A 57,671-nucleotide genomic window follows, 5' to 3' on the forward strand; every position below is an offset into this window, starting at 1 on the left:
GGCAGTGCCACCTTTCTTTAGGTTTTGTCTTTTTGGCACAAATTCACAAAAATTAATTAACAGAAAATTCTAACTATATTTATGCAATGCTAATGGTTTTCCATTATAATCTCCCCATTTATAATGGTTGTTTCTACATTATCCCTTGAAGCAGAATAAACGATCCGCGAAATCGGATCAGCCTCAAAGGAAGGGAAAGTATGAAAATGATGTAAATTTAGAATCACTAAATCTGCCTTTTTGCCGATTTCAATACTGCCAATCTCTTTTTCCAATCCGACCGCTTTTGCCCCGCCGATGGTCGCCATTTTAAATACCTCTTTTGCTTTCATTGCGGAAGGGCCGTGCTTCGGCTTTTGGATGAGGGCAGCAAGCTTCATTTCCTGAAACATATTTAAATTATTGTTGCAAGGCGCTCCGTCTGCGCCTAAGCTTAACGAAACTCCCATTTCCATCAGCCCGGGAATATCCGCAATTCCTGAAGCTAATTTTAAATTAGACCCGGGGCAATGGCTAACATTTACTCCTCTGTCTTTAATGATTTTCTTTTCTTTTTCATCCAGCCAGATGCAGTGCGCCAAAATCAATCGTTTATTGGCAAGTCCAAGATAGTCAAGATATTCGATATTTCGCATCCCTGTCTGCTGTTCAACCAGCATGATTTCTTCCTGATTTTCCGCTGCATGAGTATGAACTTTTACTTGATATATTTCAGAAAGCCGTTGAACTTCTTTCAACAGTTCTTCTGTACATGAAAGGACAAATCGGGGAGAAAAGGCATATTGAATTCTTCCGTTTGCAAACATATGCCATTTTTCAAGCAAATCAACGCTTTCTTGGAGAGAATCAGCTGTTTTTTCGCGAAGCTCCATTGGCACATCGTCGCCACGATCCATCATCACCTTGCCTGATAAAGCTCTGATTCCGCTTCCTGCAATCGCTTGAAACGCTGCTTCTGTATGGTGAACGGTTTCCATATCGACAATCGTTGTGGTCCCGCTTTCAATCAATTCTCCAATACCGAGCAATGCAGAGTAATAGATCGATTCCTCATCATGTGCTGCTTCCAATGGCCAAATTCGTTTTTTCAGCCAATCTAACAATTCTAAGTCATCCGCCCGTGAGCGGAAAAGTGTCTGACATAGGTGAACATGGGTTTGAATGAAGCCCGGAATGACGGTCCGATTTTCTGCATTGATGATTTGATCGGCGTCACATGCAAGATTTTTCCCTATGTTGCTTATGATGCCATTTTCGATGAAAATATCTCCCGTGAAAATTTCATCCGCATGATTCATCGTAATAATTTGTGCGTTTTTGATCAACAGGCTCTTCATATTCCTTTCTCCTTGCTATAAGTATTGAAATTCATTCTAAGAATGTATGCAGGTAAATTCAATAAAAGTGTAAGAATTTATGACAAAAATAAAAAAATGTGGAAAAAAACTTAACAAAGAAATAATCAAACATTTTGAAAAATTGTAAAATCATTTTTAAGAAAAGAGGTGGTTTTTTGAAAGACAAAAGCCTTTTGACAGAACAGAGGCAATCATTAAAAAAAGATATTGCGAGAATTTACAACGAAGTAAATAAAGAAATTTTTCAAACAGGTGTGATTCAACTGCGAGTTGAAGTAACGGATGAAAAAATTTTAATTTTCGGGTTGCATAAACGGGATCCTGCTTTGCAAATTCTTGAAAAAGTAGATGGAGCTTTGACAATGTGGGCAGATTCGTTATTAATTGATGAATTTAAAAAGCGATTTAAATATAAAATGGAAACAATTGTCGGACTAAACGTTTTTTCGGTTTTAAAAGATTATGATCCTTCCACTGGCTCAGCATGCATGACAATTATTCTTAAAAAAATGAGTTAGCTTGAAGGACGTTTTCCGTCCTTTAGGCTATCCATAGATTATTCGGTATTGTTTTGATCCTGTTTACGGGATGGAAACAAGCCGTAGGAAAGAAAAAACTTTTTCCTGCGGCTTTTCTTTTTTCACAAAAGTAATCATTTGTTCGGAGGGGAAACGGCATGGAATTTCGCTACCGGGGAGAAGCATTTGAACAGAAATTTTTTGCAAGACTAACGAGTAAGGAAATTGCTGAATTGCCAAAGCAAAATGCTTTAATCATTTTGCCGGTTGGCGCAGTTGAACAACATGGGCCTCATTTACCGGTATTTACTGATTCTTTAATAGCGGAGGGGATTTTGCATTCAGCTTGCAAACATTTAAAAGAAGAAGATAATATTTGGATTTTGCCTCCAATTGCGTACAGCAAAAGCATCGAACATCTCGGATATGCAGGAACCATCTCATTATCTGGGAGCACTTTAGAGGCAATGATCAAGGATATTGCCGCAAGTCTGAAAAAAAGCGGATTTAGAAAATTCGTCTTATTTAATTCACATGGAGGAAACCATGATTTACTCAATTCCGTTGCCCGCGATATCCGCATTGAAACAGGTTTGATGACTTTCCGGTTGAACAGCTATGACTTCAATGTCTCAGAGGATCTCATTGAGGAAAAAGAGGCTGCATACGGAATCCACGGGGGAGAAATCGAAACATCCTTCATTCTTTCCTTCAAAACCGATTGGGTGAAAAAAGAGCTTTGTCCCGATGAGTTCATCCAGTTTCCGGAAAGCGCAAAGCATCTTCAATTAAAAGGCAGCCATTATGTTGCTTGGAGGATGGAAGATATTTCGAAATCCGGGGTTTTAGGAAATGCAAAAAAAGCTTCAAAAGAAACGGGAGAAATCATCGCCAACCGTTTGGGTGAAAAGCTGGCGGTTGTTTTGCGGGAAATGGCGGAATTCGAAATGGATGATCTCATCAACATTTCTACCGAAAAGCAGTACAGTCCTTTGACATAGAAAGGATGATCAATTGTTTCAAACATAAAGAAAACTTTGGAGGTGTGGAAGCATGGCTTGGAAAAAAGAAATACAGCAGCTTTTAGGGAAGGAAAAAGTTCTGTTCGATGCAGCTTCAAGAGGAAAATTTTCTAAAGATTATTATTGGTATTCACCCATTCTCACACAAAAGCTAAAGGATAAACTGGCCGATTGCATCGCCTTTCCGGAGTCAGAAGAGGAATTAGTTTCGTTAATATCATTCGCCGTAAAAAGAAAAATTCCGATTACGGTCAGAGGTGCTGGAACAGGAAATTATGGTCAGGCCGTACCTCTTCAAGGCGGTATTGTGATCGACATGACGAGGTTTCATCAAGTACTTGAAATCGGCGAAAACGCTGTAACGGTACAAGCGGGAATAAGAATCGGCAAGCTTGAACGGATATTAGAGCGAAACGGAAAAGAGCTGCGAATTATGCCGAGCACATATATTCAAGCAACGATTGGCGGTTTTGTGGCGGGAGGATCGGGAGGAATCGGCTCCATTACATGGGGCAATTTGTGGGATGGCAATGTGCACAGCGCTTCGGTTTACACAATTGAGGAAAAGCCGAGAAAAATTGTTGTTTCAGGCGATAAACTCGAGCAATATATTCACAATTACGGAACTTTAGGTGTCATGACAGAGCTGCAATTGCCGATCGAGGAGAAAACAGATTGGATGCAAGCAATGGTTTTTCATGACCATTTAGATGAAGCGATAAATTTCGCCCATCAATTTTCGGGCATAGAAACTATGAAAAAAAGGCTCTTATCAGTATGTGAAGGAGCTTTGACAAAGCATTTCGCTCCTTTAAAACAATATATTTTGCCTGAAAAAACGTTAACGATGATTGAGGTCGATGAAAAAGCAAAAAGTGAATTTGTCGAACTCGTTGCCGAACATAAAGGAATATTGGCACATACCATTCCTGCCAAGCAGTATCGAAAAGGGGTCCGCCTTTCGGATTTTACTTGGAACCACTCCACGCTGTGGGCCTGCAAAAATGAAGACAATATTACTTACTTGCAAGTTGAGTTTGATATTCAACACCTTTATCATCAAGTCCATTTGTTAAAAAAGGAATTTGGTGAAGAAGTCCTTCTTCATTTTGAATTTATAAAAAGAAACGGAGCAATTATTCCAACGGCCTTGCCGGTCGTTCGCTTTACAAGCGAGAAACGGCTGTATGAAATCATACAATTTTTCCTGAATATAGGAGCTAAAGTGCATGATCCGCATACTTATTTGTTGGGATTCGGCGGTTGGAGTTTACGAATGGATGAAATCATAAAAACCAAGCAAAAAAATGATCCGTTTCATTTGCTGAATCCAGGAAAAATAGCGGACGTCACCTCTTATGCACAAGTGTAACGATGGGAAAATGAATTGAAACGGCTGAAATATACCGAAAAAAGTTCTTATTATCGGCACTAGGTTCTTGGCATGAAGCAGAAATGTAACTAGAAAAATATCAAAAATAGTAGGAGGATTCGTATGCAGGCAAAAGGGAAAGGATATACAAAAATCTTCATTTTATTTCTACTCGTTCTTTTAGCTGGATGCGGCAGCCAATCAGCTTCAACTAATAACGAAGAAGTCAAAGAGGACTCAGAAAAATTGGAAAAAGTGAAGCAAGTCACGAACTGGTTTGCGGAACCGGAACATGGAGGCAATTATGCAGCTTTGATGAAAGGCTTTTATAAAGAAGCAGGCATTGATATGACAATAGAGCCAGGCGGGCCGCAAGTTTCCCCCATTCAAATAGTGGCATCTGGGGAAGCCGATTTTGGAATCACTCAAGCTGACGATATTTTATTAGCTCGCGATAAAGGAATACCCATTGTGGCGATCGGAGCCATTTTTCAAGTGAATCCGCAGGCGTTGTTGTACCATGCTGATCAAAATATTATAGATTTTTCCGATTTGAATGGGCGAACGGTGTACACGGCACCTGGAACGGGGTACTGGGCATATATAAAAAAGGCTTATCAGCTCGACAATGCGAAAGAAATGGCATATAGCGGACAGCTGACTCCATTTATAGAGAATAAAGAGTCAGTTACCCAATGCTACATTACGGCGGAGCCTTTCGCTTTAAAGCAGCAAGGAATCGAAACGAAATATTTACTGATTCACGATTCCGGCTACCAGCCTTATGGCAATGTAATATTTACAACCGAAAAAATGGTCAAAGAAAAACCTGAACTCGTCAAACGGTTTATGGAAGCGACAACGAAAGGGTGGGAGTATTATAAAGATCATTCGGATGAAGTAAATCCATTTATTCATGAATATAATCCTGATTTATCAATGGAGGCGCTCGAATATGGGGCTGAACAGCAGCTGAACTTAATTTTCGGGCACGATGCGAAAGACCACGGCTTCGGCTATATGTCTCAAGAACGGTGGAACACCTTGCAAAATCAACTCTATGAACTAGGTTTAATTAAAAAGAAAGAAGATATCGCCAATGCCTACACAAACGAGTTTTTGGCGAAAAATTAAAAATGCGCCTCGGAGCAAGTTGGACAAAAAGGGGAGAAAGCTATGAGTCAACTGCATTTGCTGAATGTTTGTCTGCCGCTTGAAGATCCTGGTTCTCTCTTTGAAATCATCATTAACGATGATCGATATGAAAAAATCACAAAGCAGCCTTCTTATCTTCAGCGCGAAGACTTTAAAACTTTAGAGGCCCTTAACTCATCTTCCGATTCATTCATTGATTGTCAAGGATATGTGTTGCTGCCCGGCTTTGTTGATGCTCATATGCATTTAGATAAAGCCTATTCTCTCAGTAAAGTTCCGAACGCAAGCGGGACGCTTCAAGAAGCAGTAATAAATTACCGGAAGCAATCTCCCCATTTCACGGTGGAAGAAATTGAGTATCGGGCGATGAAAACTGCACTGAATGCACTAAGCCATGGTACAACAGCCATTCGCACACATGTCAATTTTGAATTGCCTTTAGGGGAAGACGTCGTGTTCCGGGCGTTGACAGCTGTTTTAAACGTAAAAGAAAAATTAAAACAATACATTACGATTCAAGTCATTCCAATGTTTTTACTGCCTGACGACGATTCGAAACGAGAGCTGGAATGGATTGAACAAGCGATCAAAATGGGGGCTGATGGAATTGGCGGAGCTCCTCATTTAGCTGAAAACCATGAGAAGCAAATTGACGGTTTGTTTTCGTTGGCGGAAAAGTACGACAAACCGATTGATTTGCATGTAGATGAAAGTGATGATCCGAACGTATGCACACTGGATTATATTATCCAAAAAACAATGGAGCGGCAATTTCACAATCGAGTTGTAGCCGGCCACCTTTGCTCTTTGGCGCCAATGGAACAAGAAAAAGCTCTTTCTTTAATTGAACGGATGGCGGCGGCACAAATTGGAGCGGTGACGCTGCCGGGTGCCAATATGTACTTGCAAGGTCGATTTGATCAAGGGATTGTCCGCCGCGGCGTCACAAGAATTCATGAAATTTTGCAAAGCGGGGCGACGCTTGCGGCTGCTTCCGATAATGTTCATGATCCATTTCATCCATTCGGGAAGGCGGATTTGCTGCAAATCGGTTTGCTAACTGCATATGTTGCCCATTTAGGAAGCGGTGAAGGCCTAAAACAAATTATTCGGATGATTACCGAATATCCGGCCAAATTATTAAATTTAAATAATTACGGTGTAAGATGCGGAGCGAAGGCAAGCTTCGTTCTATTAAAAGCTAGATCAGTAGAAGACATCTTTACGAATCTGCCTGTTGAAAGATATGTGTTCCGAAACGGAAAACTGCTCTATCAATCTAAAAAAGCTGAACATTGGAACGATCGCCAGTTGTTGATGTATCAGCACGAGACGGAAAGCCAATATGCAAAATTTGAAAGGAATTTACAATATGTATGACCTTGTATTAGAAAATATCAGACTGCCCAATCAAGAAAGGCATCATTTTATCGGGATTCAAAACGGGATCATTGCTGAAATTTCCCCTTATCCCCTGCAAGGAAAAGCAGTGATAGACGGCTGTGGAGATTTAGCCATGCCGCCATTTGTCGAACCACATATTCATCTTGATACGGCATTTACTGCCGGAGAGCCGAGCTGGAATCAAAGCGGCTCGATATTAGAAGGAATTTTATTATGGAACGAACGGAAGCAAACTTTGACGATGGAAGATGTCTACGAGCGAGCCAGGAAGGCGCTGAATCAGTTAATGAAATTCGGTGTTTTATATGTAAGAGCGATCGCAGATATTTCCGATGAACGTCTCGTTGCTTTAAAAACATTGCTGAAGCTGAAATCAGACTTGCAGGATATCATCTATTTGCAAATCATTGCTTTTCCTCAAAATGGTTTATTCTCATGTCCAGAAAATCAGAAACGGATGTTTGAAGCAATCAAGCTGGGCGCTGACGGGGTCAGTGCTGTTCCTCACTTGGAGCGAACGAGAGAGGAAGGGATCGAATCCATTCGATTCTGCTTTTCTTTGGCTGAAAAATACGGCCTATTTCTTCATTTCTTTTGTGACGAAATCGATGATCCGCAATCGAGGTTTATTGAAACAGTTGCATCATTGGCGATTTCATCAGGACTGGAGGACAAAGTGACTGCAAGTCATGCGTGTGCAATGGCCTATTATCCGGATAATTATGCTGCCAAATTATTAGATTTGATTGCGAGTTCCAAAATTCATATTGTAGCTTGTCCTCTGATCAACACGGCAATGCAAGGAAGATATGATTCCTATCCTAAAGGGCGAGGGATTACGAGAATAAAAGAGATGCTGCAAAAAAATATCAATGTTTGCATCGCCCATGACGATATCATGACCCCGTTTTATCCGTTAGGTAACGGGAATATATTGCAGGCTGCACATATGGCTGCTCATGCAGGTCATTTAACGGGAATGAAGGAATTGGAGGAATTGATTAGCATGATATCGATAAACGGAGCCAAAGCTCTGCAAATCAACGATTACGGAATAAAGGTAGGAAATGAAGCAAATATCATTACGTTCCCGGTTGATCATGCTATAGATTTGATTCGCCTTCAGCCCCATTGCCGCTATGTGATAAAGAAGGGCAGAGTTTTGCTTCACACCAATCCGATGGAAACCGTTTTTTATATGTAATTTAAAAGGCTTTGATTCTGTCCCAATACTGATATAGAAATATTCAAATCGGTTTTTATTTGTAATTTTAAAAGGTTAGGAGCAGAAAGCTTTATGGCAAATATTTTAGTTGTTTTTTATAGTGCTTTCGGACATATAAGACAAATGGCGCAATCAGTTTGCGAAGGAGCAAAGGCGATTGAGAAAACAGATGTACGATGTGTAAAAATTCCCGAATTTACTGATCGTTTAATTCCGGCTATTAGAGAAAATCCGTTGATGATTGATAAAAAAGGAATTTCCGCAACATTTCAAATTGGAAAAAGAAAAGAAAATTATGAGCGTGAAAGCGAAAAGCAGAAAATATTTAAAACAGCGGAAATAGAAGATTTCCACTGGGCAGATGGAGTGATATGGGGATTTCCGACGTATTTTGGATCGATGCCGTCCCAAGTTAAATATTTTTTAGAAACTATCGGCGACCTTTGTGTGGAAGGCGTACTGGAGGGAAAGCCCGCGGGCATCTTTACAAGCGCTGGTTCCATTCATTCCGGGCATGAAGCGGCCATCTTAACATCCATCGTACCGCTTCTCCATTTCGGAATGATCATTATCGGATTACCTTATACTCAAAATCCGGAATATTTAACGGACGCCCCCATTGGCGGAACTCCGTATGGACCAACAGTTTTAGCCGGCCCTGATGGTTCGCGAAAGCCGTCTGATGAAGAATTAAAAATGGCCGGTCGCCTGGGGAGAAACGTGGCGTATATTGCCAACGCATTGTGTATGCAAAGAGAAAGAAACAGTTGATGATTGCGTTTGAACAAAACAATCATTCTCATTACTTTTCTTTCATAAGAGGGGAATTGTTATGGACTATATCCATGAAATTTTAAAGATTGCAACAACTGAGCCAAAAAAAGCTGTGCTTGCCACTATTATTGATGTGGAAGGCTCCGCTTACCGAAAAGAAGGAGCAGCAATGCTGATTCAGGAGGATGGGGAAACAATCGGCGTAATAAGCGGCGGTTGCCTTGAAAATGACCTGCAAGAAAGGGCGAAGCTTTTGCTTGAGGGCGAGTCGCAATGTATCGTATATGACTTGAAAAGCGAAGATGACTTGTCGTGGGGAAAAGGCGCCGGCTGCAACGGCGTCATACGCATCCTGTTGGAGTGCATCGATGACCGTTTGCGAAAGCATTTATCCCGGCTGCATGATTTGCTTCAAAACGGCAAGGACGTTTTCATCCTAAAACAACTCGGCAAAAATTTTTCCGTAAGCAATTATTTATTTTTTACAGAAGACACGGAAACGTTCGGGGAATGGGCTGGTGCGGTACCGAAACAAATCGATGCCATAGCTGCGCAAGAGAAAAGCGGATTAGTTTGGGTCAATGAACTGTCCTCATATGTATATGTTCAGCGATTTGAGCCTAAACCGAGATTGATTATTTTCGGTGCCGGTTCGGATGCTGTACCACTGTCGCATTTCGCTTCGCGGACCGGTTTTTCGGTTATCGTTAGTGATTGGAGAGAAGCGTTGTGCAATAGATGGCGTTTTCCTGATGCCGATCAGCTTATCATCGCTTTCCCGCGGGAAGCGGCAACGAAAATATCTTTTTCCCCCCGCGATTTTGTTGTGCTGCTGACACACCAATTTCAACAGGATCAAGAGCTTTTAAAGCTGTTGTTGCAGCAAAACCTGCGATATATCGGGGTCATCGGTTCAAAAGAACGGACAAAACGCTTGCTGGGAGATCAGGAAATTCCCCGAAACGTTCATTCACCTGTCGGCTTGTCTATTGGGGCAGAAGGTCCTGAAGAAATCGCGATCAGCATTTTAGCAGAATTAATTCAATTGAAAAAGCTTCGATCTCCTCAGAAGGTGCGTGCATAATGAAGCCGCAATCATATTTCACAAAAAGCCAGGCGCTAATCGGAATGCCAAAGCTCACTTGACCAATAGACGAACCGATGGTTATGTACCGACGCTGTATCTAAACTTGTCAAGCCCCTTTTTAGAGTTCTTTTAAAGTCGGCTTGGAAAAGTCGATAGCAGAGCAAGCGGTGCAATTGCACCAAACAGCCGTTTATTCAACTGGAAATCATCAACGATCTCATTTTTCAATACGAAACTTGATACGCAGCAATAAGTTGTTTGATGAGGATGCTGCCAAGCTGGATCGCTTGCCGAGTCCGCCGATTTTGTTATCCCTATTTAAGGAAGCGGACAGGCGATAATGGTGCACAATCGGTCAAATGCGGACGTCCACAAGGCATTTCCGTTTCCTATCGCAATATGGTTGCAAAAGCACGTTATTTTACTATCAAAGGAAGGGGGATGAAGTTGAAAACATTGTCCTCAAAAATATGGATGCCAACAGATTTAAGAGAAGCATGGCGATTGCGGCAGCTATTGCAATTAGAATCACACTTTATAGCCGGCGGAACATTATGGCAAACAAAATGGGAAAAAGGAGCACCGCAGCCATCTCATTTAATCAGCCTTGAGAACATAAAAATTTTAGAAGCGATATATGAAAAAGAAGATGGCGGCCAAAACTTTCTTCACTTGGGGGCGCTTATCCGATTGGCTGACTGCCTCCGCTATCCCATTATAAAAGCGAAATGGCCTTTATTGACCAAAGCTGTCAAGACCATTGCTGCACCAGCCGTGCGCAATCTTGGAACGATTGGCGGAAACGTCGCCTCAACAATTGGTGATGCCATCCCCGCCCTGTTAGTGATGGAAGCGAAAATCGGTTGTTTTGATGGGGACGACATAAAAAAAATCGATTTAGACCATTGGTTGAATGAAGAATTCAAGGATGATCTTATAACGGAAATAGTGGTGCCGGAAATTTCAGCTCCGCCATCATATGTCCATTTTTATCAAAAAATTGGGAGGAGAGAGGCGTTTTCAGGCTCTGTCGTCACCATTGCAGGGATAATCGGCCAAAATGACAACGGAACAATTGACTTTGCGCGGTTGGCAGCAGGCGGAGGCGAGAATCGTCCAAGGCGATTAAGAATAACGGAGCAATTGCTGGACGGACGCAAGGTTGAGTCCGCTTTGCTAAAAAAGGTGCATGAGGCGGTCTTTTCTGAATTTCAACCTGCCGGCGATGCATTTTTTTCAGCGGATTACCGCAGGCGGGTCGCCGCCAACATAGTCATAGCAGAATTAAAAAAATTAGAGGAGAAAGATTAATATATTCAGATACGAGCTTTTTCAATTTGGATTATGAAGAAGGGAAGGGATTGAGATTGAAACAAGTGTGCATCAGACCTGACGGAGTAGAAAAAGTAACTGGACATTTAAAGTTTTTAACAGATCTTTCGTTTCCGAATATGCTGTTTGCAAAAATTTTGCGAAGCGAATATCCGCATGCCAATATCGTTTCGATCTCAACGGAAAAAGCGGAGGAATTGCCGGGAGTTCGGGCTGTCATTACAAGCAAGGATGTTTTAGGTTTAAACGGGTTTGGCTTAATCTTTCCTGATCAGCCTGTTTTATGCAAAGATAAAGTTCGTTTTGTCGGCGATGCTGTCGCGGCTGTTGCTGCGGAAACAGAGGAAATCGCCGAAGCGGCGCTTCAGCTGATCGAAGTGGAATATGAGCCGCTGCCGGTTGTTGATGATCCGGAACAGGCTATGCTCCCTTCTTCTCCGCAGCTCCATCCGAACGGGAATATCCTACACCAAGCATCTTATCAAAGCGGCAATGTGGAAGAAGCATTTCAATCATGCGACTGTATTGTAGAGGAAACGTATCAACTTCCAAGGCAAATGCATGCGTACATGGAAACAGAGGGCGGGGTGTTTGTTCCGGAAAAAGACGGCACTTTGACGGTGTATGCCGGCACTCAGCATGGATATAAAGACCGATATCAATTAGCCCGCATTTTAAATATGCCGGAAGAAGACATCCGCGTCGTCTCAAGCCCGCTTGGCGGCTCTTTTGGCGGAAAAGACGAATTAAACATCCAGCCGTACGGAGCCTTATTGGCGCTGAAAACGGGATTTCCTGTAAAAATTCATCAAACGAGAAGGGAATCGGTGCGGTCAGGAATCAAAAGGCATCCGATGAAAATTAAAATGAAAACAGGTGCGAAAAAAAACGGCAAAATCATCGCCCATCAAGTGCGAATTATAGCGGATACCGGCGCATATGCAACGTTAGGCCCCGCAGTATTGGATTTTGCGGTTGAACATGCGACAGGCCCATACATGATCCCGAATATTCAAGTTGAAGGCTATTCGGTTTTTACGAATAACGGTGTTGCCGGTGAATTTAGAGGCTTTGGAGGAAACCAAGTAACCTTCGCATTGGAAGGGCAAATCGATCGCTTGGCAGTCAAGCTTGGAATGAGTCCGCTTGAACTCAGACAAAAAAATCTGCGCCAGGCACATGATCCCGGTCCTGTCGGGCAAAAAATCGCCCCAACTGACGGCGCTCAACAAGTTTTAAAACAGATCAGCCAATCGAAACTATTAAACAGCTGCCGAAAACAAGATCATAACGGCTTGATTAAGACAGGCGTCGGGGTGGCAATCACCATGCACGGCGGAGGGCTGGGCTATGGACGTTTAGATCCGGCTGGCGGGAGAATTTCATTGAACGAGGAAGGAAAAATCGAAATTGCTTTTGGGTTTGAAGAATTTGGCCAAGGCTTGCTCGCAGTGATTGAACAAATTGCCATTCGAGCAATAGGCTGCTCCCGAGAGGATTTACACATTGTCATCGGCGATACGTACAAAGTCCCGCGTTCAGGCTCATCAACTGCTTCAAGGGGTACGAGCATGGTTTGGCAAGCCATTCAACGGATGAAAGCTCCGTTTCAAAACAGCCTGTTGGAAAGAGCCTCGCAATGTACGGATGTGCCAGTCAGTCAATTAAAAATAGGCGAAAAAGGTGTTTGGCACCAAGATGAGCTGCTGATTTCATACAAAGAACTGGCAAAACAAACGATAGACAAGCCGCTGATCATTGAAACTCGATTTGACTTTCCGGCAACCCCTTGCTCCATACCAGGCGGACATTTTTTATATTCGTTTGCAGCTTGTGCCGTTAAGGTGGAAGTAGATCTGGCAACTGGATTTGTTCGTGTAAAACATTTAGAGCAAGCCGTTGCCGCTGGTCCTGTTATTTTTCCGCAAGGATATTTGGGACAAATTGAAGGCGGATCCGTGATGGCGTTAGGCTATACATTAACGGAAGAAGCGCTGATAGAAAAAGGAACATATGTAACGGAAAACTTTGATACGTATTTAATTCCGACGATAAAAGATGTCCCCCTTTCGATTGACATCACCGCAATCGAGGAGTTGTGCGAAGAGGATGAATATGGGCCAAGAGGCGTCGGGGAAATTGGCACGGTTGCTGTTGCCCCTGCCATCGCAATGGCCATTTATGATGCGACTGGCATCTGGGTGAATAAGCTACCGGTATCAAGGGAAGAAATCGTCAATAAGATGATGGAAACGGAGATGAGCAAATGGCTGACAAGCAAATGAGCTCAAGCATAAAATTACCGTCTGAAGAACGAATGCGCATGTCGATTTTTGTGAATGGCAAAAAGAAAGAGCTTGAGATTCATCCGGCCGCTCGGCTAGTTGACATTTTAAGAGAGCAGCTGCATCTGACTGGCACAAAGATTTCCTGCGGAATTGGCCGCTGCGGCGCCTGCTCTGTCATCATGAACGGCAGGCTAGTGAATGCCTGTTTAGTTAGAGCTTATCAAGCAAATGAAAAAGAAATTGTTACAATTGAAGGACTTGCGGAAAAAGGGCTTCATCCGATTCAGCAGGCGTTTTTGGAAGAGGGAGGTTTCCAATGCGGATATTGCACCCCAGGAATGATTATGGCTGTCAAAGCGATTTTGGATCAATATCCGAATCCAACTAGTCAGCAAATAGTTGACGGTTTATCAGGAAATCTTTGCCGATGCACAGGCTACTCCGGTATTATTAGAGCAGTTCAAAAGCTTGCTGAAAAAGAAACATCTCGCTTAGACAGCAAATGTTAAGAAGGCGGAGCAGTTCGGCGATTTTTTTAACATGATCAGTTGAAAGAAATTATAGATTTTAGCGTTTTTCGGCTTGTTTCCTTGTCTGCAGCGTTAAAAATTTATGGCTATCGCCGAATGAAATTCGTCATACATCGAAAATAAGTGACCCATAAACGAATATATGCCTGATGAAAACAACCGGTATTCAATCTGTAATTCGTTGTAAAAAGAACCGTTACGTTTCATCATCAGCGGTGCATGTGGCTGAGAATGTATTAAATCGCAAATTTTTTAGCAAGTAAGCCAAATGAAAAATGGCTGACGGATGTCACGGAATTCAAGATAGGAAACGGTAAAAAAGCGTATTTGAGTGCAATTCTAGATCTGTATAGTTATGTATTAGGGCATTCGAACAATCATCAACTTGTGTTTCAAACAGTTGATCACGCTATCGCAAGGGTCAAGTCCAACCCTGCCCTAGATTCCTGGCAAATCACATCACCGCTGCTTTTTTACACAACATTCAGGACTTAATCTATCACAAGTTTAAAAGAACATAAACAACTTTTGATTTATAGTACATCTCATGGGCTTAAGAAGCGAATAATCGAAGCAAAGCGAACACATAGTATGTCAAGAGTGGGACGCTGCATGGAAAACGCCCCAATGGAATCTTTTTGGGCAACCTGAACGTGTGAAAGGTATGATCTGAAACGATATGAAACGTTTAAAGCGTTACAACAAGCGATTAAGAGTTTTATAATAACAAACGCGATCAAGAAAAATTAAACGGCTTAAGCCCATTAGAATTTAGAGCTCAAGCCGTTTAAAGCAATTTATGATTTCCACTGTCTGCTTGACAGGGGACAGTTCAACTTTTGGACAATCCCTTTAAGAAAGTTATTTTCTTTTTAATAAAATAGCTAATATCAATGATGTTTGTAGAGAAATGATAATTAAAAGAGATAGTATTAATTCACTATCTAAAGAAGTATCATAATTAAGTATATAAAATAAAATGACCGATACAACTAGAATAAGAATAAAGTTGGCAATCGTTTGTATCATAGACTTACCACTCCAACTAGATTAATAAGATAAAGTTAATGCGTATGATTTTGTATCTGTTTTTGGAGTTGACGTGATTGATAAACCTGCTGGATAAACTGATATACTAGGTGTTCCAGCAATTCTTTGATGACCATATTCCATTTTTAGCATTTTTTGATTTAGGAACATATACATATTGACCAATGTACCCTTTGTGTTTTGTATGACTAGTAGAAGGTTTTAAATCATATGAGCCAGCCACACCAGCACTTGGCTCCCAATTACTCGGAGAATACTTAATTGAATAATCAATCGAACGTCCATTTCCTTGAGGATCTTGAGAATATCTATGTTGGTGCTGTTTTACTGTTCCTCCGCTAGTTGGTAGATATAATCCTGAATTTGAAGGGAAACCAATAGTCATTTTATCAACTAAATGAAAAGAAGGTGTTTTTAACCATTGAAAGTTACCATATATATAAAATTTATCTTCTTTTGAACGATCACTAGTTACTTTATATACTGTTCCACCTAATTTTAAAGTTGAAGAAGCAATAGTTCCCATAGTACTAATTTGTCCTGGTTTAACATCTTTTGGTTCATATATAGTAATAATTTCTGATCCAGAATCTATAACTTTAGCTTCCTCTTCAATTAATTGTCTAGCAACTTCAATGGGCAGAGCATCAGCTTCTTCTTGAGTGTTGCCAACTTCATTTACAGATAGTTTAATTCTTCTTGTGTAAGACTTTCTTCATTAACATTTGCATCGTTTTCTGCAGCAAATTCTACTAAATTTAGGGAAAATAAAAATGCAATTACATAAACCTATTTTCTTAAGCATTTTAAAATCCTACTTATTTCTGATTTTTTAAAATATTAACACATTTACTAGTCTTTTTACAATATTAAAAAATTTATCCTCATATCCAAAGTGTTTGTTGAATGTAAAATAAAAGTAGCGAACCGCATTATTATGGGCGTAAGCCTGTTTGCTGATAGCCTGATGTATTTTATAGAGGAGATGAACGTAAATAGTAAATTTGAATATATATTGATGAGTTCCGTTTTTTCACGTTTTTCATATGGTCTTCTTTCATGCGCATGAAGGTTGCGTCTTTATCCGTTTTAGAATAGCTGTTACGGTTGCCAAAGATTTCTTTTTGTTCCTTGTATTTAACCTGCCGTAGGATAAAATCTTCTCGAATTTGCTTCACAAATTTCTTTCATTGACTGCGCTTATGTTGCTTGTCCTTATGTATGTTTGTATCTGTTTCCTTTTCGATTTCTTCTGATAACTTTTCCACTTTTTCTTCTAATTTCTTAGCGGCTTCCTCTAGGTTTGGTTCTCATCTTTATCTGTATTGATTGTTTTTCTTTTGTTTCGCTCCAGCTTCCAATTGTTGCTCATAAAATCGTCCTTTCTGAAATATTGTGAGGCAACTTTCTTTTACTAGAAGGGACGATTTTTTTTGCTTTTTTAAATAAAGGGGGTCTCCCAAAAGTCAGTAACGCTGACTTTTGGAAGGCCCCGTTTTTTCATGACGTTGTTGAAGAAAGTATTTGTATCCGATTAACTTCCCCGATACACTTGATACCCCCACGGTGAAATAAGCAATGGAACATGATAATGGGCATTTGCATCAGAAATGCCGAAGCGGACGACGACGTGATTAAGAAACAGCGGCTCCTTCAAGGATAAACCTTTGTTTTTAAAATAATCTCCAATGTAAAACAGAAGTTCATAAGTTCCCGGTGTTAATTGCTGCTCAGTGATGAGCGGTTCGTCAACCCGACCGTTTTCGTTTGTGAATGCGGTTTTGAGCAGCTGTTTTTCCGTTTCGTTTTGATCTGTAACAGAAAACAGCTCGATTTTGACGTTTTGTGCAGGCGTACCGTGAGTTAAATCTAAAATATGTGTTGTTAATCCTTTCATATTCCATCTCCTTATTGACCTTTTTATTTGCCTCGTTTTTCATTTTGGAAGCCCGTTTTGTTACTTTGGAAGCGCTTGTCTGACGGGGCATGGCATTTGAATCACGGCTTTCTTTCACTATTTAACAAGCGTGTAATTTCTTTGGTTATTATTTCTCAGCAGATTCAGTTGTACCGCCATTTATGGCGCTTAAAAAGAATATGGCTTCGTACTGTGCAAAAGATCAAAAATAACGAAAGTCAATTTGTTCTATCAAAATGGAATGTACGTGTCAGCATAGGTTTCTCTCTTCTTTCACTATATCCTTCAGTCGAAAATAGGCAATTTTTTTAATTTCTGCTATTGCTTGCTCTATCTCTGCTTCCGCATTGTTTTTGATTCGCTGTTCAATCGATGCAAATATTTCCTGCTTTGTTTTGCCGCGCACAGCCAAAATAAACGGGAATTGAAATTTTTCCATATACGTTTCGTTTAATTTTAACAATCGATCGAATTCTTCATCTGTCAGTTTTTGCAGCCCCGCTTTTTGTTGTTCTGTTTGCGAAAATCGGGTCATTTTTGTTCTTGCGCCTAAAGCAGGGTGATTGCGAATAAGCGCCAATTTTTCGTGTTCGTCAGCTTGATCCACGATCTCAGCCATTTTGGAAAAAAGCGATTGCACGGAAGAAAACGGGCGGAATTTTTCTGCTTTTTCTGCCACCCATGTTGAATCTTCAAATATCCCGCCTAGCTTCTCAATAAATTCAGCCGCACTGAGTTGGTTAACTTGTTCTATGTCCATTCGGCTTTCTCCTTTCGTTTTTAAAATTTGATCGTTGTCGGTTTTAACTGTTCGACAGCAGAAGATTTTTTCAGTGAGAAATGGTGAAAAAATAAGTTTAAAAAGATGGCTGTAAGACTGCCTGTTATAATCCCATCACTAAAAAGAATTCGCAGCATAGGCGGCAGCTGTGCAAACAAATCAGGAACAACTGTGGAACCCAATCCGAGGGAAATGGAGCAGGCAATTACTAACAAATTGCTTTGCTGTTGAAAATCAACAGTGCTTAACATTTTAATGCCTGAAGCAACGACCATGCCAAACATGATCACCATTGCTCCCCCTAATACAGATGTTGGGATCATCGTGGCAAAAGCAGCAATTTTCGGAATAAATCCAAGGGTGACAAGTATAAAGCCGGCAACGATCGCAACGCTTCTCGTTTTTATATTTGTCAGCTGCACAAGTCCAACGTTTTGAGCGAACGTGTTGTACGGGAAAGCGTTCAAACAACCGCCGATGATGAAAGCCAATCCTTCGGCACGATATCCGCGCGCAAGATCTTGGTCGCTAAGATCTTTTCCGCAAATTTTGCTTAGGGCTAAAAAGGCGCCAGTCGATTCAATCATGATGACAATGCCCACTAATGTCATTGTTAAGATCGGCACAAGCTCAAAAGTAGGTGTACCGAAATACAAAAATTTCGGAGAATGAATCCATGAAGCTTGCATTACTTCTTTCACATCAACCTCTCCCATAAAAGCCGCGGCGACCGTACCCGCGATAATCCCGATAAGCACAGAGATTGCCCGAAAAAAGCCTGTGAAAAATCGATTCATAAACAAAATCAAAAGAAAAACCCCAAATGAAAGGAGCAAATTTTCCGGATCACCAAATTTCGGACTTCCTGCACCGCCCGCCATGTTTTTAATCCCGACCGGTATTAAGGACAGTCCTATAAGGGTGACAACTGTACCTGTCACGACCGGCGGGAACAATAATCTTGTTATTTTGCCAAAGAGCGGAGCAAAAAGAATAATGAATATTCCTGCGGCAATGATCGATCCATAGATTGCATTGATGCCGTACTCTTTTCCGATCCCGATCATCGGTGTAACAGCAACAAATGAAGCACCTAATATGACAGGTAAACCAATGCCGAAATATTTTGTTTTGAACGCCTGCAGCAGGGTGGCGATTCCGCATGTCAATAAATCAATCGCAACTAGATATGACAGCTCCTGCGTCGAAAGGTTTAACGCTCCTCCGACAACAAGAGGAACAACAATGGCGCCTGCATACATCGCCAGTACATGCTGCAAACCAAGTGAAAAAAGATGAGTTCCTCCATTTTGATTTGTCAAGTGACCTCTCCTCCTCTTATGTAAAAAAATATAACACTAGATGTTATTTGTTTTTCATAATAAAAGAACGATGTAGTGAAGTCATTGGATGAATTACATAATCGTTTTTGCAAAATTTAGTTAATGTATCTAAAGCTTTATAGACAAATTACATTTTCATTTACTAAAGCTCTTGCCTCAATTTTTTTATAATTGAAGCAAATTTTTTATGCGGAATGCCAAGCGGAGGCTAATAGTGGCTTCTGGATCCTTTAAGCTTTTTCCGATGAGCTCCTCGCATTTTTCTAATCGATAGATCACCGTATTGCGATGAACGAAAAGCTTTTTGGCTGTTTCAGAAATTTGACAGTGATTTTCCAAAAATAAAAACAGCGTTTGCAGCAGAGCCTGTTTTTCAGTGTCTGCCGGGTCTGAAAGGTTTGTCAAAATCTGTTCGTAAAAATCAATCAGCTCTTCTTTTGGAATCATTTTCAATAGCGTATAAATATCTTTTTTCTTATGAATTTGAATGAATTCTTGATTTCCGGAATACTGTTCTTCTTCCAGCACTTCCAACGCTTCTTTATAGCCTTTTTTTACATCTAAAAATTGTTGGCAAAGACTGCCGATGCCGAATGAGACAGTCCGTTGGAACCTGCTTCTAATTTTCGCTTGCAATTCCTTTAAAAACGGCATGATGGAAGAATGAAGCTCCAGCCATGATTTTTGAATCGGGAAGAGCAAAATGCCTACGTTCCCCTTCACAAAAAAATGAACAGGATTTGGGAACGCATCAGCTTCTTTTTCCATAAATTCAAAAATCCGTTCATTTTCTTTATGGAATTGTGTAAACGTTAAAGATTTTTTTCTTTCATCCAATTTTCCTGCTGCACAAAAATACGATTGATCATTGCGAATTTTAAATTCTTTTGCTTTAATGACAATCTCTTCTTTTGATTGAAAGGCGCCATCTGTAAAATTGATAAAAAATTCATTTTGAACTTTTCGTTTATGTTGTTTAAGAGCATTTTTTTTCATCAATTCAAATGAAATGACATTTGTCGCTTGTTCAATCGTCAACACAAGCGAAGGACTGTGAAAAGGAATGGCATCAAAAACAATTAAACATCCGCTGTTGCTTTCATGAGTGTAAATGGGAAAAACGGAAACAGTTCGTTTACTAGAAATAATGGAAAAACAAGTGTAAGAGCTTGGCTGTAAGAAAAAGCGAAATCCGTCTGAGTACATTTCCTCGATTTCCGGCAGACTCGATGAAACGGAAGATGAAGAAGCAATCATTTGAAAGTGCTGATCCAACAGTAAAATTGGACAGCCGATCAAATTTGCCAAATTTTCCAGTAATGAGACGAGCCCTTTTCCTCTTAAAATATGGTTTGTAAATTGCTGATGGATTTCAATCGCATTGAGCAATTCGTTTGTCCGTTTGTCCAATATATAGCTTAATGTCTGGTTCACAACCTCTCCTAACGTAACCTCAATCGGCAATTCAATAATTGGGAAATTTTTTTCATTTGCATACTTCAGGCAAGCCTCCGGAATTTCTTCCAAAAATCGCTTCATTTTAATTGCCAACCCTGCACATTGCTGATCCGCCATATTTTTGATGAGTGCGAGCAGATCATTCGGATTGTCTTTTAAATGAAAGGCAGTTGTTACAAGCAGTTCATTCGGTTTCAGGAAATCGATGATATCCGGTGCATCCATCATATTGACGCTGAAAACTTCTCGATCTTTTCCGTTATGGCCGGCGATGAGCTTGGCATTTTTCATAACGGGAATTTTTAATATTTCGGAAATTTTCATTTTTTCAGCTCCTTTGTCTTCAAATTTTAGTGAACATGCACAAAAGATGGTGAAATTTATATCAAAATTGCCAATGTATATGAAAAAGAATAACGATAAAATAAAGTAAATTCACATTTTATGGAACAAAATGTAACAAGGATATTTGCTTATTTTGAATAGAAAAGAGGGAAGAGACATGACCGTTCATTTACTTGGGCCCATTCAGCTTGAAGAGGAAGTTGAAAGGCTGATCGAATGGCTTGCAACATTCGGTAAAACGGAAAAAGGCGGAGTTACCCGGCTGTTATATAGCGAACAATGGCTGTCAGCGCAGGAAGCGTTGAAGGAGAAAATGGAGGAATGCGGATTAGCTCCATATTTTGATGACGTCGGCAACTTGTTCGGCCGAGCAGAAGGATCATCTCCATCCTCCAAAACAATCTTAACTGGTTCGCATATCGATACGGTTATTGAAGGAGGAAAATATGACGGCGCATACGGCATTATTGCCGGCTTGTTGGCGACTCATTATTTATTAAAGCGTTTTGGAACACCAAAAAAAACGATTGAGGTCGTATCCTTATGTGAAGAGGAAGGCAGCCGGTTTCCGCTTACATTTTGGGGGTCAGGCTCTGTAACGGGGAGGCGCTCTTTTAAACATATACAAAAAATTGTTGATTCTAAAGGGATTTCGTTTGTGCAAGCAATGAATGAATGCGGTTTTGGACAGGAAAGATTTCGCCAGCCATTTCGAAACGATATTCAATGCTTTATTGAGCTGCACATCGAACAGGGCTCTGTGTTAGAAAAAAAGAAAAAATCGTTGGGCATTGTCAGCGACATTGTTGGACAGCGCCGCTATCAAGTAAAGGTTGTCGGTGAAAGCAACCACGCAGGAACAACCCCGATGTCCTGCCGGAAAGATGCGGTGGCCATTGCCTCTGAACTGATTACCTATTTAATGAAACAAGCCAAACAGGTGTGCGACCAACTAAGAGTGACCGTCGGCAAAATAAAGGTTGAACCTAACGTTCCGAATGTGATTGCAGGTGAAGTCGTTTTTACGATCGATATCCGTCATCACGAGGAAGAACTATTGGAGCAATTTTGTTCAACATTTTCACGTCATTTTAAAAATGTGAGCGCACAATACAATGTCGATATTTTGTTAAATGAATGGCTGAACGTCAAGCCGGTCAAAATGGATCAACAATTGCTGAGGCTGTCAAAAGAAATTGCAGAAGAGCAAAATCTGTCTCATGAAATCTTGGTTAGCGGAGCGGGACATGATTCGCAAATGTTCGGAACCTATTGTCCGACTGCGCTTTTTTTTGTCCCGAGTCATAACGGAATCAGCCACTCGCCGAAGGAATATACCGCAGCGGCTCATTTAGAAAGCGGCGTTAAGTTTTTAATCCATTATTTATATAGATTGGCATATTAAAAGAAAGGATTGTGGACGAAATGAAATTTCTGCCTCTACAGACACCTAATAGAACGATCATGACACCGGGGCCTGTTGAAGTCGATCCGAGAGTTTTGCAGGCGATGAGTACGCCGATTTTAGGCCAATTTGATCCTGCATTTACTTCGATCATGAATGAAGTAATGGAAATGCTTCGTTATTTATTTCGTACGGACAACAAATGGGCGTTCCCTATCGATGGAACCTCCAGATCGGGCATTGAAGCGATGCTGGTGAGCATTATTGAACAGGGCGACAAAGTGCTGATCCCGATATACGGCCGGTTCGGCTATTTATTAACCGAAATATGCGAACGTTACGGGGCTGATGTCACTACAATTGAGCGTGAATGGGGAACGGTGTTTGACCCGGAGGATGTAATTAGAGAAATAAAGAAGGTTCAGCCGAAAATAGTCGCGATCGTCCATGGGGAAACCTCAACGGGGTGCATGCAGCCGCTTGAGGAGATCGGGAAAGCTTGCCGGGAGATGGATGTAATTCTTGTAGTCGATGCGGTTGCGACAATTGGAGGAACGGACGTGAATGTCGACGAATGGCAGCTTGACGGCGTGATCGGCGGGACGCAAAAATGCTTATCGGTTCCATCAGGGATGGCTCCCATCACATATAATGACAGAATTGAAAAAATCGTTTTGTCGCGTAAAAAGGTAGAAAGAGGAATTAGGACGGAATTGGATCAGCAAATGGCCACAGGTCAAACAATTATTAGCAACTATTTTGATTTAAGCCAGCTTCAAGATTATTGGAGCCCGCGGCGATTAAATCATCATACGGAAGCTACATCAATGCTTTACGCATTGCGTGAAGGCTTGAGGCTTATTATGGAGGAAGGATTGGATAATCGATTTGCACGCCACCGCCTCCATGAACGGGCATTAATGGCCGGGCTGGAAGCAATGGGACTCACATTGTTCGGCGATAAACGCTTTAAACTGCCGACCGTCACATGCGTCAACATACCGCAGGGCGTCGATGGAGAATCCGTGCGCCGCATGCTGCTGGATGAATTCGGGATTGAAATTGCCAGCTCGTTTGGCCCGCTCCACGGAAAAATCTGGAGGATCGGTACAATGGGCTACAGCTGCCGCAAAGAAAATATTCTCAAGCTGCTAACGGCATTGGAGGCAGTTCTCATCTATCACGGTGTTCGCATAAACAGAGGTGAAGGAGCACAAACAGCGCTGAGTATGTATGGAAAACAAAAAAGTAAAGTATCATCTTAGATATTTATGAAACTTTTTAACATGTTGATCGAACAATTGTTACCAAAAACAGTTGTTCGATTTTTTTAATTTTTGATATTTTACACAAAATCTTTTTTAATTTTTATTTATTTTGACAGTGGATAAATCAAAAAATTACGTATAATATACCAATATAGTTTCGTTATGTGTTAATAAAAGTTACATAAAGGGGTGAGAAATATGGCATTGATAGTTGAAAATGTAAAAAAGTTTTATAATGATCATCTTGTTTTAAAAGGGATAAACCTTACTGTTCAACCGCATGAATTTATTTGTGTATTGGGAAGCAGTGGCGGCGGAAAATCAACTCTATTAAATTTGATTGCGGGATTTATTAAACCAGATGAAGGAGTGATTAAGGTAAACGGATCTTTTGTAACAAAACCTTCCAAGGAAAGAGGAGTCGTTTTTCAAGATCATGCACTATACCCTTGGTTCACTGTTTTAGAAAATATCGCTTTTGGACCAATCGTGCAAGGGATGCCAAAAAAGAAAGCATTGGAAAAAGCATTACGTTATATAGAATTAATTGGTTTATCAGACTATGCAAACCATTATCCTGAACAACTTTCAGGAGGTATGAAACAACGCGTCGGCATTGCAAGAGCTTTAGCTGGAGAACCTGAAATTTTGTTAATGGACGAGCCTTTTGGAGCGTTAGATATGTTTACCCGTGAAAATATGAGAACTGAACTAATTCGTATATGGAAAGAAGTAAAGCCTACTATTATATTTATTACCCATGATTTAGCTGAAGCTGTCTATCTTGCAGATAGAGTAATTGTCATGAAAAATGGAATGATTGCTACAGAATTAGAGATTCATTTACCCCGTCCTCGAAATTATCGTGATCCTGCATTTAGTATTTTGATGGAGAATTTAGAAGAGCATTTTGTCAGCTAGTTAGGAGGAAGCTTATGAAAAATATGGCGGCCAGACAAGAAGCGGTTTCTGTCTATACGAAAAAAGTGGACAAGGTTAGAAATAAAAAATATTTACATGCTATTCCAATAATTTCTTTTTTTGTTTTATGGGAAGTCATTACAAGATTAAATATAAATTTTTCCATAGTAAATCCCGTTTTTTTTCCACCGCCTTCACTAATATTTCTAAATGGTGTAGAACTATTTCATTCAGGATTAATTACAGACAGTATTGTATCGAGTACGATCCGAATAGTAATTGGCTTTGCAATCGGAGTATTTCTCGGGGTGATTGCCGCATTATTGATAGGAAGGGTAGAGAAAATTGAATTTTGGTTTATGCCTGTCTTTAACATGATCGGCCCTATTCCAGCCTTAGCGTTGCTGCCTTTATTTATTATTTGGTTCGGAATTGGCGAAATTCCAAAAATTATATTAATTGCTTGGACAACATTTTTTCCAGTTATGACGAATACATTTGATGGAATTAAAAGTGTTCATTCTTCTTATATTCGTTCTGCATTAAGCTTAGGCGCAAATGATAGACAAATATTTAAGAAAATTATTATTCCGTCAACATTACCAAATATTTTTACTGGATGTCAAATAAGTTTAGGATTGGCTTTTTCAGCATTAGTGGTTTCAGAAATGATGGGTGCAAAAAGTGGTTTAGGGTATATTATTGTGGACGCTCGAAACTATATGAAAATTTTAAATATGTATGTAGCTATTATTTTAATAGGTATTGAATATAGTCTTTTTTCCTTGTTATTAAAAGTGATTGAGAAAAAACTATTGAAATGGAGAACAGGCGGATTTGAAAATGCTGTAGAAAAATAATAAGGGAGGAATTATAAATGAGAAAAATTTTTCTTTTTTGCCTAGTTTTTTTGACAATGTTTGCAATCGTTGCGTGCGGTTCAAACAGTTCGACAACAACTAGTGAAAATAGTAATAAAGCGAGTGATGAACTAGAAGTGAAGGATATAACATTAGTAGGGGTAAGAGATGCGCAAATTTCTTCACAACAAATCATTGCAGATAAGTTAGGATTTTTTAAGGAAGAAGGGCTAAACGTAACAAACCAATTAATTGAAAGCGGACCAGATATTGGACCTATGATTGCTGGTGGAAGTGCTCCGGTTAGTTTACAAACAAATTTTATGGATATTATTTTAGCTTCCTCAGGCGTTAAGGTGAAAATCGTAGCTCCGCTTGCACAAATTGCAGGAACACAAGCGGTTGTAGCGGGCAAACATGCTGAAATTAATTCTCCAAAAGATTTGGAAGGAAAATCAATAGGTATTCCTAGTGGTGCTGATGTAATGATTGCAATTCAAAATATGGCAAACGATTATAATGTTGACATAAAAAAGATAAATTTTGTGAACCTAGCTCCTAGCGATGCTTTAACTGCTCTTGAAAAAGGTGATATTGATGCAATGGCTGCTTGGGAACCGTTTATAACGAAGGCTATCAACAGCGGAGGAAAACTACTATTTAGCGGTACGGTTGACAATTTTGATGGAAAAGAAAAATCTGTTGATTGGATGAGTGTTCATACAACACTGCAAGTAACAGATGATTTCCTAAAAGAAAATCCGAATACGGTAAAAGCAATCATTAGGGCTTTAATAAAAGCTACAGATTACATTAATAAGAATAGAGAAGAAGCAATTAAAATTTTAGCGCCTGAACTTCATTTAGAAGAAAGCGAGTTAAAGGAAATTATGAATAGAAATGTTTATACAATGCAAGTCGACGATTCCTTTATGAACAAAAGCAATGGTTCTGAAGTAGGAGAATATTTATTGAGTGTAGGAAATATCAAAAATATCCCAAATAAGAAAGATTATATTGATTTTTCATTATTAGAAGAAGTTGAACCGGAACTTATGAATAACAAATAACATGAAAAAAGCATGATGGAAAAATTTTTATTTTAAATGGAGTTTGATAAAAATGATCTACGATCTTATAGTCAAAAACGGAAGCGTTGTGTTTCATGACGAAGTGAAAAAAACAAATTTAGCTGTTAAAGACGGCATTGTTGTTGGATTTGGCGATGACATTGACGGGGAAGCCGATGTCGTTTGGGATGCGGAAGGCCAATACGTTTTTCCCGGATTGATTGATGTCCATGTTCATTTCAATGAACCGGGCAGAGAGGATTGGGAAGGTTTTTCAACAGGTTCATCTATGCTTGCAGCGGGCGGCTGTACAACGTTTTTTGATATGCCGCTGAACGGTGTCCCTTCTACAACTGATCTTGAAGCTCTTCAACAAAAAGGAAAAATAGGCGAGAAAAAGTCATTCGTTGACTTTGGATTGTGGGGCGGGCTTGTTCCGGGCAATGAAAATGATTTAGCGCCTCTTGCGGAAAAAGGAGTTGTCGGATTTAAAGCTTTCATGTCCCCGAGCGGCAATAAAGAGTTCGCAGCGGTTGATGATAATACGCTCTTGAATGGAATGAAAACGATCGCCGGCTTGCGTAAAATTTTGGCTCTTCATGCAGAAGACGGCGCAATGGTGCAATTTTTGCAGAGAGAAAAAGAGCGGCAAGAAAAATTCGGTCCGGACGATTATTTACAATCAAGACCGATTGCTGCGGAATGGCTAGCTGTCAGAAAAGCCATTACATTTGCGGAACAGACCGGCTGTTCTTTGCATTTCGTTCATATCAGCAGTGCAGAAGCCGTTGAAGAAATCCAGCAAGCGAAGAAAAGAGGACTTGATGTCACATTGGAAACGTGCCCGCATTATCTTTTGTTTGACCATGAACATACGAAAAAGCTTGGAGCGGTTGCAAAATGCGCTCCCCCATTGCGCGAATTAAGCGACCAGAAAAAATTGGTTGATTTGTTTTTAAAAGATCAGATTGACTTTGTCGCATCCGACCATTCCCCGTCGCCATGGAGCTTGAAAGAAGATGAAACGAATTTTTTCAATGTTTGGGGAGGAATCAGCGGGGGGCAATTTACATTGATGGCGATGATCGAACTAGCGGTTCGCTATCGCATTCCTTTTCCGAAGCTGATTCATTGGACATCTGCTAGACCCGCCAAACGATTTGGATTGGACGGGAAAAAAGGGGAAATTGCAAAAGGAAAAGACGCAGATTTTGTGATTATAAGTTTAAAAGATTCCTTCACAGTCGAGAAAAACAGTTTGCTTCAAAAACACAAGCATAGTTTATATGTCAATCATACATTTCCTTGCAAAATCCTTGCGACATTTCAACGGGGGAAATTGGTATTTGACAACGGGCGCATACGGGCTTCCAAGCCTCTTGGCCAATGGCTGAAGTTATGATGGAAAGGGTAAGGGGGCTGTCTAATAAGTCAATTTTCCGGCTTATAAACGCCCCTTTAATGTTTTAGAAACGTTGATATATAAATGTTTATAATGTTTCGCTTTCAATGGATTTTGACTTTCTGGACAGCTTTTTTTGAACGTTTTCCGTATCCTCCATTTTGCAATCATGTTCCGTGAAAAGTTTTCAAAAAATTTTTTAGCACGTTATCTGCAGCCTTAAAGGACTTGTCGGAAAACCGAAACAGGAAGTTTGGTTAGGCAAATAAAAATGTGAACAGGGGATCTGCGAATATTGAGGTTGGCCCAATAAATAAATGAATAGGTCAGTCTTACGAATTTGTTCAGCTTTTTTGCCGAGTGACAACAGGTTCGAGGTCTCCAAAAAATCGCATAGGTGCCTTCTCCTAAATCGTTACCTTTTCTTTAGAAAATTCAGGAAGAAAGAAGGTGAGGATTGCTGAAATGACTAATATGATTATTGAAAAATAAAAAGCAACATTATAATTCCCGTGGTAACTGTATAGTAAACCCGGCACATAGGCTCCTAGTGCTGATCCAATTTGGTGGCTGAAAGATAGCCAACCAATGATAAAACCAACAGAGTGTTGTTTAAAGTATTGCGTGACCAACAATTGTGTAGGAGCAACAGTGGAAAAATCAACCAATCCAAAAACGATAGCGAAAATAATTAAAAGCAGAGGGTTATAGCTATAGAATAGAATAAACAACGATAATGCCCGTATAACATATAGACAGATGAGCATTTTTCGACTGCTCCAGCGATCTGCTAACACACCAGAAAATAGTATTCCTACAATATTAAAAGCAGCCAATATAGTTACTGCTGCACTAGTCGCACTTGTTGGAACTCCACACAACTGGGCATAAGGGATAAGATGTGTATCCATTAAACCTGTAGTGGTAAAACCGCAAACGCTAAATGGTAAAATCAAGAACCAAAATTGTTTTTTACGAAAAGCATCCCAAATTGAAAAATCATTGAATTTACTTGGCTGTTCAGTTGAGCTTTCTTCTTGATCCATTCCGCCAATTGGCAACATACCTTTTTCATTAGGATGGTTTCGTAAAATTAACAGGACAATTGGAAACACAACAATCATTAAAAAACATCCCAAGATGATGACCGTTGCTTTCCAATTCAACCATTGAATTAATAATAGAGATCCTGGTACCAACAGCATTTGTCCGGCTCCAAACCCTGCTTCGACAATCCCTAAAGCAAATCCTCGTCTTTCATTAAACCAGTTTGTAACGACTACTGTTGCAGCCACGTTTGACGCTCCGCCAACCCCAAGTGATACAAATATAGCATATAGAATAAACAATTGCCATGGATGATGGACAAAAGCTGTTAATAGAATACTAACTGCCACCAAAAAAGTACTGACAGAAAGGATTATACGAGGCCCAAATTTATCAACTAACCTTCCTATAAATGGTTGGGAAAGTCCATAAACGATAAAGCTTAATGTCGAAATTAGCGATACTGTCCCTCTGTCCATTGAAAATTCCCTTTCCCAAGGTTCAACAAAAGCCCCGAAAGAAAGACGAACACCTTGAACAGCTAAAAGAGATAAAAACGTGACAAATAAAATAACCCAAGCATAGTGAAATCGTAACATCATTTTAGTTTAGTCTCCTAACTTCAAAATTTTAAAGATTCAATATTTTTTCTATTCTACCGAATTGGATGTTTAAGTCAAGCCATTTTTTCCAATATTTTTCTCCGTCAATCGCGACAAAAATCAGTTCATATTCCGAGATGGTGGTTATTTTACAGAAGACGGTCTCAATGATTTGAATATGCCAACTGTTGTCTCCCCCAATCGTGCAAAAATCTCTGTTGAACCGATGCAAATCAAAGGATTGGCAAAGTTTCCCTGGAAATAATCAATCAAGCATTAAAAATGAAATGCGTATATAACACTTTTTTGGGGTTTTTATCTTCACTATGAGGAATTGCAAGTCTCCATGACCAATAATGACGTGATGCCCGTATCCGTTTTTATCTTCACTATGAGGAATTGCAAGCAAGACGAAAGAGAGAAGTTTGTTTGACGTTCTGGAGGCCATTATTTATCATACAGCCAAATTGCCAATTATTTATGTTTCAAAGGAGCCGTGCCAACAATGATTGAACGTGCGGAAAAGAAAATAGCGGAGAGAAAAACAGAAAGCCTCTTCTGCCTTTAAATGGGTAAAGAGGCTTTGTCTTTGTTTGTGCATTTACAATTGCTTCACGGTTTTTTTCGCTAATCATATGATCATTTGTTAAAATTGTGCCGTCTAAGTCGATTGCGATTCATTTCATTAGCATTTTTCCACTGGCGTTAGGAATTTCACTACATCGTCAACAGCTTCACAACTTGTTTTGTCCGTTCATGACTATTTATATCGGATTCAATTTTGCCGTTTTTCACGCAGTTTATAAATTCTTCTACTTCATAATACATCGTTTCAAATTTATGTTCCACGGTTAAATCTTTTATTTCACCGTTTCGATATTTGATGACAACTTTCTTCGGATCGCTGATTTTGTCAATTTCAATAACACCTTTTTCTCCTTGGATCTCACTAGGGAAAAAGGAGTCTGTTATTTTGGAATACATTACGACTGCTTCAAAATTATCATAATTTAAAATCATACTTCCTTGACCGTCTGCACCGGTGGATAAGTAATAGTGATTTTTTACTATGGATTTTGGTTCGCCGACTAGATGAACAATTGGTGCTAAGCAGTATACACCCAAATCCATTTTCGAACCGTTTCCTAATTCCGGTTTAAAGGCGTTTTCAATAATTCCTTCTTTATATTTATCATATCGTGAAGAATATTGATTGTAATGGAAAACAAATCGTCTGATCGGAGCGATTTCGTCAAGATGTTTTTTTAAATTTAAAAAGGTCGGTGTAACGGTTGATTTCATCGCTTCCATAAACATGGCATTGTAAGTTTTGGCTGTTTGAATGACCTCATCCATTTCTTGCACGGAAGTTACTGCCGGCTTTTCGCAAAGAACGTGAATTCTATTTTTCATGGCCAAAATACTTTGTTCGGCATGGAATTTGTTGGGGGATGCAATATAAACGGCGTCAATATTGCCGCTTTGAAACATTTCTTCAAGGTTGGTGTACACGTGTTTTATTTGATATTTTTCGGCAAACATTTTTGCTTTTTCCATTGTTCTCGAATAAACAGCGCCGAGGGAAAATTCCGGGTGTGCGCTTGCAGCTTTTATAAAATGGTCGGTAATCCAGTTTGTTCCTATAATACCAAATCTCATAACGAATCCCACCTTTATTGTTCATATTTGTACATGAATATCATATTATAACATGTTCTGCAGCAGCTTTTTATTCGATTATCTTTTTTTTGAACTAACTTAAAACTCCATGTCAATAAAAACCAAAACATATTAACATGGTAAGAGCTGTCTGAAAAGTCCCGAAAAAAAGAGTAAACGACAGTTTCTTTTTCATCTGCTTTTCTGTTTTGATCGAATTTCTGAAAAGGATAAACAGGCATTCAGAGTGGGAGCAACCGAACTCGCTTGGTCAATCGGACCGACCATTACATTTATACTGGCCGTATTATTGGTGCCCTTAGGATTGTTCGGTTCGGGATTGCCTTGGCACCGAACACGCAAGCGGGAAATTGAAAAAGAACGGTATGGAATTTTGGAAACGGAAGAAAAAGTTACGAATATTTAGAGAAGTTGCTTCACGACTTGCTCCAGCAGCTTGGTAATCCTTTGTCTCGCATCAATAACCCGTGCAAAAGTTCATTATTTGCGGTAATATGATATTGAGTCATGTTTGCATATCTCTTAGTTGGTGTTTTTATCTGTCAAAGGGGAAGCAGCATGACTCTTTTTCTTTTTTTACACAATGATATGGACTTTACTCTTCAGCTACACATGTGTTTTTATTTTTAGTCACGATATTTTGATTATCCTCTATGACTATACTTCTGATTTTGTCTCTTCACCATTTTCTGTGATTGACACACAATCCCAGTAATGAACCTGTAGAATGTCAACTTGATTTTTTGAACGAAAATGAATTTTCACATTCGTTTGAACTTAATCATATATTGAAATTATATATACTAGATATATATTATTTTAGCCTTTAAAATAACTTTCAATAATGATTTTACCAATAAATTCGCTTGTTTATAATATATACTTAGTATATAATGAGTGTATAAAAGCAGATGAAATAATTGAGGTAGTGTCAAAAGTCCTTGAGAACTCAGTAGATGTTCATAGTTATTTCCATTAATTAGATGGAAATGCCATGCAATTACTATTGGCAAAAGCGCCAATAGTTTTGACATTGACGTCAAGGGCAAAGGGAACAAAAAAGCATGCCAAAAAAGTTTTAAAACCATTGTCGAATTCGGAGTTCACTTCTTCTGTGGAGGGTTTTAAGGGCTAACCTAAACCAAAAGGTAGGTCATTTGTTCTATCAGCCATTAAGACGATTACACACTATTTTCGGTGCTGGTGGCATACAGAAAATCGGAGGGAGCGTCGCACTGTGGACAATTGATAGAGCGAGGCACTGACGATAATGAAATATAGTGATTTTATATGAAAATTTTTACAATACGAATAATAGAGGAGCGAACGCTATGATTAAAGTTAGCAATCTCACTAAAGAATTTTTGCAGGGGCAAGAGAGAACACGGGTGTTGAAAGGCGTCGATTTGAATATTAAAAAAGGCGAATTCGTAGCGATAATGGGACCCAGTGGCTCCGGAAAAAGCACTTTGCTGCAGCTGATGGGAGGCCTTGACGTACCGACCGCTGGAGATATACAAATTGACGGGAAATATTTAAATAAGATGAGCGAAAAAGAAAGAACGATATTCAGAAGACAAAAACTGGGGTTCGTTTTTCAAAATTATCAACTGCTTCCGACTTTAACTGTAGAAGAAAATATTGCGTTTCCACTTCATGCCGACGGCAAACTGACAAAGGAGAAGAATCGGGTGATCCAAGAATTGATTCAGGCGGTAGGATTGGAAGGACTTCATCGCAAACGCGCCAACTTGCTCAGTGGCGGTCAACAACAGCGTGTTGCTATCGCCAGGGCACTCGTAAATAGCCCGACTGTTTTATTAGCGGATGAACCGACAGGGAATTTGGACAGAGCGAATGCAGAAGAAATTCTCCGGCTATTGACAGTCTTCCATCGTGAAAACAGACAAACGATCGTGATGGTTACTCATGATATTTTTGCAGCCGGATTTGCGGACCGGATTATTCTTTTCAGGGACGGAGGCATCGATCAGGTGGTATCGAGGGAGGAGGGCGACTATGCTAAATATTTGGCGAATTTCATGGCGTAATATCACTCATAACAAAAAGCGTTTTTTCTTTACCTTGTTTGCAATTATACTGGGAACATCTTTTATCACCGCTATGCTGGTAGCCGATAGAACAACTAGAGACGTTTTTAATTACTACACAGATATGTATGTAGCCAATGCAGATTATTGGGTTTTAAGCGATAAGCATACTTATCCGGAAAAAATGATTGAGCCTGTTCAAGATGATCCCGATGTTACGAATATGCTGCTTGTTCTCCAAAAGCAAGCGTTCTTTGAACTTGAAGACGATCACTCTTTAAGTCAAAGATCTGTACGAATTATCGGAGTCAGTGACCAAAACAGCCCGTTACTGGTGCTTCCTGTGATTGAAGGCAGTTTGGATAATAAAGGGGTCATATTGCCGAAAACTGTTGCAACCCTTTTAGGAAAAAAGGTTGGGGATACGGTTCGGTTTGAAGGTTTGGGAGAGGCAAAAGTTTCTGCTATTGTTGAGTATACGCAGCTGCTTGCAAGTCCTAGTGATTGGGACAGTGCTGAATCAACTAGTTTTCGGGTTTTAGTTCCACTCGATATGTTAAGAGAATGGACAGGCAAACATGATGAGATTTCTTATATGCGGTTTCAGGTCAACGGCGATGGCAAGGACCTCTTTCATTCCTTACAGCAGCAGTTCCGTGGGTCAGGTGTGTTCATACAGCCTGTTGTAGCAGATGACCTTCAGAACAACGATATTAGCGGCCTCTATACCTTCTTTTATATTGTTGCCGGTTTATCGATGTTAGTCAGCGGTTTTATTGTCTTTAACACAATTTATACAAGCGTGATCGAAAGAAAAAAAGAATTTGCTATAATGAAAAGCTTCGGCTACACACAACGTTCTGTGTCTAAGCTTGTGCTCATTGAAATCGTACTTTTGTCATTGATCGGTACAGCCATCGGTGTTCCTCTTGGTATATGGCTCGGTGATCTGTTTATGCAGGAACTGCTCAGCATGCTCCAATTTGATATAGTTTATACTTTAAATTGGAGATTGCCGGCGATTATGGCGGTGACTGTTGGAGTGCTGTTCCCTGTTCTGTTTTCGCTTTTCCCTATTTATCATGCAGGCAGAACATCGATTTTATTGACGTTAAAAATGGCCAGCCAATCGAAGGGATCATCAAGACCTCTGCTAATTAGAGCTGTAGTTGGCTTGGTGCTTCTATGCTTTGTGTTTATCGACCACTCTGTAACTTATGCAGCCGTTTTAGCAGGTGTCATTCTTTTGTTTCCTTTGTTGTTGGCCGGTTTAAGCAGAATCATAAAACCTGTTTTAAATTTTCTTTTTCATTATGCGGGGAGTTTGGCTGCCAAAAGCCTCTTTCAACAAATCAATCGAAATGCAAATACGGCAGCGATACTCGGCATCGGAATTTCGGTTATTTTATTGCTTGGTGCGGTGGTGGAATCAGCTCCGGAAGGATATGAACAAGAAATCAGGAATACGTATGGGGGAGATATGAGACTTACGTCTGAAGCGCCTTGGTCTACAGAAGATATAACGAAACTGCGTTCTTATGATGGAGTTCTAGGCGTTGAGCCATTAATGGAAGCGACCCCGATTACGTGGGAAACGGTTGACGGCGTAAGCAGACAATTTTCTGTTTTTGCCGTAAGTGAAGATGGTCCGGCGTTATTTGCCGATCAACATGAGGAAAAACTGTATAACCGGTTAAAACAGCAAAATGCTGTGCTTCTTGGTGAACGCGCATTTGATGAATGGGGCGGGGAGATCGGGCAGAGCATTCGGATGAATACGCCAAATGGTGAACAATCTTATGAGGTGGTTGGAGTTGTCAAAACATCGCATTATTCCGGTTATGTCGCGTTTATGGATGAGGAACGTCTTAAGGAGGAATTTGGATGGACAAAAGGCTTTGATTTGCTGCTTACTGTTGACAACGAAGCGGCCAGTTCCATCCGAGATCGGGTATGGTCTGATTTCCGCGATCATCTGTCAAAGGTTCAAACGGTTGAAGATGAAATTGAGTCCACTACTTCAACAATTTCCGGTATGAATGAACTGATCTTGATGTTGCTGTTTATGATCATCGGGTTAGCCAGTATCGGCACAGCCAACACCCTTTTGATGAACACGCTGGAACGCGTTCCCGAGATCGGAACGATGCGTGCTCTTGGGTTTACTAAACAACAGGTTAGAAATATGATTATCGCCGAAGGCTTGCTCGTTGGGTTATCCGGAGTTATCGGAGGAATAGCAGCTGGGTTGATCTTAATCTATGTAACAAGTCAGTCTGAACTCATGGACGGATTTATGTCTTTCAAGCTGCCATACAGTAATATGATAATGGCAGTGATATCCGGTGTTGTGTTGAGTCTATGCGCCGCTTGGATGGCAAGCCAAAGTGCCAGCAAAATAGATATCCAATCATCACTGAAAGAAGGTTGACAACTTGTCAGTTAAATATGGAATTTTGACATTGTTATACCAAAAAAAACATCATGGATACGAATTGAAATTAGAATTGGATTCCCTTTTTGGCATTAAAGGCAAAATTAATCCCGGTCAGATCTATACTACGCTTGATCGCCTGATTCGTGATCAACTTGTCTCGTCCGCAGGAATGGACGATCAGGAAAGAAAATTATACGAGTTAACACCAAAAGGTAAAGATGAGTTGGAAAAATGGTTGCTGGAACCGGTGCCATACACCACGACAAAAGAAGATTTTTTCTTTAAATGGAGCTGTGCCCGCAAAATTAATTTTGCTCAGGAAAAGAAAATGCTTGAACAGCAAAAAGCGGTGGTGATTAAAGAAGTGATGGAATTGACCAAATTAAAAACAGAGCTGCTGCTTCAAGGTGACGAAAGCAAATATTTATTGATCACCGGTATTTTATTGCATTTAGAGGCGGATTTAAACTGGATAAATCAAGTTGAAAATCGAATCCATTAAAAGCTGCCAAGTTCAAAGAAAAGTGCGGGCCAGCATAAATAGAATGAAAGGAGAATGGGCTTAGGATTGCGATTCTGGCATATCATTGGGAACTGTTTATCGTAGCGGAAGTGTTGTCAGTCATCTTTCGATATTTTTTAGAAAACCAAAACTCAGTATTTTGCTGAAAGCTGAAGCTCGACTCGGGTTGTATGTATGTCAGCAAACAGGGTGAGATTTCAACGTTTCTCATTGTTATTACTATATTTGTCATTTATGCTTGTACTTTTGGAATATCCGATTTTATCAGGTCTAGATCAATAAAAATCGGTCAGCTGCGCGGTGTTGAGCTGTTAACAGATGAAGAAATATGAAAAGATAAGACAAAACCGTGATGCGAAATATATCGAAAAAATTCGTATATCCTCGCTCATTCACCTGGTGTTATTCGTTGTGGTTCCAGCAATATTTTGGTCTATGGGGACGGACGAAACACTTAATAATGAAAATATGAAAGAAGAAAGTAAAAAGACCCCGGCTGTGGCTGCTCCTGTCAAAGAAGATTTCTAGGAGTATATGGATGAAGCAGTACAAATTCATTACTTAAATTTGGCGAAAAATCCTGGTGCTTACAAAAATAAAAAGGTTGTATTCACAGGAAAAGTTATTCAAATTATTGAACATGGAACAACATTACTTTTAAAGTGAACGTCGATAAAAGTATAGACGGCGTTTGGAAAAATGCGATAGTCGTGAATTACCGAAATGCAAACAAAAAAAGCCATCTGCTTGAAAATGAAATGATTACTTTTTGGGGAACCGTCAAGGGATTAAAAACTTATCAGTCTTCGGGAAAACAAGTAACAATCCCTGAAGTGTACGCAAAGTATATAACGATAATGTGGAATGAAAAATAAGTAACTGAAGCGAACTCGCTATCGGACGGTTTCATGTACGAGGATGTGGAATTAAAAGAACCTTACCGGAGCTATCTAAGCAGGTGATAGGTAATAAAAGCCAAGTGTTATGGTCATCAATTTTAAAATTCATCGTAACGCTTTCTATTAATTCTAAGTCACTTATGATCGTGTACAATTTTAAACCGTTGACTCGGAACAGTATATCCGTCCCGAGTTTTTTTCTTTATATTCTAAAAACTTAAGCTCTGTTTTTTGTACTGTGAAAGCTAATTTTTTAGATTCAAATCGCTCTTCTTCACACTTCAATATGGATGGATCTTGACGTATAGTGGAAATTTCATTGAACATGGCACGATTGATGTCAGAAGTTAACAAGCCAGACCTTGATTGCTTTTCAGAAGCATTTTCCGTACTCCTTTTTAGAAAAGCTCTCCACTTGATCATTTTCCATCGCTTTCGGCGGAAAAGTGTGTTCAGAAGAATCCCTTGCCAATCATAAGATATAAGATCATAACAGGAAGAAGTGTTGCAATAGTTCCGAATATCATCCAGAGCCATGACACTCGACGGTACGCTTCCGTGTTGAACTCATTTTCCTCAGTTTGAGCGCTGAGCCGTATCATCTTTCGCTGTAAGGGGAGAAGCACCCCTGCCCAAAGTACTCCTGTCAATACAAACAATATTAATGACAAGGTCAGCCAATTAAATCCCGAAATAAGATACCCCGTTCGAACGGCCATCCAAACTCCGGATGTGATGATGAGCAGCAGTCCCGGAATTGTGAAAACGAAATCAGCAAGCATGACGTTTTTGGCGGCACTATGAATTAATTCACGATTCCCTGTTTGATCTGCCCGCATTTTCCAAAAAGCCGTAATGATAATATTGCCTAAAAAAAGGACAACTCCGACAATATGCATAAATAACAGAAATTCCATATGCCTCCTCCTACCTTTCTTCCTTTCGCTGAAGCATGCCAGACATCAGCTCAGCAAAATCTTTATAATGAAAGAAATGTTTCTTTGAATCAATGGCGCCGCGCATTCGCAGACCAAATGAAATAAGCATAAACAACTCTGCTGTTTTATCGGCATCAACGGACTGAGGGATTACCCCTGCCTCTTGCCCAGCAGCTATCCATAATTTGGACATATGAATGGCTTGTTCATAATACTGTTGGAGTATGTTCTTGACATCAAGCTGATCGCTTTTTCCGAGAAGATACATTAGTACTTGATTGCCGGGATCTTGAGGATTTTCCAGATCCGACAATCGGGCGGTAATTTCATGCATCGGTTCTTCAAATGATTTCTTTTGCGAAGCCTTATTAAAAAAGCGCCCGTTAATTTCGTCCAGCCTATCTTCCAACACCCAGCTGAAAAGCTCGTCTTTGCTTTTTACATAATGGAAAATGGCTCCTTTTGACAAACCGGAACGCTCCATAATGTCATTGAGCGTTGTATTGGTGCACCCTTTTTCACAAATTAATTCTTTCACAGCGTCCAGCAGCAATCGTTTCGTTTGTTCTCGTTTCTGTTCCCGCTTCAATCAAGTTTCCTCCCGATGTTATGCAACTATTTATAATCAATTATAAAAACCGACCGTCGGTTTGTAAATAAATTGTTTTATTTGGTCAAATGCCTCTTATTGATAAATGATCATAGTTTTATCACTTTACTTTGTGTTGACATGATTGTCACTTGTTAGTTACTTGATCGAAAAGACACATGACAATGTTCACAAAAAGTTCATTGAACAAAAAAAGGAATTTTTCTTTGTGTGCAGAATTTGGAGATTATAACAGAAAAATAGGGAAATTTGTTTTGGAAGGAAACTTGAACAGATTAGGCATTGCAACTCAAAATGTTGGGTTCTTTTCGGGAGATTTATGAAATTGCGATGGAAGACGGTTTCATTGATTAGAATATTTCAACTGTCGTCGACCCCCAATCATGCAAAAATCCCAGGGGATCGACGACTCTTTCAAATCTTTATTGAGCGCAAGCAAATCAAAGGTTTGATAAAAATTCCCCTTTTCGTTAAAATAAAAATAACCAGTCAAGCATTAAAAATGAAATGCTTATTTAACAACGTTTTTTGGGGTTTTTATCTTAACTATAAGGAATTGAAACAATGACATTGCTAAAAAGCGGAAGAGTGTAGTAAATAGAGTTTTTATCTTAACTATAAGGAATTGAAACTGTGATCTTTCTTCCCAACCACATGTTTTATCGAGGCGTTTTTATCTTAACTATAAGGAATTGAAACCTTTTATTCTGTCTTTATATCTGCTTATTACTTCTTGTTTTTATCTTAACTATGAGGAAGTGAAACTTTTGTTTTCTATCGTCGAGGTAAATCTTGATGGCTAGGTTTTTATCTTAACTATAAGAGCTTAAATCTCATTCATTCGGACTGGTTCAGAACACGCAGGGCAACGTTTTTCATAACTTATTTACTACCCTTTCTCCTTGACAGATGTCTGTAGGAGAAAGGGTTATTTTATTGGCGAACATGATGTAGAAGATTCTTTTTTTTTCTCGTTTTGGATTAAATGGACTAGTCATATGATCGTTTGTGACTGATTTTTGTCATAAAACGACCATTTTTGAATGTTTTTGATAAAAAATGATAGATTTTCGAAAGTGCTTACACTATAATGAAATTAGAGAAATAGAAAACATCCAGATGGGAGTTGATAAGGCTGCTAACACCAGAGAGACACCGGATCATTTTAGAGCTGTTGGAACAAAAGGGAGTCGTCAAAATTCAAGAATTGGTGGAGGCAACCTCTTCGTCAGAATCTACGATTCGAAGAGATTTAAGCCAATTAGAAAAAGAAAAAAAGTTAAAGAGAGTTCATGGCGGAGCTTCCTTATTTCAACAAAGAAGTGAAGAGCTGAGCATCTCCGAAAAATCGACAAAGAATTTAGAAGAAAAGCGGATGATCGCTCAATATGCAGCGAGTCTCATTCAAGATGGTGATTGTATATATTTGGATGCGGGTACAACCACCTTTCAAATGATCCCGTACATTTCTGCTCAAAAAATAAAAGTAGTAACAAATGGATTAACCCATTTGGAAGCACTGCTTGAACAAAATATCGAAACCTATTTAACGGGTGGTTATGTGAAAAAGACCACAAGAGCTCTCATCGGTAAGGGGGCTCAAGAGGGGCTGCAATCGTATCGTTTTGATAAGGCCTTTATGGGTGTTAACGGAATCCACCTTGAGTTTGGTTATACAACTCCTGATCCAGAAGAAGCAGCTGTGAAAAGCCTCGCAATGAATCTCTCACAAAAGTCATTTGTTCTGGCTGATCATACAAAATTTAATGAATTTACCTTTTCAAAAATTACAGATTTAAATGATGCCGTCATTATTACAGATGAAATTGATCAAGAAATCTTAGAAGAATTTTCAGCCAAAACCGCAGTAAAGGTTGTGAAATAATCATGATTTATACGGTTACCTTAAATCCATCGATTGATTATCACGTCCGTATTAATCACTTAAAAATAGGAGAATTGAACCGAGTGGAAGAAACACTTTACTTCCCGGGAGGAAAAGGGATCAATGTGTCCCGCGTATTGAAACGCCTTGGTATCGATAGTGTTGTATTAGGGTATGCAGGCGGTTTTACAGGAGACTTTCTTAAGAATGCATTAATTAGTGAAAATATTGCCATCGATTTCACTGAGGTGGAAGAGCCTACCCGGATCAATATAAAGCTGAAAGGAGATCAAGAAACGGAAATTAACGGGAATGGACCTGCCATCTCAAAAGAAAAGCAGGAAAAGCTATTATCAAAAATTTCTTCTTTAAATAAAGATGATGTTTTAGTGCTTGCTGGCAGTTTGCCTCCAACAGTTCCTGAAAATTTTTACGAGACGATAGCATCGATTTGTCAGGAAAGGGAAATACCGTTTGTCGTTGATACATCAGGACCGAGTCTAAAACGGTTGATACCTATGGGACCTTTTTTAATAAAACCGAACCATCACGAATTAGGAGAGTTGTTTCATGTAAACATTGAGACGGTAGAAGATGCAATAAAGTACGGAAAGAAGCTGCAAAATGAAGGAGCAAGGAATGTAATCGTTACCATGGGAGGAAACGGAGCAGTATTGATTAATGCTGATCATACCGTATTGGCCAAAGTCCCAAAAGGTAACGTGAAAAATACAGTAGGAGCTGGGGATTCAACTGTTGCCGGTTTCTTAGCCTCCTATATTCAAAACCATGACGCGATCAAAGCATTCCAACACGGCGTCAGTGCCGGAAGTGCAACAGCATTTTCAGAAGATTTATGTACAAAGGAAAGTGTGGAACAGCTTCTTCCAAATATTCGCTTGGAAATTTATCGGTAAGGAGGATTGTATAATGAAAATCACGGATTTATTAACGAAAGAGACGATTATATTAGATTTACAGTCTGCTACCAAAATGGAAGTACTTAATGAATTAATAGAAACGCTTGCGAGGGCAGGGAAGCTTCACGATAAAGAAGCGTTTAAGGAGGCCATCCTTGCTCGTGAATCTCAAAGTACGACTGGAATTGGCGAAGGGATAGCGATTCCGCATGCTAAAACGAATGCAGTTAAACAGTCTGCGATCGCATTCGGTCGTTCAAAAGCAGGCATTGACTTTGAGTCTTTAGATGGTAAGCCCAGCCATTTATTTTTCATGATTGCAGCTAGTGAAGGCGTCCACAATGCTCATCTAGAAACACTTTCCCGTTTATCGACATTGTTAATGGATCAAGAGTTTCGTAAAAAAATTGAATCAGCCAATTCTGCTGAGGAAATCATTGAAATTATCAATGAAAAAGAAAAGGAAAATGAAGAAGAGAGCGAGCAGATCGATTCTAAAAAAGGAAAAATTTTAGCCGTTACCGCTTGTCCGACTGGTATTGCTCATACGTATATGGCAGCGGATGCTTTGAAGACAAAAGCGAAAGAGTTAGGCGTTGACATTAAGGTTGAAACGAATGGTTCAAGCGGTGTCAAAAATAAGCTGACGCCAGAAGAGATCGAAGAGGCAGACGCAATCATTGTGGCTGCAGATAAGCAAGTGGAAATGGACCGTTTCGATGGCAAACATGTCATTGAAGTCCCTGTTGCACAAGCCATTCGCCAACCAAAAGAGTTGATTGAACGAGCATTAAAGAAAGACGCACCTATTTACAAAGCTTCGGGAAAAGAAACAAATTCAGCGTTTCAACGGGGAGAACGAAAAGGATTTTATAAGCACCTCATGAATGGGGTTTCAAACATGCTGCCATTTGTCGTTGGCGGCGGTATCTTGATTGCCATTTCATTTATTTTTGGGATTAAAGCGTTCGATCCGAACGATCCATCTTACCATCCGATTGCTGAAGCATTGATGACTATTGGCAAGGAAAATGCCTTTAAATTAATGATTCCTGTTTTAGCCGGATTTATTGCCATGAGTATTGCGGATCGTCCGGGATTTGCTCCGGGAATGGTCGGAGGATTTTTGGCAGCAAATGGGGAGGCCGGTTTTCTTGGCGGATTAATTGCCGGTTTCTTAGCCGGATATTTAGTCGTTCTTTTAAAACGAATCTTTCAGGTGCTGCCGCAATCATTAGAAGGGATTAAGCCAGTTTTACTATATCCTTTATTCGGTATTTTAATTACAGGTTTTATTATGATGTATGTGGTGAATGATCCTGTTAAAGCGATTAACGATGGATTGAAAGCTTGGCTGGAAGGCTTAGGAACTGGGAACTTAGTTCTTTTAGGTTTGATTTTAGGGGGAATGATGGCTGTAGATATGGGAGGTCCGATCAACAAAGCAGCCTTTACATTCGGTTTAGCGATGATTGATGCAGGAAACTACGCCCCGCATGCTGCGATTATGGCTGGCGGTATGGTTCCTCCATTAGGACTAGCCATTGCAACAACTTTGTTTAAAAAGAAGTTTACAAAAGCAGAACGAGAAGCAGGAAAAACGTGCTATATTATGGGGGCAACCTTTATAACAGAAGGAGCCATTCCTTTTGCCTCAGCTGATCCAGGACGTGTAATTCCATCGATTATCGTAGGTTCCGCAATTGCCGGTGCGTTTACGATGGTATTTGGAATTGGTTTGTCAGCACCACATGGAGGCATATTTGTCATTCCGTTTATAAGCGGCAGTCCATGGTTATATGTACTTGCTATTTTAATTGGTTCATTTGTAACAGCTCTTATGGTCGGTTTCTTAAAGAAAGAAGTAAAAGAATAAAAGACTAATACGAGCAGCAAATTTCTTTTAAGGGTTCGGATCTAGGGTCTGAACTCTTTTATGTGTGCGCCCGGCATGGGTGTAATCTATAGGGTGAAAGTCCCGAGCTGCGAAGGCAGAAGTAGCAGTTAGCTTAACGCAAGGGTGTCCGTGGTGACGCGGAATCTGAAGGAAGCGAGCGGCAAACTTTAAGGTCTCTCGGAACACGAACTTCTTATGAGGCTAGGTATCACTGGGTGAGTTTGCGCAACAAAACAAAGCCCTTTCTGCCGAAGGTGATACAAAGTAAATGAAGCAGATGGATGGAAGGAAAGATTACACTCTTACCTGGGGAGGTCTGGCTAGCACGCCAAGTAACCTTGGTAACCTATCTAGTGATAGATAGCTGAACAGTCAGAAGTCAGCAGAAGTCATAGTACTCTTTCAAGCTCGAGATGGAAGAGGAAGGACTGAACAATTAAGGAGAACGAATCGCTAGGCGTTCATCTTCTGTGTGGAAGCAGACAATCCGATAGGACTTACTTGAAGGAGGAAGTGGTGAATCCCACGGGGGACTTCAAGAGGGTGGAGCAGAAGATGGCACAAATAGAAGAATTCGTTCACGTGGAGAGGATATCAATGTTGATGGAAATGATTTTGTCACGGGAAAATCTCCTGGCGGCACTGAAACGAGTCGAACAGAATAAAGGAAGTCACGGAGTAGATGGCATGTCCGTAAAAGACCTACGAAGACACCTCTACGAAAATTGGGACTCCATTCGACAGTCGTTGAGAGAAGGAACCTACAAGTGTTTTCTGCAAGAAAAAAATACAGAGTGTTGCAGTATATCTTTATCAAAATTTTGAATAAATATACATATATGTGATCTATCCATCAAGGGCTTGACATGGATCCTCTGTAGCCATGATTCTTTAGCCAAGCGCCAGCTTCAACAGTTTTGGCAAAACCAAAAAAGGTTATCATGGCTCCTCCTCCATGTAAAGCCCCATTGCATATCACTGCATAATGATTTTGCAATTCTCTGCACTTTTATTTTGCAAAAAACAACCTACAAGCCCTTACCCGTCCGTCGAGTCGAAATCCCGAAACCGAACGGTGGAGTAAGGCTTCTAGGTATCCCTACCGTGACGGATCGTTTCATCCAACAAGCGATTGCCCAAGTGTTGACGAAAATTTTTGATCCGACCTTCTCGAACCATAGCTATGGTTTCCGCCCAGGCAGAATGCGGTTAGGGAAGCAAAGGGTTATATCAAAGAAGGATATCGTTGGGTAGTCGATATAGACCTAGAGAAATTCTTTGACAAGGTGAATCACGACAAACTGATGGGGATCTTAGCGAAAACGATCAAAGATCGAATTCTACTGAAGGTAATCCGCCGGTATCTTCAATCAGGCGTGATGATCAATGGAGTGGTAATGGAAACGGACATGGGAACGACCGTCTCTAGTGAAAATACAATACAATAATAATTTGACAGTTTATTATTGTCACAACCAGTTAAAAGCTTACCCCCACTTTCTCGCCACGAGAATGCGTTCTCACGTGTTTTAAAGTGTACTCGAAGGGTATTAATGGTTTAGTCGCTTTACCATGCATATCTGCCAAACTCCATGTAGGTAGAACCATCATGGGCTCTGAAGTTAATATTGGGTTAACTATAACTAATAAAAAACCTTGAAAGGCTTATAGCCAATCGAGGTAATATAGGTTATAGCTCACGTTTAACTAAATCTAATAAGAAATCCCCGAAATCATTTGCAATTATTTCATACTTTTGTTTGTCTAAGTCAACTCCTGGAAAAAATGAGACAACCTTAGGTTCATTATTATCAATCTTGTTAAAGTCTAAGCAAAAAACTTCATCACTTCCTGTATCGTGAATTATTAATAAATTATTTGGCAAATTACTCTCTCTTCTCTCTGTTAAAGTATACCATATTGCATCTGGAACTGAAGAATTTTCAAAATCGCTACTAATTATCCCGAAAATCTCTTGAGAACCAAAGTTACCCGCACCAAAAGACAACAGAAAATCCAAATATGAACCTGTGAACTTTAACCCAAGTTTTTCTTCTGCTTGAATAATTAATTCTCTTGAGCGGGGACCCACAAAATCACTTAGTTCTGCATTAGACAAAATAATTTTTTTAGCTTGATTATATGCTTCCATACTCATATTTTTCCCTCCCTCTATATACTTTAATTTTCTCCTCGAACTATTTAAAATCACTAACTCTATGTTTCCAATAATCTTTGCGCCATTTATCAAATTCATTCCTGTTAATCCCACTAGGGATAGTATTAGGATTAATGTGGATTATCTTACTATTTTCATTGTGAAATGTTTGTGTAACCTCAGCAATAGAACTTTCATTTCTTTGTGTCATGTGATGGAGATTTATAGGCTTTCGATCTGAACCTAACGGTGCTAACCCCTTTTCCATTCTTTCAAGGTTAGTTCTACCACGCGCATCTTTCATAGTAGTGGATCATCCAAAAAATACCACACCGTCAAAAAAGGGGATACCGTTTCCGAATTGGCTGTTAAATACGGTAGCACGGTTGCACAATAAATCTTGGAACAAACTAAAAGACGTAAACAAAATTTACGTTGGGCAAAAATTGGGGCTGAAATAGACAGGTTTGTTCATAATAAAGTAACATAAGCAAAAAGCCATTTTCAGCAGTGAGAATGGCTTTTAAGCTTTTCTTTATGAGCAAATTATTTAACTCAAATAATAAAGAAAAACCTTGAAAGGATCTGGACTGACCCACCTATTTGAGGCACAGAAAAAACACCTATGCTGCCTGTTTCCTGAACTCAATAGGTGACAGGTAGTTTAATTTGGCCTGAATTCGAATTTGATTATAATAATAGATGTCATTCTGAACCATTTGTTTTACACTAGAGTTAGTGAGATGTTGTTTTTCTTGTGAATAGAATGTTTCAGCCTTTAATGAAGAATGAAACGATTCTATTACGGCATGATCATGGCAGTTTCCTTTGCGGGACATGCTCGTGGTAATGCCTTTTTCTTTGGCTAAATGTTGAAAAGCATAAGACGTATAGACCGCCCCTTGATCGCTATGGAATAACACTTGTTTTGGTTGTCGCTCTTTTACGGCCATTTCTAGTGTCTTTAACACTAGCTGAACATCCTGTCGGTCGCTGATTTGATAGGCAATAATCTCATGATTGTATAAATCCATAATGGTTGACAAGTAAAGCATCGAAGTACCAAACGGCAAATAAGTGATATCCGTTAACCACTTTTCATTTGGTTGAGAAGCCGTAAAATCACGGTTTAAACGATTCGGTACGATGATTTTACTTTCTCCATTGATCCAATTTTGACGTTTTTTCTTCACACGGCATTGAAGATTCCGTTTTTGCATGATTTTTTGTACGGTTTTGCGATTCAACTTGATTCTATATTTAAGCCGTAGGACCTCTCTTACCTTGCGATGACCATAACGATAATGATTCTTTATACAAATTTCTTGAATCAACCGTTCTAACTCTGATTCCATCATGAACTCTTTCCATTTCTTTTCCCATCGATAATATGTCGATCTTGGAATTCCTAAACAAGAACAGATAAGGGTAACAGGATATCTGTCTTTTAACTCTCTTACAACTTGGACCACTACTTCTGGCACCATCTCCTCTTGAGTTCCTTGTACTTTTTTAAGATTTCCAAGTGTGCTTCTAGCTGACGGTTTTGCATTTTGAGCTGTTCCATTTCATTTAATTCCTGTGCCCCTTTCCCTCATACATATTGCTTCCCTACAGGCTGAGAAAACCGATGAGTTTCGCCATGTTTATACCATCTCATCCATGTCATCTGCGTCTTATTTTTAATCCCTAACGTCTCCATAATTTCTCGGTTGGTATACCCTGCTTGTTTCATCTCGATAGCTTTCCACTTGATCTCCTCTGGATAATGAACTCTTGTCCCTGTAAGACAAACACCTCCACAAATCGAAGTAAGTTATACATTCGATTCAGGAGGTGTTTTTTCCTTGTCCCATTTTACTGGGTCACTTCAATCCTACCCATCAAGGTTTTTTGTAGCTACTATGACTCAAAAGCTGTTCTTTCTGGAAATATGCCACCTTCTCTTACAAGGCAAACTGCCAATCTTTGAGCAGCTCGATCAAAATAAAACTTAGAGGGAATATTTTGATCTGGTAAACTTTCTAACTCTGAAAACTTCCTAGTTATTTTATTTAACTCAATTTTACCCATAATCTCTTCATTAGGTCCGAATTTGTAAACCACAGTTTCATCATCTTCATATTCTTTTAATAATAAAACATACGAAGCCAATTTTACTCCTCCTCTGGTGGATACCACGGACGCCCAGATTCAATTGTTTTATCATGTGCGGTCCTGTAATCCGTTTTGAATATTCCTTCAAATTTTGATTCAAAAAGTTCATGATTTAACAAATCAATATCATTCTTGATATAAGTACCTTTTTGAAGTCTATCCCAAGCTTGCGCAATTTGATAATCTGGATCAAAGCGTCCAATTCCATGTTCTTTTATGTGCTCTTTGATAAATAAATGCTCCTTAATTCTTTGTATTCTCTATTCGGTCATTCCTGTGTTTTTAGCGATAGACTGGACATCAGTTTTGGATTTTCTAAAAGATTCATACATCTCTTCTGCTTTATCAAGTTTCTTTAGATATTCATCAATTGAAAGTTCCCTGCCACCAGTTTGTACATTACCCGTACCCTTAGTGCCAAGTTCACCGCCATCGTTGCCTGCTTTACTTCCGCCTAAATTTACCCCCGTCTTCTCACTTAGATAAGCTCGAACTTTATTCTCCAATCCATTGGTGTTCTCGACCGGAGTCTTAACGTTCCCAATCCCTTCCATGGCCAATCCCATTTGCCGGTCAGGGATTGAATTTTTCAGATTGGTCAGGGCGTTGTCTACGAACCGGCCGGCTTTCAGTGCACTGTTTGCGCTTTTGTTTTTCAAATGGTGCGGGATTTATTATCAATCATGCCTTTGCCCCATACACCGAGACCGATCAGGTCGCCAATGCCTTTCTTCGTCTTTTCCCATTCAGAAGGGATATACCTTGACATTCACTGCCTTCATGCCTCCGATTGAAACGAAATGGATTCCAACATGTGGAACAGCTTTTTGTTTCATTATAAGAGAAAATATGAAACTTTTGGTAAACAGGAAGAAAAAAAAGGAATTTTAAGTAAAAAGTACCAATCATTTTTCAGATCATGTTCTTATTTTAGATCGTAGGTACCGATCGAATAGACCTAAACCAATTTTTCCAGAATGAAACGTTAAAAATATGGTCTCACTCTTCCTTCAATTGAATGAGAAGGGAATGAGCCGGATGTTTACTTTATTAAAACAGATGGGTCAGGTAAAATGGTTGATACAACATGGATTTCATTGTCGGCAGGAAAACTTTGGAACGTCTGTTTTAAAGAAATAAAAAAGAGTCGTCGACCCCCAATCGTGCAAAAATCCCCGGGGATCGACGACTCTTTCAACTCTTTATTGAGCGCAAGCAAATCAAAGGTTTGATAAAAATTCCACTTTTCGTTAAAATAAAAATAACCAGTCAAGCATTAAAAATGAAATGCTTATTTAACAACGTTTTTTTGGGGTTTTTATCTTAACTATGAGGAATTGAAACATGGACACGACAGCACCGAATAAATCTACGGCCATTGGTTTTTATCTTAACTATGAGGAATTGAAACCGCTCCACCATAGCAACACTAAAATAGCCCATAAAATCGTTTTTATCTTAACTATGAGGAATTGAAACTATTCGAGTAGCTTTTCAATGATCGGAAATTCTTTCCGGTTTTTATCTTAACTATGAGGAATAGTAACATTGTGATGTAATGTTACTGAAAACCTTGATATATTAGGGGTTTAAAAAGGTAGTTGCCGTCCCTTTTTCGAAGTTGGGGACGAATTGGGGACGGTTTCTATATATTTGATTTCGGGAGGCGTTGGAACCGGTCAAACTCCTGTGCTGCCCGTTCTTCCATGCTCTTGGTCACGTGGCTGTACGTGGACAAGAGCGTTTTTTCATTTGCATGTCCAAGCCGTTCTGCTACAGCGCGGGCTGTCAGACCTTGCTCGAGCAAAAAAGTAGCGGAGGTATGGCGCAGGGCATGCAGTTTAATATGTCGAAACCCGTTTTTCTTCAAAAACTCCCGCCACCAACGTGTAACATAGTTGGGGTGATAGGGTAGACCGTCTCCTTTATGGAAAAGAAATTGTCTTCCTTCCGGAGCTTTCCACTTTGATCCTGCTGTCCAACGTTGGAGTTTCCACTCTTTTGTAGCGTACTCTTTCAATTCTTCCATATACCATGCGGGCATTTTGACTTTTCGGACGGATGAACGGGTTTTGGGAGCCTTGATGAGGTATTCCCGATCAATTTTCATTGGGATGTTTTCATCAATCAATATACTGTTGTCCCCAAAGTCGCAATCTTGGATCTCAAGCGCAACAATCTCTCCGCGTCGGAATCCGCCCAAAAACGTCCCCAAGATCAGGAGCCACCAGACGGTAGGTTGCTGGTATAGCGCATCGATGATCTCCATGATTTCGGGTTCATCGTACACCTCGATCTTCGTTTCCGGCTTCTTCGGCCAGCGTACTCCGTCACATGGATTCTGGGCAATGAATTTCCACTCTACCGCAATGTTCAAAACATTGCGCAAAACTTTCAAAATGTCTCGCTGTGTACCATTTCCTAGTGTACCTGGCTTTCCGTCTTTCCTCGCCTCAGGTGTTTTCAGGTACGCTAGAAAATCAACAACGTGCATGGTCTGTATGTCGTCTAATCGCATATGACCGAAACGCGGTATAATGTGTGTGGCAAGGTGCTGGTCATACACGACGAGTGTGGAAGGGGCCAGGTTGTCCGGATCGGATGCGAATTTCGGCCGCCAATGCTTGTCTACAAATTCTTTGAAAGTTGTTTTTTCCGGTTTGATGTAGGTGCCGGACAACACCTCCTGCTTGAAGATGGCCAGTTGATCCTCAAGGTAATCCTGGAGTTTCTTTTTCGTTCTTAGCAACGCTTTGTCTTCAATTGTAATGGTCTTGGATGGTCGATTCCGCCGACCATCAGGATGATACCCTAGATCGACACGTAGCCGCCACGAATTTTCCCCACGCTTTTCGATACTTCCTTTCATAGCAATAACAATTCTCCTTTCATAAGAATATATGTTCGGTCTAAAAAATATATATGAACAGCCTTGCGGCTGGAAAGCGCAAAGTTTACTCAAACATTTCAAGTACGCCCAATGGCTCAAAACACACAGTATAACTCTCAACAGAGACGCATAAACCGTATTTCTCTTGATAACGCTTAATCGCTGAATTTAGGAAATCTTCAGTCACTCCGAGATATTCAGCAAGCTCATATCGATTACGAATTCCGTTTTTGTGGGCTTGTACAATTTTTTGTAATGGAACAAGACGTTCGTATGCCCAAGTGCGAGCCAGAAGCTCTTGTTTGCGATTCGATATTTTAGACTGATCCAAAATGTTGCCAGAGGATGTGTGGTAGTGTCCTAATTCTTCAGCCAGGATGCAGGCTTTTTCGTCATTAGTAGGGATATTCTTGTTTATCCAAATCACTTTATCGGAATACAACCCCTTGATAGTCGGTGTCATCGGCTTTTCGTAAGTGTCTATACCATGCTGTTCTGCCTCCCGCAGCAAATTTTCGTATACCATGACATCACTCCTGGCGTTTTCTTTTGGACCTTATAAATTCTTTAAAGCGTTCAATTTCCTCTAATTCTTCTTCGGTCCAATCCTCATCACCGTCGTGGTGAGCAGCTATTGTGGTTATATTATTGTTTTCATCCTTAATCCCTACTAAATAATCCGCAGATACATTGAAATAGTCGGCAAGAATTCTTATGTTTTCCATTTTCGGATCAGCAGTATCATTTTCATATCGAGAAATCATACTCTTGCTAATGTTTGTTTTGTAAATTTTATTTAATTCTGTCACTAATTCTCCAATGCTTAAATTTTTACTCTTTCTTAGCTTTTTAATTTTCTCTCCGAAAGTGCTCATCTTCTATTCACATCCTAAAAAATATTCCTTCTACGGGAATATTTTATAATACATGTTCCACAAACGCAACATTTTTAATAAAAATAATACCGAAAAAGGAACAAATTTTATTGACACTGAAAATAAAAAGGAGTATATTTAAATTGTTCCTAAAACGGAACGATAAAAGGAGGTGATATTGAATGACGAGGAAAAGGCAACCTTACAATAAGATAAAAGCATTTCTAGTAGAGAAAGGAATAAAACATAAAGATGTAGCTGAATTACTTGATATGACACCAAACACAATTAGTAAGAAATTAAATGGATTCGGTGGCGATTTCACTTTAAGTGAAGTCAAACGACTTCATAATGGGTTTAGAGTTCCAATCGAATATTTTTTTGAACCAAACGTTCCTAAAAAGGAACAAAAAAATTCATGGAAGGAGGTGCGGACATGACATCTTTAAAAACCGAAATCTGGAACAGTCGCCAAATTCGGTTTGTAGAAAAGGACCCGGGCGATTGGTGGGCGGTCGCTAAAGATGTAGCTGGTGCTTTGGGTTACCGAATGGCTTCTGACATGACACGGCTTATGGATAATGAGGAAAAGGATACGCACATTGTGCGTACCCCTGGAGGAAATCAAGAAATGATCGTTATTTCTGAAACAGGAATCTATGAAGCAATATTCAACAGCCGGCGTCAGGAAGCAAAGGCGTTCAAAAAGTGGGTCAAACAGGTAATCAAACAACTCCGCCAGTCTACCGGCCTTGAAGGCTTCCAAATATTCCGCATGCTCGACAAAGAGCACCAAAAAGAAGCTATGCGCAAGCTCAAAGAATCTTTGGAGAAACCGGTTCGGGTAGATTTCATCAAGGCAAACACAATCGCAAACAAAGCTGTGTCCTCCATGTATGGATACCCGAAGATAATTAAGAAAAATGACATGACGCCAGACATGCTTGTTAAGCGGCAGCAAGTACTTGAAGACACAGTAAACCTGATGGCTTTGGTGAAAAAGTTCGGCCTTGAGCTGTCTGTTAGTAAAACAATCTATAACAAATACATGATCAGCTGATAAGGAGGATAAATCATGGCTCCTGAAAAAGCGTTCGCTGCCATCATTGCTGACCTGAAAGAACAGCTCAAAACTGAGCTGCTCCAAGAGTTGCGAGCGGAGATGAATCTTTCACCCGATCGCACACTCACATTTTCAGAAGCATGCGAGTATCTGCACATGTCTGAATATACCTTGCGCCGGTTGTGCCGAGAAAAACGCATCCCACATCGGGTACACGGTGCGGACGGCAGCAAGAACCCCCGGTATTTGTTCAGCAGCAGCAGGCTCGATCAGTGGATCCGTGAACAGGAAGAAAAGAATTATGTGGAAGGGAGGTGAAATCCAAATGACATTCGGTGAAATGCTAGCTTGGACCAATCGGTTCAAAGAGATTTTGAGACAAGAGCCGAGCCACTGGCGAGACGTACGCCTAGCAAATCTCATGACGGATTTGGAGCAAGCATACGGAATACCGTCTTTGCGAAACGAATCGTTTGAAACAGCAAACCCGTTCGTGATGCAGCTTTATCGAGCGGTGTCAGAAGCACGGAGTATTTGAGGAGGTGAAAAAATGAAAACCGTATACGTGGATACTGCAGCTGAAAACGAAGCTTTGAGTGTGGCGCTCAACGTCATCTCAAACCAATACCCAGAATCAACGCTAGAAATCGTCGACCAAGAGACCAATTATCCTCTCACAAGATTCCAAGTATTAGCAAAAAATGGCTCATATAGTATTGTGGATTTGTTTGTTGTCGACCTTATCCATTTTGGTGAGAATGGCAAAGTCAAGCTTTATGTTGCGGTTATTTTGAGAAAGGGTAATGAGTGATGGCGGATTTCGATTGTCAAGAAAGAACAGAAGAAGAATGGGCTGAAATGGTTAGTGATTTACTTCTCAAAAACAAACAGTATGAAACAGCAATCAAAGAAGCACTGGAACTGATGGAATACGGTGGTCCTGGAACAAGGTCAAAAGTGAAATATGTATTAGAGCAAGCATTGGAGGGAGACAAATGAGTGTATGCTTCTCCGCTAGCCGCTTGATGAAAGTTTCAGAGGTTCGTAGATTGTGCGAAGAAATACGCGAAAATCCGGCATTGTTGCTGGCAACTGAATTGAGAGCGAAAAAATTATTATACCAACACTTCTGGAAAAAGAAAAAAAGCCCGCTATGAAGCGGACCAAGAAAAACACCTATTAACTTTTAATATATCACAAGAAAGGAGAGATATCATGCCGATCCAAATCACGATTTCAGCTGAAACAGCTGAAGAAACTATGAAACTAATTCAAGAGTTAGCGGATACCGTTTTTAAGACGCAACGAGTAGATGTTTCACCAAAAACAGAAGTCTCAACTTCTGAAACTGAGTCTACTAAACAAAAAACGAAACCTCAACCCCAAAAACCAAAGGCTCAAACAACGCCAGATGAACCAGTCCCTTCCATTGTAGAGCTCCGGGCTAAAGCTCAGGAGAAGGGTAAGACTCCGGAAGGCAAGCAGGCGATTAAAGCTCTTCTCCAAAAATACGGATGCAAGTCCATCTCTACCGTTCCAGAAGAAAAACGAGCCGAGTTTATGGCGGAGGTGGAGGCGCTGTGAGCCAGGCACATGCTGAACGGGATCATGCTCTGCTGAGTGCATCCCAGGCCGAACGGTGGTTGAATTGTCCTCCTAGCGCAAGGCTTCAAGAAGGCATTCCAGACAAAACCAGTGAATACGCAGCGGAAGGAACCACGGCGCATGAGCTGTCAGAGACTCTCTTGCGCCGGCGGATTTTCCCATGCAACTCGAAACAACGGGAAAAACTTGAGAAACGGTTCGAGGAAATCAAGACCAGCAAGTACTATAACGCTGAAATGGAAGAAGCGATTCAATGGTATGTAGACTTTGTTTGCGAACGATTTCTTACAGCTAAATCCCGATCCCGTGATGCTGTTGCCCTTCTGGAAGAACGTCTTGATTTTTCAGAATGGGTACCGGAAGGGTTTGGAACGGGCGACGTGGTTCTGATCGCGGATGGAGTGATGGAGATCATCGACCTAAAGTATGGGAAAGGTGTGCCGGTTAGTGCCATTGGCAACCCTCAAATGAGACTTTACGCCCTGGGAGCCTGGGCATCACACCACTGGCTGTATGATATCCGTGAAGTGCAAATGACGATTGTACAGCCCCGCTTGGATAGTATCAGTACGGACACGGTTCTAATTGAAGAACTACTTGAGTGGGGAGAAAACACCGTTAAGCCGGTTGCCGCTCTGGCGTGGGAAGGAAAAGGGGAGTTTAAAGCCGGAAATCACTGCCGATGGTGCAAAGTAAAAGCTACTTGTCGGGCGAGAGCTGAAGCGAACATGGAAGCGCTGAAATACGAATTTCAAGACCCGGCACTGCTCAGTCATGAGGAAATAGGCTCCATTCTGTTCATCGCTGATCAGCTCAAGGCATGGGCAAAAGATGTGGAAGAATATGCTCACGAACAAGCACTGAAAGGCGAGAAGATTCCACAGTGGAAACTAGTCGAAGGGCGATCGAACCGCATCATTACGGATGAAGAAGCGCTAAAGCAGCGATTGCGTGAAGCTGGATTTAAGCTGAAAGATATTACGGAGACGAAACTACTAGGCGTTTCTAAACTTGAAAAAGTAGTCACTAAGAAAAAGCTGGCTGAAATTGCTGGAGATCTCATTATTAAGCCCCAAGGGAAACCAGTCTTAGTACCTGAAACTGACAAACGACCAGCGCTCAATAGCATTGAACATGAATTTGCAAATATTGATATGGAGGTTGATCAATGATGATCGATAACAACGCTACAAAAGTGATTACAGGGAAGGTGCGCCTATCATACGTTCATGTATTCCAGCCCCAATCGATTGATGGTGGGGAAGAAAAGTATAGTACCTCTATCCTTATCCCTAAAGAAGATAAAGAAACCTTGCGGAAAATCAAAACCGCTATTGAAGCAGCAAAAGAACTTGGTAAGAGTCAGTGGGGAGGCAAGATTCCGGCTAACTTAAAACTACCTCTACGGGATGGAGATGAGGAGCGGCCAGATGATGAAGCCTATGCAGGCCATTACTTCATCAACGCTAGCAGCAAAACAAAACCAGGGATTGCCAAACCGATCGGTAAGACTCCTGATGGAAAAACAAAATTTGAGGAGATTACGGACAGTACGGAGGTTTATAGCGGTTGCTACGCCCGCATCAGTATCAATTTCTATCCTTTCAACAAAAACGGGAATCGAGGCATAGCTGTGGGGTTAAACAATATCGTAAAGGTTCAAGACGGTGAACCACTAGGCGGTCGTGCCCGACTAGAGGATGAGTTTGCTGAGATTGAATTCGATGACGTTCTGGAAGATGATGACGACTTTTTGCAATAGAAAAGTAGAGAAAAAGAAAAGGGGCCTCGCCCCTTTTCTTATAAGTAGGGAGGGAGACCTTTGAATCTGAATGAGTATCAAAAACTGGCCGGGCGAACGGCAAATCTTAAAGACGAAGCTTTGACAAACTTTGCACTCGGAGTTGCTGGGGAAGCTGGTGAGGTAGCGGACCTAGTTAAAAAACATGTTTTTCATGGTCATCCATTAGAACGTGAGGAGATGATTAAGGAGCTGGGGGATGTACTCTGGTATGTCTCTCAATTAGCCGCTTGGATGGGCATTGAACTGAACGAAGTGGCTAGAAAAAACATTGAAAAACTCATGCTTCGGTATCCTAACGGATTTAGTAAAGAAGCTAGCCGGGAGAGAGCGACATGACCATCTTGCAAATCGACATTGAAACCTATTCTAGTGATGATCTCACTTCTTGTGGCGTTTACCGCTACGTTGAGGCACCAGATTTTGAGATCCTATTGTTTGCCTACGCTTACGATGATGATCCTGTTCAGGTAGTGGATTTGGCAACCGGGGAGAAATTGCCGGATCAAGTCTTGCAGGATCTGACAAACCCAGAAATCATAAAGACCGCTTTCAATGCGAACTTTGAGCGGACGTGTATAGCGAAACACTTTGATATTACATGCGATCCGCGTCAATGGCGATGCACGGCGGTATGGGCCATGACTTTGGGGCTGCCCGGTTCCCTTGAGAAAGTAGCTGAGGTACTCAAGTTGAAAGCAAAAAAAGACACCCGTGGCAAAAACCTGATCAAGTATTTCTCTGTGCCATGCAAGCCCACTAAATCAAATGGCCAACGAACCCGAAACCACCCACACCACGATCCAGAAAAGTGGCAGCAGTTCAAAGAATACAACCGACAAGACGTGGTGGTGGAACGGGAAATCAGACGGAAATTACAACGCTTCCCAGTACCAGACCATGAATGGAAATTATGGGCACTGGACCAAAAAATCAATGACCGGGGGGTTAGACTAGACCCGGCACTATTCAAAGCGGCTATTGAGTGTGACCGGCAGTACACAGAACGGCTAATAGCCGAAGCCAAAGAGATAACGGGGTTGGAAAACCCAAACAGCGATGTTCAACTAAAAACGTGGCTTCGTGAAAACGGCTTGGAAACCGACAGTCTAGCCAAAGAGCATATGGCGGATTTAATTGAACAGGCACCGGATGACGAGGTGCGTCGAGTGCTGGAGATCAGGCAGGAGTTAGGGAAGACAAGCGTGGATAAGTACAAAAAGATGGATGAAGTAATTTGTCAGGATGAGCGAGCACGGGGACTGCTCCAATTCTGCGGAGCCAATCGTACCTGGAGATGGGCAGGGAGGTTGATCCAAGTTCAAAACCTGCCTCAGAACAAATTGGAAGACCTGGCTTTGGCCAGGGAAGTTCTCAGAAGCGAAGACTTTGAACTACTAGAACTGTTATACGGCCCACCACCGTTCGTGCTGAGCCAGCTGATCCGCACCGCTTTCATCCCATCCCCCGGCTGCCGATTTATTGTTAGCGACTTCTCTGCCATTGAAGCACGGGTAGTGGCCTGGCTGGCAGATGAAAAATGGGTGTTAAACGTGTTCCGTGACCACGGCAAGATCTACGAGGCCACCGCAGCTAACATGTTCAAAGTCCCATTTGAAACGATTGTGAAGGGCCATCCCAACTATGAGCTACGCGCAAAGGGAAAAGTAGCGACATTGGCTTGCGGATATCAGGGCGGCCCGCAAGCATTGATCGCGATGGGTGCCCTGAAAAGCGGAATCCCGGA

56 protein-coding genes and 5 pseudogenes (1 of these 61 running past the window's edge) are annotated in these 57,671 nt (G+C 40.4%); 42 read left to right on the forward strand and 19 right to left on the reverse strand.

What is annotated here, in order from left to right; all coding sequences use genetic code 11:
- Window positions 1-89 precede the first annotated feature (89 nt).
- Window positions 90-1,337 (reverse strand): 5'-deoxyadenosine deaminase, encoded by a 1,248-nt coding sequence (locus FB379_RS09990; protein ID WP_144597855.1) that lies wholly within the window; start codon window positions 1,335-1,337, stop codon window positions 90-92.
- A 176-nt stretch (window positions 1,338-1,513) separates the two neighbouring features.
- Between FB379_RS09990 and FB379_RS09995 the strand changes: the two genes are divergently transcribed.
- The 13 genes and pseudogenes from FB379_RS09995 to FB379_RS19225 form a co-directional block, all read left to right on the forward strand.
- Window positions 1,514-1,876 (forward strand): Na-translocating system protein MpsC family protein, encoded by a 363-nt coding sequence (locus FB379_RS09995; protein ID WP_158640183.1) that lies wholly within the window; start codon window positions 1,514-1,516, stop codon window positions 1,874-1,876.
- Window positions 1,877-2,034: 158 nt separating this feature from the next.
- Complete coding sequence (locus tag FB379_RS10000; protein WP_144597859.1) at window positions 2,035-2,877, forward strand: creatininase family protein; 843 nt, start codon at window positions 2,035-2,037, stop codon at window positions 2,875-2,877.
- Window positions 2,878-2,929: 52 nt separating this feature from the next.
- Complete coding sequence (locus FB379_RS10005) at window positions 2,930-4,270, forward strand: FAD-binding oxidoreductase (RefSeq protein WP_144597860.1); 1,341 nt, start codon at window positions 2,930-2,932, stop codon at window positions 4,268-4,270.
- Window positions 4,271-4,393: 123 nt separating this feature from the next.
- Window positions 4,394-5,404: an ABC transporter substrate-binding protein gene (locus FB379_RS10010; protein ID WP_144597862.1), complete on the forward strand. Its 1,011-nt coding sequence runs from the start codon at window positions 4,394-4,396 to the stop codon at window positions 5,402-5,404.
- Between the two features lie 42 nt (window positions 5,405-5,446).
- Window positions 5,447-6,805, forward strand: coding sequence for an amidohydrolase family protein (locus tag FB379_RS10015; RefSeq protein ID WP_144597864.1), 1,359 nt, complete (start codon window positions 5,447-5,449; stop codon window positions 6,803-6,805).
- Window positions 6,798-8,033, forward strand: coding sequence for an amidohydrolase family protein (locus FB379_RS10020; RefSeq protein ID WP_144597956.1), 1,236 nt, complete (start codon window positions 6,798-6,800; stop codon window positions 8,031-8,033). The genes FB379_RS10015 and FB379_RS10020 overlap by 8 nt, the downstream gene beginning before the upstream one ends.
- Before the next feature lie 93 nt (window positions 8,034-8,126).
- Window positions 8,127-8,825, forward strand: coding sequence for an NAD(P)H:quinone oxidoreductase (gene wrbA / locus FB379_RS10025; protein WP_063386893.1), 699 nt, complete (start codon window positions 8,127-8,129; stop codon window positions 8,823-8,825).
- A 61-nt stretch (window positions 8,826-8,886) separates the two neighbouring features.
- On the forward strand, window positions 8,887-9,912 hold the full coding sequence (locus FB379_RS10030) for an XdhC family protein (RefSeq protein WP_144597866.1): 1,026 nt from the start codon (window positions 8,887-8,889) through the stop codon (window positions 9,910-9,912).
- Window positions 9,913-10,356: 444 nt separating this feature from the next.
- Entirely contained in the window at window positions 10,357-11,226 is an 870-nt protein-coding gene (locus tag FB379_RS10035; protein ID WP_144597957.1) for an FAD binding domain-containing protein, read from the forward strand.
- 50 nt (window positions 11,227-11,276) lie between these two features.
- Window positions 11,277-13,532 (forward strand): xanthine dehydrogenase subunit D, encoded by a 2,256-nt coding sequence (gene pucD, locus FB379_RS10040; protein ID WP_144597867.1) that lies wholly within the window; start codon window positions 11,277-11,279, stop codon window positions 13,530-13,532.
- Window positions 13,514-14,044, forward strand: a complete 531-nt coding sequence (locus FB379_RS10045) for a (2Fe-2S)-binding protein (RefSeq protein ID WP_144597869.1) — start codon at window positions 13,514-13,516, stop codon at window positions 14,042-14,044. Before pucD ends, FB379_RS10045 begins: the two co-directional genes overlap by 19 nt.
- A 167-nt stretch (window positions 14,045-14,211) precedes the next feature.
- Window positions 14,212-14,494 (forward strand): annotated as a pseudogene (locus FB379_RS19220) (IS3-like element ISEnfa5 family transposase); the annotation flags it as partial.
- Window positions 14,495-14,778: 284 nt separating this feature from the next.
- Window positions 14,779-14,856 (forward strand): annotated as a pseudogene (locus FB379_RS19225) (IS3 family transposase); the annotation flags it as partial.
- Window positions 14,857-15,200: 344 nt separating this feature from the next.
- Here the strand turns inward: FB379_RS19225 and FB379_RS18570 are convergent.
- The 5 genes from FB379_RS18570 to FB379_RS10070 form a co-directional block, all read right to left on the reverse strand.
- On the reverse strand, window positions 15,201-15,641 hold the full coding sequence (locus FB379_RS18570) for a hypothetical protein (RefSeq protein WP_117016829.1): 441 nt from the start codon (window positions 15,639-15,641) through the stop codon (window positions 15,201-15,203).
- 1,008 nt (window positions 15,642-16,649) lie between these two features.
- A complete protein-coding gene (gene uraH, locus FB379_RS10055; protein ID WP_094245585.1) occupies window positions 16,650-17,012 on the reverse strand; it encodes a hydroxyisourate hydrolase in 363 nt (120 codons plus the stop codon).
- Between the two features lie 271 nt (window positions 17,013-17,283).
- On the reverse strand, window positions 17,284-17,793 hold the full coding sequence (gene uraD / locus FB379_RS10060; RefSeq protein WP_094245586.1) for a 2-oxo-4-hydroxy-4-carboxy-5-ureidoimidazoline decarboxylase: 510 nt from the start codon (window positions 17,791-17,793) through the stop codon (window positions 17,284-17,286).
- A 20-nt stretch (window positions 17,794-17,813) separates the two neighbouring features.
- Window positions 17,814-19,136: a nucleobase:cation symporter-2 family protein gene (locus FB379_RS10065; protein ID WP_277874800.1), complete on the reverse strand. Its 1,323-nt coding sequence runs from the start codon at window positions 19,134-19,136 to the stop codon at window positions 17,814-17,816.
- Between the two features lie 186 nt (window positions 19,137-19,322).
- Window positions 19,323-20,939, reverse strand: a complete 1,617-nt coding sequence (locus FB379_RS10070) for a PucR family transcriptional regulator (RefSeq protein ID WP_144597871.1) — start codon at window positions 20,937-20,939, stop codon at window positions 19,323-19,325.
- Window positions 20,940-21,117: 178 nt separating this feature from the next.
- Between FB379_RS10070 and allC the strand changes: the two genes are divergently transcribed.
- The 6 genes from allC (at window position 21,118) to allB (ending at window position 27,886) form a co-directional block, all read left to right on the forward strand.
- Complete coding sequence (gene allC, locus FB379_RS10075) at window positions 21,118-22,365, forward strand: allantoate deiminase (RefSeq protein ID WP_066249038.1); 1,248 nt, start codon at window positions 21,118-21,120, stop codon at window positions 22,363-22,365.
- A 20-nt stretch (window positions 22,366-22,385) separates the two neighbouring features.
- Window positions 22,386-23,630: a pyridoxal-phosphate-dependent aminotransferase family protein gene (locus FB379_RS10080; RefSeq protein ID WP_144597872.1), complete on the forward strand. Its 1,245-nt coding sequence runs from the start codon at window positions 22,386-22,388 to the stop codon at window positions 23,628-23,630.
- 201 nt (window positions 23,631-23,831) lie between these two features.
- On the forward strand, window positions 23,832-24,554 hold the full coding sequence (locus FB379_RS10085) for an ABC transporter ATP-binding protein (protein ID WP_144597874.1): 723 nt from the start codon (window positions 23,832-23,834) through the stop codon (window positions 24,552-24,554).
- 14 nt (window positions 24,555-24,568) lie between these two features.
- Window positions 24,569-25,414 carry an ABC transporter permease gene (locus FB379_RS10090; protein WP_066249029.1) on the forward strand — a complete coding sequence of 282 codons (846 nt, stop codon included), beginning with the start codon at window positions 24,569-24,571 and terminating at the stop codon, window positions 25,412-25,414.
- Between the two features lie 17 nt (window positions 25,415-25,431).
- Window positions 25,432-26,484, forward strand: coding sequence for an ABC transporter substrate-binding protein (locus FB379_RS10095; protein ID WP_144597876.1), 1,053 nt, complete (start codon window positions 25,432-25,434; stop codon window positions 26,482-26,484).
- Window positions 26,485-26,536: 52 nt separating this feature from the next.
- A complete protein-coding gene (gene allB, locus FB379_RS10100) occupies window positions 26,537-27,886 on the forward strand; it encodes an allantoinase AllB (protein ID WP_144597878.1) in 1,350 nt (449 codons plus the stop codon).
- A gap of 407 nt (window positions 27,887-28,293) precedes the next feature.
- Here the strand turns inward: allB and FB379_RS10105 are convergent, their stop codons facing one another.
- The 3 genes from FB379_RS10105 to FB379_RS10115 form a co-directional block, all read right to left on the reverse strand.
- Complete coding sequence (locus FB379_RS10105; RefSeq protein WP_144597880.1) at window positions 28,294-29,535, reverse strand: MFS transporter; 1,242 nt, start codon at window positions 29,533-29,535, stop codon at window positions 28,294-28,296.
- Between the two features lie 485 nt (window positions 29,536-30,020).
- On the reverse strand, window positions 30,021-30,212 hold the full coding sequence (locus FB379_RS19230; RefSeq protein ID WP_144597959.1) for an HAD hydrolase family protein: 192 nt from the start codon (window positions 30,210-30,212) through the stop codon (window positions 30,021-30,023).
- Window positions 30,213-30,252: 40 nt separating this feature from the next.
- Complete coding sequence (locus FB379_RS10115) at window positions 30,253-31,194, reverse strand: Gfo/Idh/MocA family protein (protein WP_063386903.1); 942 nt, start codon at window positions 31,192-31,194, stop codon at window positions 30,253-30,255.
- Between the two features lie 247 nt (window positions 31,195-31,441).
- On the opposite strand from FB379_RS10115, the gene FB379_RS10120 reads away from it, so the two are divergent.
- From FB379_RS10120 to FB379_RS18995, 6 genes are all read left to right on the forward strand, one after another.
- A complete protein-coding gene (locus FB379_RS10120) occupies window positions 31,442-31,621 on the forward strand; it encodes a hypothetical protein (protein ID WP_144597881.1) in 180 nt (59 codons plus the stop codon).
- A gap of 925 nt (window positions 31,622-32,546) precedes the next feature.
- On the forward strand, window positions 32,547-33,266 hold the full coding sequence (locus tag FB379_RS10125) for an ABC transporter ATP-binding protein (RefSeq protein ID WP_130158203.1): 720 nt from the start codon (window positions 32,547-32,549) through the stop codon (window positions 33,264-33,266).
- Window positions 33,235-35,697 (forward strand): FtsX-like permease family protein, encoded by a 2,463-nt coding sequence (locus tag FB379_RS10130; protein ID WP_144597883.1) that lies wholly within the window; start codon window positions 33,235-33,237, stop codon window positions 35,695-35,697. Before FB379_RS10125 ends, FB379_RS10130 begins: the two co-directional genes overlap by 32 nt.
- A 4-nt stretch (window positions 35,698-35,701) precedes the next feature.
- On the forward strand, window positions 35,702-36,205 hold the full coding sequence (locus tag FB379_RS10135; RefSeq protein ID WP_063386906.1) for a PadR family transcriptional regulator: 504 nt from the start codon (window positions 35,702-35,704) through the stop codon (window positions 36,203-36,205).
- 339 nt (window positions 36,206-36,544) lie between these two features.
- Window positions 36,545-36,754 carry a hypothetical protein gene (locus FB379_RS10140; protein WP_063386908.1) on the forward strand — a complete coding sequence of 70 codons (210 nt, stop codon included), beginning with the start codon at window positions 36,545-36,547 and terminating at the stop codon, window positions 36,752-36,754.
- Between the two features lie 6 nt (window positions 36,755-36,760).
- Complete coding sequence (locus FB379_RS18995) at window positions 36,761-36,892, forward strand: hypothetical protein (protein ID WP_277874801.1); 132 nt, start codon at window positions 36,761-36,763, stop codon at window positions 36,890-36,892.
- Window positions 36,893-37,577: 685 nt separating this feature from the next.
- On the opposite strand, the gene FB379_RS10145 is transcribed toward FB379_RS18995, so the two are convergent.
- Both FB379_RS10145 and FB379_RS10150 read right to left on the reverse strand, forming a co-directional pair.
- The gene (locus tag FB379_RS10145; RefSeq protein WP_066249004.1) at window positions 37,578-38,042 is read right to left on the reverse strand and encodes a DUF2269 family protein; all 465 of its coding nucleotides are present in this window, start codon (window positions 38,040-38,042) and stop codon (window positions 37,578-37,580) included.
- Window positions 38,043-38,052: 10 nt separating this feature from the next.
- On the reverse strand, window positions 38,053-38,652 hold the full coding sequence (locus FB379_RS10150) for a TetR/AcrR family transcriptional regulator (RefSeq protein WP_144597885.1): 600 nt from the start codon (window positions 38,650-38,652) through the stop codon (window positions 38,053-38,055).
- Between the two features lie 1,156 nt (window positions 38,653-39,808).
- Here FB379_RS10150 and FB379_RS10155 point away from each other — a divergent pair.
- The 5 genes and pseudogenes from FB379_RS10155 to FB379_RS10180 form a co-directional block, all read left to right on the forward strand.
- A complete protein-coding gene (locus FB379_RS10155) occupies window positions 39,809-40,558 on the forward strand; it encodes a DeoR/GlpR family DNA-binding transcription regulator (RefSeq protein WP_094245600.1) in 750 nt (249 codons plus the stop codon).
- A gap of 2 nt (window positions 40,559-40,560) precedes the next feature.
- Window positions 40,561-41,475: a 1-phosphofructokinase gene (gene pfkB, locus FB379_RS10160; RefSeq protein ID WP_144597887.1), complete on the forward strand. Its 915-nt coding sequence runs from the start codon at window positions 40,561-40,563 to the stop codon at window positions 41,473-41,475.
- Window positions 41,476-41,488: 13 nt separating this feature from the next.
- Window positions 41,489-43,354 (forward strand): PTS fructose transporter subunit IIABC, encoded by a 1,866-nt coding sequence (locus FB379_RS10165; protein ID WP_144597889.1) that lies wholly within the window; start codon window positions 41,489-41,491, stop codon window positions 43,352-43,354.
- Window positions 43,355-43,972: 618 nt separating this feature from the next.
- Window positions 43,973-44,134, forward strand: a pseudogene (locus FB379_RS10175) (group II intron reverse transcriptase/maturase); the annotation flags it as partial.
- Between the two features lie 255 nt (window positions 44,135-44,389).
- A pseudogene (locus FB379_RS10180) lies at window positions 44,390-44,793 on the forward strand (reverse transcriptase domain-containing protein); the annotation flags it as partial.
- Window positions 44,794-45,065: 272 nt separating this feature from the next.
- On the opposite strand, the gene FB379_RS10185 reads toward FB379_RS10180, so the two are convergent.
- The 8 genes and pseudogenes from FB379_RS10185 to FB379_RS10225 form a co-directional block, all read right to left on the reverse strand.
- On the reverse strand, window positions 45,066-45,533 hold the full coding sequence (locus FB379_RS10185; protein WP_144597891.1) for an SMI1/KNR4 family protein: 468 nt from the start codon (window positions 45,531-45,533) through the stop codon (window positions 45,066-45,068).
- A 40-nt stretch (window positions 45,534-45,573) separates the two neighbouring features.
- A complete protein-coding gene (locus tag FB379_RS10190) occupies window positions 45,574-45,837 on the reverse strand; it encodes an HNH/ENDO VII family nuclease (protein ID WP_199757337.1) in 264 nt (87 codons plus the stop codon).
- Window positions 45,838-46,156: 319 nt separating this feature from the next.
- A pseudogene (locus tag FB379_RS10200) lies at window positions 46,157-47,268 on the reverse strand (IS3 family transposase).
- Window positions 47,269-47,435: 167 nt separating this feature from the next.
- A complete protein-coding gene (locus tag FB379_RS10205) occupies window positions 47,436-47,687 on the reverse strand; it encodes a hypothetical protein (protein WP_066249310.1) in 252 nt (83 codons plus the stop codon).
- Window positions 47,688-47,950: 263 nt separating this feature from the next.
- Window positions 47,951-48,244 carry a hypothetical protein gene (locus FB379_RS18780; RefSeq protein WP_242009317.1) on the reverse strand — a complete coding sequence of 98 codons (294 nt, stop codon included), beginning with the start codon at window positions 48,242-48,244 and terminating at the stop codon, window positions 47,951-47,953.
- Between the two features lie 1,091 nt (window positions 48,245-49,335).
- On the reverse strand, window positions 49,336-50,559 hold the full coding sequence (locus FB379_RS10215) for a tyrosine-type recombinase/integrase (RefSeq protein WP_144597893.1): 1,224 nt from the start codon (window positions 50,557-50,559) through the stop codon (window positions 49,336-49,338).
- An 85-nt stretch (window positions 50,560-50,644) separates the two neighbouring features.
- The gene (locus tag FB379_RS10220) at window positions 50,645-51,106 is read right to left on the reverse strand and encodes an ImmA/IrrE family metallo-endopeptidase (RefSeq protein ID WP_144597895.1); all 462 of its coding nucleotides are present in this window, start codon (window positions 51,104-51,106) and stop codon (window positions 50,645-50,647) included.
- Window positions 51,107-51,110: 4 nt separating this feature from the next.
- Window positions 51,111-51,455, reverse strand: coding sequence for a helix-turn-helix domain-containing protein (locus tag FB379_RS10225; protein ID WP_144597896.1), 345 nt, complete (start codon window positions 51,453-51,455; stop codon window positions 51,111-51,113).
- A 182-nt stretch (window positions 51,456-51,637) separates the two neighbouring features.
- Between FB379_RS10225 and FB379_RS10230 the strand changes: the two genes are divergently transcribed.
- The 12 genes in view from FB379_RS10230 to FB379_RS10280 are tightly spaced (at most 60 nt apart) and all read left to right on the forward strand, a layout consistent with a single transcriptional unit that may run on beyond the window.
- On the forward strand, window positions 51,638-51,895 hold the full coding sequence (locus tag FB379_RS10230) for a helix-turn-helix transcriptional regulator (protein WP_144597898.1): 258 nt from the start codon (window positions 51,638-51,640) through the stop codon (window positions 51,893-51,895).
- Entirely contained in the window at window positions 51,892-52,515 is a 624-nt protein-coding gene (locus FB379_RS10235) for a BRO-N domain-containing protein (RefSeq protein ID WP_144597900.1), read from the forward strand. Before FB379_RS10230 ends, FB379_RS10235 begins: the two co-directional genes overlap by 4 nt.
- Before the next feature lie 15 nt (window positions 52,516-52,530).
- A complete protein-coding gene (locus FB379_RS10240; protein ID WP_144597901.1) occupies window positions 52,531-52,836 on the forward strand; it encodes a helix-turn-helix domain-containing protein in 306 nt (101 codons plus the stop codon).
- 7 nt (window positions 52,837-52,843) lie between these two features.
- Entirely contained in the window at window positions 52,844-53,056 is a 213-nt protein-coding gene (locus tag FB379_RS10245; RefSeq protein ID WP_144597903.1) for a hypothetical protein, read from the forward strand.
- A 12-nt stretch (window positions 53,057-53,068) separates the two neighbouring features.
- A complete protein-coding gene (locus FB379_RS10250; RefSeq protein ID WP_144597905.1) occupies window positions 53,069-53,329 on the forward strand; it encodes a hypothetical protein in 261 nt (86 codons plus the stop codon).
- Complete coding sequence (locus FB379_RS10255) at window positions 53,329-53,517, forward strand: hypothetical protein (RefSeq protein ID WP_144597907.1); 189 nt, start codon at window positions 53,329-53,331, stop codon at window positions 53,515-53,517. Before FB379_RS10250 ends, FB379_RS10255 begins: the two co-directional genes overlap by 1 nt.
- A complete protein-coding gene (locus FB379_RS18575) occupies window positions 53,514-53,675 on the forward strand; it encodes a hypothetical protein (RefSeq protein ID WP_199757338.1) in 162 nt (53 codons plus the stop codon). Before FB379_RS10255 ends, FB379_RS18575 begins: the two co-directional genes overlap by 4 nt.
- 58 nt (window positions 53,676-53,733) lie before the next feature.
- The gene (locus FB379_RS10260) at window positions 53,734-54,102 is read left to right on the forward strand and encodes a hypothetical protein (protein WP_144597909.1); all 369 of its coding nucleotides are present in this window, start codon (window positions 53,734-53,736) and stop codon (window positions 54,100-54,102) included.
- On the forward strand, window positions 54,099-55,295 hold the full coding sequence (locus tag FB379_RS10265; protein ID WP_144597911.1) for a DUF2800 domain-containing protein: 1,197 nt from the start codon (window positions 54,099-54,101) through the stop codon (window positions 55,293-55,295). Before FB379_RS10260 ends, FB379_RS10265 begins: the two co-directional genes overlap by 4 nt.
- Complete coding sequence (locus tag FB379_RS10270) at window positions 55,292-55,885, forward strand: DUF2815 family protein (protein WP_144597912.1); 594 nt, start codon at window positions 55,292-55,294, stop codon at window positions 55,883-55,885. The genes FB379_RS10265 and FB379_RS10270 overlap by 4 nt, the downstream gene beginning before the upstream one ends.
- Window positions 55,886-55,945: 60 nt before the next feature.
- Window positions 55,946-56,263, forward strand: a complete 318-nt coding sequence (locus tag FB379_RS10275) for a nucleoside triphosphate pyrophosphohydrolase family protein (protein ID WP_144597914.1) — start codon at window positions 55,946-55,948, stop codon at window positions 56,261-56,263.
- Window positions 56,260-57,671, forward strand: the 5' portion of a protein-coding gene (locus FB379_RS10280; protein WP_144597916.1) for a DNA polymerase. 547 nt of this gene lie beyond the right edge of the window; 1,412 of the gene's 1,959 nt are visible here — the first part of the coding sequence; its start codon is at window positions 56,260-56,262; the stop codon falls past the right edge of the window. Before FB379_RS10275 ends, FB379_RS10280 begins: the two co-directional genes overlap by 4 nt.

It is taken from the genome of Aeribacillus composti, assembly GCF_007827555.1.
GTDB classification, from domain to species: domain Bacteria; phylum Bacillota; class Bacilli; order Bacillales; family Aeribacillaceae; genus Aeribacillus; species Aeribacillus composti.

What these genes read in the sequence shown, in the direction of transcription:
- FB379_RS10145 (WP_066249004.1), bottom strand. Translation starts at nt 38,042, where the DNA reads ATGGAATTTCTGTTATTTATGCATATTGTCGGAGTTGTCCTTTTTTTA.
- wrbA (WP_063386893.1), top strand. Translation starts at nt 8,127, where the DNA reads ATGGCAAATATTTTAGTTGTTTTTTATAGTGCTTTCGGACATATAAGA.
- pfkB (WP_144597887.1), top strand. Translation starts at nt 40,561, where the DNA reads ATGATTTATACGGTTACCTTAAATCCATCGATTGATTATCACGTCCGT.
- FB379_RS18575 (WP_199757338.1), top strand. Translation starts at nt 53,514, where the DNA reads ATGAGTGTATGCTTCTCCGCTAGCCGCTTGATGAAAGTTTCAGAGGTT.
- FB379_RS10095 (WP_144597876.1), top strand. Translation starts at nt 25,432, where the DNA reads ATGAGAAAAATTTTTCTTTTTTGCCTAGTTTTTTTGACAATGTTTGCA.
- FB379_RS10010 (WP_144597862.1), top strand. Translation starts at nt 4,394, where the DNA reads ATGCAGGCAAAAGGGAAAGGATATACAAAAATCTTCATTTTATTTCTA.
- FB379_RS10000 (WP_144597859.1), top strand. Translation starts at nt 2,035, where the DNA reads ATGGAATTTCGCTACCGGGGAGAAGCATTTGAACAGAAATTTTTTGCA.
- FB379_RS09990 (WP_144597855.1), bottom strand. Translation starts at nt 1,337, where the DNA reads ATGAAGAGCCTGTTGATCAAAAACGCACAAATTATTACGATGAATCAT.
- FB379_RS10005 (WP_144597860.1), top strand. Translation starts at nt 2,930, where the DNA reads ATGGCTTGGAAAAAAGAAATACAGCAGCTTTTAGGGAAGGAAAAAGTT.
- FB379_RS18570 (WP_117016829.1), bottom strand. Translation starts at nt 15,641, where the DNA reads ATGGGAACTATTGCTTCTTCAACTTTAAAATTAGGTGGAACAGTATAT.
- FB379_RS10215 (WP_144597893.1), bottom strand. Translation starts at nt 50,559, where the DNA reads ATGAAAGGAAGTATCGAAAAGCGTGGGGAAAATTCGTGGCGGCTACGT.
- FB379_RS10080 (WP_144597872.1), top strand. Translation starts at nt 22,386, where the DNA reads ATGAAATTTCTGCCTCTACAGACACCTAATAGAACGATCATGACACCG.
- FB379_RS10020 (WP_144597956.1), top strand. Translation starts at nt 6,798, where the DNA reads ATGTATGACCTTGTATTAGAAAATATCAGACTGCCCAATCAAGAAAGG.
- FB379_RS10245 (WP_144597903.1), top strand. Translation starts at nt 52,844, where the DNA reads ATGACATTCGGTGAAATGCTAGCTTGGACCAATCGGTTCAAAGAGATT.
- FB379_RS18995 (WP_277874801.1), top strand. Translation starts at nt 36,761, where the DNA reads ATGGATGAAGCAGTACAAATTCATTACTTAAATTTGGCGAAAAATCCT.
- FB379_RS10270 (WP_144597912.1), top strand. Translation starts at nt 55,292, where the DNA reads ATGATGATCGATAACAACGCTACAAAAGTGATTACAGGGAAGGTGCGC.
- FB379_RS10015 (WP_144597864.1), top strand. Translation starts at nt 5,447, where the DNA reads ATGAGTCAACTGCATTTGCTGAATGTTTGTCTGCCGCTTGAAGATCCT.
- FB379_RS10225 (WP_144597896.1), bottom strand. Translation starts at nt 51,455, where the DNA reads ATGAGCACTTTCGGAGAGAAAATTAAAAAGCTAAGAAAGAGTAAAAAT.
- FB379_RS10260 (WP_144597909.1), top strand. Translation starts at nt 53,734, where the DNA reads ATGCCGATCCAAATCACGATTTCAGCTGAAACAGCTGAAGAAACTATG.
- FB379_RS10240 (WP_144597901.1), top strand. Translation starts at nt 52,531, where the DNA reads ATGGCTCCTGAAAAAGCGTTCGCTGCCATCATTGCTGACCTGAAAGAA.
- FB379_RS10085 (WP_144597874.1), top strand. Translation starts at nt 23,832, where the DNA reads ATGGCATTGATAGTTGAAAATGTAAAAAAGTTTTATAATGATCATCTT.
- FB379_RS10190 (WP_199757337.1), bottom strand. Translation starts at nt 45,837, where the DNA reads ATGAAAGATGCGCGTGGTAGAACTAACCTTGAAAGAATGGAAAAGGGG.
- FB379_RS10230 (WP_144597898.1), top strand. Translation starts at nt 51,638, where the DNA reads ATGACGAGGAAAAGGCAACCTTACAATAAGATAAAAGCATTTCTAGTA.
- FB379_RS10115 (WP_063386903.1), bottom strand. Translation starts at nt 31,194, where the DNA reads ATGAGATTTGGTATTATAGGAACAAACTGGATTACCGACCATTTTATA.
- FB379_RS10140 (WP_063386908.1), top strand. Translation starts at nt 36,545, where the DNA reads ATGAAGAAATATGAAAAGATAAGACAAAACCGTGATGCGAAATATATC.
- uraD (WP_094245586.1), bottom strand. Translation starts at nt 17,793, where the DNA reads ATGGACATAGAACAAGTTAACCAACTCAGTGCGGCTGAATTTATTGAG.
- FB379_RS10030 (WP_144597866.1), top strand. Translation starts at nt 8,887, where the DNA reads ATGGACTATATCCATGAAATTTTAAAGATTGCAACAACTGAGCCAAAA.
- FB379_RS10130 (WP_144597883.1), top strand. Translation starts at nt 33,235, where the DNA reads ATGCTAAATATTTGGCGAATTTCATGGCGTAATATCACTCATAACAAA.
- FB379_RS10185 (WP_144597891.1), bottom strand. Translation starts at nt 45,533, where the DNA reads ATGAGTATGGAAGCATATAATCAAGCTAAAAAAATTATTTTGTCTAAT.
- FB379_RS10235 (WP_144597900.1), top strand. Translation starts at nt 51,892, where the DNA reads ATGACATCTTTAAAAACCGAAATCTGGAACAGTCGCCAAATTCGGTTT.
- FB379_RS10070 (WP_144597871.1), bottom strand. Translation starts at nt 20,939, where the DNA reads ATGAAAATTTCCGAAATATTAAAAATTCCCGTTATGAAAAATGCCAAG.
- uraH (WP_094245585.1), bottom strand. Translation starts at nt 17,012, where the DNA reads ATGAAAGGATTAACAACACATATTTTAGATTTAACTCACGGTACGCCT.
- FB379_RS10045 (WP_144597869.1), top strand. Translation starts at nt 13,514, where the DNA reads ATGGCTGACAAGCAAATGAGCTCAAGCATAAAATTACCGTCTGAAGAA.
- FB379_RS10035 (WP_144597957.1), top strand. Translation starts at nt 10,357, where the DNA reads ATGAAGTTGAAAACATTGTCCTCAAAAATATGGATGCCAACAGATTTA.
- FB379_RS10255 (WP_144597907.1), top strand. Translation starts at nt 53,329, where the DNA reads ATGGCGGATTTCGATTGTCAAGAAAGAACAGAAGAAGAATGGGCTGAA.
- allB (WP_144597878.1), top strand. Translation starts at nt 26,537, where the DNA reads ATGATCTACGATCTTATAGTCAAAAACGGAAGCGTTGTGTTTCATGAC.
- FB379_RS18780 (WP_242009317.1), bottom strand. Translation starts at nt 48,244, where the DNA reads ATGGAAGGGATTGGGAACGTTAAGACTCCGGTCGAGAACACCAATGGA.
- allC (WP_066249038.1), top strand. Translation starts at nt 21,118, where the DNA reads ATGACCGTTCATTTACTTGGGCCCATTCAGCTTGAAGAGGAAGTTGAA.
- FB379_RS10165 (WP_144597889.1), top strand. Translation starts at nt 41,489, where the DNA reads ATGAAAATCACGGATTTATTAACGAAAGAGACGATTATATTAGATTTA.
- FB379_RS10125 (WP_130158203.1), top strand. Translation starts at nt 32,547, where the DNA reads ATGATTAAAGTTAGCAATCTCACTAAAGAATTTTTGCAGGGGCAAGAG.
- FB379_RS10250 (WP_144597905.1), top strand. Translation starts at nt 53,069, where the DNA reads ATGAAAACCGTATACGTGGATACTGCAGCTGAAAACGAAGCTTTGAGT.
- FB379_RS10220 (WP_144597895.1), bottom strand. Translation starts at nt 51,106, where the DNA reads ATGGTATACGAAAATTTGCTGCGGGAGGCAGAACAGCATGGTATAGAC.
- FB379_RS10090 (WP_066249029.1), top strand. Translation starts at nt 24,569, where the DNA reads ATGAAAAATATGGCGGCCAGACAAGAAGCGGTTTCTGTCTATACGAAA.
- FB379_RS10105 (WP_144597880.1), bottom strand. Translation starts at nt 29,535, where the DNA reads ATGATGTTACGATTTCACTATGCTTGGGTTATTTTATTTGTCACGTTT.